A 55,973-nucleotide genomic window follows, 5' to 3' on the forward strand; every position below is an offset into this window, starting at 1 on the left:
GGCCGTGCGTCGAGCATCGGGCTCTCTGGCCAGATAGTCCGGCGGCCTGTCGGCCAGCGCGTGCTGGCCGGACAGGGCCAGCCCGAACTGGGAGCGAGCACCCGGCTCGACTACGAACTGGAACTGGGAATCTTCATCGGTGTCGGCAATGAGCAGGGCACGCACATTCCGGTTGGCCGGGCGGAGGAGCATGTTTTCGGCCTCTGCATCCTGAACGACTGGTCGGCGCGGGACATCCAGGCGTGGGAATCGATTCCGCTCGGGCCGTTCCACGCGAAGAATTTCGCTACGACGATCTCCCCGTGGATCGTCACGATGGACGCGCTGGCACCGTTCCGCACGGGCTGGAGCCGGCCGCCGGCCGATCCGCAACCGCTGCCCTACCTGGCGTCGCCCTCGATGTTGGAGCAGGGCGCGATCGACATCCAGCTGGAAGTTGCGCTTGAGACGGCCGCCCTCCGGCGTGACGGCATCCCGCCGACACGCCTCTCACGCACGAGCTTCCGCCACCAGTACTGGACGGTCGGGCAGATGGTCGCGCACCACACCGTCGGCGGCTGCAACCTGCGCAGCGGCGACCTGCTGGGCAGCGGGACGATTTCCGGCCCGACGCCGGCGGAGGCGGGCGCGCTCATCGAACTCACCCGTGCGGGCCAATTGCCGGTGCACCTGGATACCGGCGAGACCCGCTCTTTTCTCGAAGACGGCGATGCGGTCGTGATGACGGGCTGGTGCGAGCGGCCCGGCTATGCGCGCATCGGTTTCGGCGAGAACCGTGGGCAAATCGTTCCCGCTGAACAGGCCTGAAGCAGACCAATGTGGGTAGAAGTATCAGGCGACCCCGGTGGAGACTCGGGGGGCGCCAGAATTAGGAGATATTGTGATGACCACGCGATTCAAGGCGGATGCGCCGGCCTACGATACCGACGCCGACGCCGCATTGCGCAAGGCGTATCGGACCTCGGAATGGCGCATCCTGCCGATCCTCTTCGGCTTGTGGATGCTGGCCTGGGTTGACCGGGCGAACGTGGCGTTTGCGAAGCTGCAGATGTCGCCGGACTTGGGCTTCAGCGAGACGGCGTACGGATTCGGCGCCGGCCTGTTCTTTCTTGGCTACGTGCTGCTGGGCGTGCCCAGCGCGATGGTCCAGCGCCGCGCCGGCGCCCGGCTGACCATCTCCGTGATCGCGCTCGGGTGGGGCGCGACCAGTGTTGCGATGATTTTTGTCAAGTCGGCCGGCATGTTCTATGCGCTGCGTTTCCTGCTGGGCGCCTTCGAGGCAGGCTTCTATCCCGGCGTCATCCTGTACCTGAACCAGTGGTATCCCACGCAACGCCGCACGCGCAACTTCAGCATCTTCCATTCGGCGGCGATCTGCTCGACGGTCGCGGTGGGGATGACCGGCGGCTTCGTGCTCGACCATATGAGCGGCTTACTCGGCGTGGCAGGGTGGCGGTGGATGTTCCTCGTGCAGGCCGTGCCGACAGTGGTGCTCGCCGGGGTCGCTTTCGTCGTCCTTCCAGATGGACCGGCGACGGCGCGATGGCTGTCGGAAGGGCAGCGCCGGCTGATCCTGGCAGATCTGGCGCGCGCTGCCAGCCAGGCGGTCTCGCCGGCTGGCAAACCGGTATCGCTGCTCGCCAACCCGATGACGTGGGTGCTCGCCGCCGTCTACTTCGGCATCCTGGCCGCCAACTCTGCGCTGAGCTTCTTCATACCGGCGATCCTCCACGAGGCGGGATTCGGCGGCTACAGCGCCATCGGCGGCGTGATCGCCGCGATCTGCCTCCTTGGCGCCATCGGCAATATCGCCTTCTCGAGTGCGGCCAGCCGCTATCGCGACAGCCGCCTCGCCTGCGCGATCGCATCGGTGGTCAGCGTGGCAAGTATCCTGGCGCTGCCGGCCGTCTGGCACAGCCAGCCAGGGACGTTCCTCACGCTGGTCCTTGCGCTTGCCGGCACCGGCGCGGGGATCGCGTTGTTCTGGCAGATTCCGGTGCGTTATATGGACGAGAAGACCGCCGAGCTGGGCGTGCCACTGATCAGCTCGCTGGCCAACGTCGCCGGCTTTTTGACACCATGGCTGATCGGCTATTTGCGCGACATGTCCGGCACCTATAGCGGCGGCTTTCTGACGGCAGCCGGCGCGCAGGGGCTTGCCGCGGTCCTCCTCATTATCGGTATCCCGCTTGCACTTCGGCGCCTGATCGCCGAGGTGCCAAGGTCGGAGCACGCCTGAACCACGATTACCCCAACGACAGGAGATTCCGCATGGGTGCATTGAATCATATCCGCGTGCTCGATCTGACACGCGTGCTGGCGGGGCCTTGGTGTGCCCAGACTCTCGCCGACTTCGGTGCCGACGTCATCAAGATCGAGCGCCCCGGCGCAGGAGACGATACGCGGCAATGGGGCCCGCCGTACTTCAGGACACCGGACGGCACGGCAACGCGCGAGGCCTCTTACTACCTCGCGGCCAACCGGAACAAGCGCTCGGTGACGGTCGATATCGGCACGCCGGAAGGGCAACGCATCGTGCGCGAGCTGGCGGAGCAGAGCGACGTCGTGCTGGAGAATTATAAGGTTGGCCAGTTGAAGAAGTACGGACTCGACTACGCCTCGCTGAAGGCGATCAACCCGGCCCTGATCTACTGCTCGATCACCGGGTTCGGGCAGGACGGCCCGTATGCGTCGCGCGCGGGCTACGACTTCATCGTCCAGGGGCTGGGGGGCTTCATGAGCGTCACGGGCGAGCACGACAGCCAAGCGGGCGGCGGCCCGCAGAAGGCCGGCGTGGCGATTGCCGACCTGATGACGGGCATGTATGCGACCACGGCCGTGCTCGCTGCCTTGGCGCACCGCGACCGCACCGGCGAGGGCCAGTACATAGACATGGCGCTGCTCGATGTGCAGGTGGCGATGCTGGCAAACGTCGGCGCGAACTTCCTGACCAGCGGGACCGCCCCGAAGCGGTGGGGCAATGCGCACGCGAATATCGTGCCGTACCAGTCGTTCGAGGCGAGCGACGGCTGGATTATCGTGGCGGTCGGCAACGACGGCCAGTTCCGGAAGTTGGTCGAGATCTGCGGCCGAGCGGAGTTGGCGGATGACGAGCGGTTCGCTACCAATCCCGCACGGGTCCAGAACCGCGACACGCTGGTCCCTATCCTGGCCGACATGGTCCGCACGCGCGACAAGCACCAGTGGATCGCACTGCTGGAGGCGGCGGGCGTCCCCTGCGGTCCGATCAACGATCTTGCCGAAGTCTTCGAGAACGAGCAGGTTGTTGCCCGCGGCATGAAGGTCGAGGTGGACCACCCGCTCGGTGGTGCCGTCCGGCTGGTGCGCAACCCCATCCGGATGAGCGCCACGCCGCCCGAGGCGAAGTCGGCACCGCCCCTGCTGGGTCAACATACTGAACAGGTACTGAAATCCCTGCTCGGCTACGACGACGGCGCCATCGGGTGCCTGCGCGCGAGCTCTGTCATCTGATTTGCAATCTGATGGTCATCTGAAAACCGGAACACCATGACGAACTTCCTGCATTACGCACAGCGCGACCACGTCGTCACGCTGACCATGAACGAGCCTGAGCGGCGCAACCCGCTCACCGGCAATACGGCGGTGGACGAGTTCCTTGAAGCCATCGACCGGATCGAGGCCGACGCCAGCGTGCGCGCTGTCATCATCACCGGTGCCGGCACCGCTTTCTCGTCGGGCGGCAGCATCCAGGAGATGGAACGCCAGTCGTCGGGCGACGTCACCGGAATGGAGATCCGGCGCGACTACCGGCGCGGCATCCAGCGCCTGCCGCTGGCGCTGTTCAATCTCGAAGTGCCGGTGATTGCCGCTGTCAACGGCCACGCCATGGGTGCCGGGCTTGACCTGGCCTGCATGTGCGATATGCGCATCGCATCCGAGAACGCGCTCTTTGCCGAGAGCTTCGTTAAGCTGGGGATCATCCCGGGCGACGGTGGCGCGTGGTTGCTGCCGCGAATTATTGGCTTGTCGCGCGCGGCAGAAATGACATTCACAGCACGCGCCATCGATGCCCGCAAGGCGCTGGAGTGGAATCTGGTGTCACAGGTGGTGCCCGCCGACCAGTTGCTTGCCACCGCGAACGAACTGGCTGAGGCCGTGGCCGCCAACCCGCCGCACGCGGTGCGCATGGCCAAGCGCCTGCTGCGCGAGGGCATGCACACGCGGCTGGATACGTTGCTGGAGTTGTCGGCCGGCTTCCAGGCGATGTCGCACCAGACGGCGGACCATCGCGAAGCCGTGTCGGCGTTCCTGGAGAAGCGCAAGCCGACGTTCAGCGGCAATTGACTGACAGCCGACACGAGGAGAAGACCCTGCGCGATTGTTGTTGCTGCGCCCGCGGATGGCCTTGAAATGCGATCCGCCCTGCGAAAGGACAGGTTTGCCCGGATTCCGAGGGCGCGGTCTCAACGGGCGGGGCAGGCCTGGGATGCCGGGAGTATCGTATAGTCCAAGCTTTGCATACTCGCCCTCCACATGACCCCATTTCGAGGAAAGCTTCGCACGCGCCATCTGGAAGTCATCCTGTCGGTCGCGGAGTTTGGCAATCTTTCGAAGGCCGCGCAGCAGCTCCACATGACGCAATCCGGGCTTTCCCGATCTGTCGCAGAGATTGAGGAAATCGTTGGTGGCAGATTGTTCGAGCGTTCTGCCAAAGGGACGGTCACGACGCCTATGGGTGCAACCCTATGCCGTCACGCAGCTTTACTTCTGAGCGATCTTCACAAAGCCGAGGCAGACCTTGCTTCCATCGCCGCTGGGGGCGTGGGGAACATTTCCATAGGCTGCTTCTCCATGTTCGGACGCTGGCCCGTTGCCGAGGCGATCCTGCAGTTTAGGGAAGTTCACCCCCGCGTTGACATCACGGTAGAAGTGGGGCCGCACGAGACCTTGATAGAGAAGCTTGATTCCGGGGCAATCGACTTGTTAATCAGTCGTAGCCCCCCGAGTCTGAATGGGCAGACTTACCGAACAGTCGAACTTGTGCACGACGGAATAGTCCTGGCGTGCTCTCCGGAACATCCCCTGGCTTCAAAGGAGGTGGATCTCGCCGCATGCGTACAGTATCCGTGGATCTCTGCGCCGCCAGGAAGCGTCATGCGAGAACTCGTTGCCAACGAAATTCGCGAGGCGGGTCTCGAGCTGCCGAATATTGTGGGGGCGCTTTCGCTGGAACTCGGTAGGGAGCTCATGTTGAGCGGTAAATTTCTCTGGCATTTGCCCGAAAGCACGGCCAGGCACATGGCCGCTCGCAACGAAGTCATCTTGTTGCCGCTGGTCTTCAGGCTCAGTCCAGGGCCGCTTTCCGCAGTCTGGCGGCGAGACAAGACGAGCACCCGGCCAACTCGTGACTTTATTCTGTGTCTTCGGCGCGTCGTCGAAGCATCAACGAGCCACCAACGCCTTGGGTAGGTCCTCGTCGATTGACGGCTCAGTTCGACATCGGTAGCAGCTTGACTTTGGTGCGTGCCAATGCATTTGGCGTCATCGCACCACGCTAGGGTATGACCACTCCGCATGGAGTTTCTCAATACTGTCATGCCTTATACCTCATTTCCGCCACTAACATCGGTGCACCGGTAAGTCCTTGCGCATTGCAGCTCGGACTTTGACCTGTGTTTCAAAAAAGAGGTCGCCATGCCGCCAGGCCAGGCGCCCATCCGAAGCGATGATTTGGAGGAGATGTATGAGAAAGAGCAGTTCGTTGGCCAGCAGCAACCCCACGGCACTAGCGGTACGTCGGACTGGGTTGTTCGGCCTGGTCATCTTGCTGGGCGTGATCGGCGTTGTGGGAAGTACCGCCGCAGCACAGCCCGATGGATTGGCCATCAGCGGCCTGGTAACCGGCGGGGTGACGGGCACGTCGAATGTCAACGGGGGCGCCCGATATGGGCAGGATTCGGGCCCCTATCGTCCCAACTATTTTGCTTTCAATGGCTCAGAGACGCTATCCCCCGATATGTCCGCGTATTTTCGCCTTGCGGGCAGGTTCTTTGTGGACAACGGCCAGACCTTAGGGCAACTATTCAACACATACTCGATTGTTGGCCTGCGTGGAAAGTTGGGTGACCTCTCGCTCGGGAATACCCGGGACTTCATGTTCGACTACTTCACCGTTGGCGGCTTTAGCGGTGCATGGCACGGTGGCTTATGGGGTACCGGACAGGGCCCGTTCCAGAACTTCGGCGGCGTTTACGGGGGGATTCGAGGGGGGTCGTTTGACTACGACCGGTCAAATGGAGAATCGGCTGCCAATTCGGTCAAATATACCAATCAATTCGGGCCTCTGAAGCTAGGCGCAATGTACTCGTTCGGAGAGAGAGCAGGCTCCGTCCAGGGCGGGAGCACATACAGCCTCGGGTCCCTTTACGAAACCTCGCGGTTTGCCGCCACGGCCAATTACACCGATTTTCGAGACAACAGCACACCTGACAACAACACGCACATTCGGGCGTTAGGTCTGGGTGCGCGCTGGCTGATCAACGACTGGACCTTCGCTGGCTCCTACTCGCGGACTACCAATGCCAATACTGACGGTGCGATCGACACGTTCGGCGTTGGTTCGACAAAGTCATTTGGCGAACGGTACGGGGTCACTCTTCATTATCAGTACATGAAGGGCAACGGCCCGCTGTTTAACCGCTATGCGCATCAGGTTCTGTTGAGAGCCGAAACCTCGCTCTCTGCGAGAACGCGCATCTATTTGCAGGCGGCATATCAACGGGCTGGCGGTACTGCTGATGCCAAGGCATGGGTCAATGGCGCCGCCGGACCATCCTCCGGCAAGCAGCAAACGATAGCAGGGCTCTTCCTTGAGCATGCGTTTTAATCGGAATCCAGTGAGCTCTCAATGAAGAATCCCACAATGAACGCCGGTGCGGAGGATATCGTCAGTCTGATCGACTCAGCGCCTCCAAGCCTGCGCAGGAACGTCATCATTTCGATTTGCTTCGCTATTGTTGCAATTGAAGGGTTTGATGCCGCCATCATCGGCTTCATCGCGCCGCAGATTGCCGTTCACTTTGCGAGCAGCCCATCGAAAATATCTTCTGCCATCGCGGCAGGCATGTTCGGATTACTGCTCGGGTATTTGACTGCAGGAACGCTTGCGGACAAGAGGGGAAGGAAGCCTGTGCTCGTCATCGGCGCGACCTTGTTTGCCCTGACTTCAGTGGTCTGCGCATTCAGTACGTCGTTGACTCAGTTGATCGTCTGGCGGTTTCTGACGGGCGTGGGGATCGGGCTGGCGATGCCAGCCATTGGTGCGCTATTGGCGGAGCTACTGCCGGCACGCCGTCGCGCTTCGGCGCTTTCTGCCGTCTTTTGCGGCTTCCTTTTCGGTTCCGCACTTGCTGGCCTGCTTACAGGTCATCTCATCGATGTGATCGGTTGGGAAGGGCTGTTCCTGATAGGAGGCGCCGCGCCGCTTGTGCTGATTCCGGCGGTTATCTGGTTGGTGCCCGAGTCGCCAAGGTACCTGGCACAGCTTGGCGCTGCACCGGATGCAATCTTGCGGGCATTGGCGAAACTCGGCTTGTATCCACTGACGGACGTGCCGTTTCGCGCCTCGATTCCGGAGCCCGCGCGGCGCCAGGGTAGTGTGGTCTATCTGTTTAGCCCGCAATTCAGGACGACCACGCTGCTGCTCTGGGTCTTGATGTTCCTGATTCTCGGTAGCTTCTATGTGATCGCAAGCTGGCTGCCCACGTTGATTCGTGACGCGGGCGTCAGCGTTGCCATTGCATCAAGAACTGCGTCATTGTTTCAGTTTGGCGGCTTGGCGGGCGCCGTTACCGGCGTGTTCGCCATCCGACGCATGGCGCCGTTGAAGTTCGTCCTCATCGCGCTTGTCTTGGGCGCGGTGACACCCCAACTCATATCCATGCCCGCATCGACCACTCGCTACGCGATGACTGTCTTCTGTTCAGGGTTTCTTATTAGCGGGCCCATTGTGGTCCTGAATGCAGTTGCTGCAATGGTCTATCCGACGGAGGTTCGCTCGGTGGGAGCGGGATGGGCGAGCGGTATTGGAAGGATAGGGTCTTTGGTGGGGGCGGGGTCAATAGGGCTGCTGATGAAGTCGGGCTTTGCGCTAAGCCAACTCATCGCAATGGGAAGTGCGACTGTTCTCCTGTGTGCGGTCGTTGTAGCGGTACTTTCTCGCTCGTTGCGGGAATCAGGAGTGTGAAGAAATGAAGGTAGAGAACAATTCTGCAGTGGTGTCGTTGTCGTCTGGTGTCGCCAGAGGGGACGTGAACAAGGGGATCTGCGTCTTCCGTGGATTGCCATATGGAGAGCGGGCGAATCCGCGTGGCCGCCTGTCCGAAGTTGTTTCCCCGACGCCGTGGCCAGGTGAGCGCGATGCGACGCAGCTTGCCGCTGTTTTCCCACAAACGCCATCACGTCTGGCGGCCGTAATGGGGAACGGCATCGACCGCAATGCACAGTCCGAGGACGCCTTTGTCCTCAATGTATGGGCACCGCAGGAAGCCACGGCGCTCCCGGTCTTTGTCTTTATCCACGGTGGTGGATTCCTGTCGGGCGGCGGCTCGGCCTTCTGGTATGACGGCGAGCGCCTTTCGAGGGAAGGGCGGATTGTCGTTGTGACGGTCAACTATAGGCTGGGCGCGCTGGGGCACTTCACCTCCGGGAAGGACAGCGGCGGAAATCGCGCTGTCCATGATCTGATCCGGGCACTCGAGTGGGTGCAGGAGAATATCGGGCAGTTTGGTGGTGACGCGAGCAACGTGACGGTTGGCGGTCAATCCGCTGGCGCATGGTACGCGTGGCTGCTGGGTGTCAGTCCCGCGTCGAAGGGACTACTCCGCCGAAACGTCATGCTCAGTTTGCCGACCGTGCCTGCGCACCTGGTCGGAGAATCGATCCAGACAAGTCAGGAGTTTCTGGCGCTCGCGGGGGCTTCCGATCTGGACGGCATGAGCGTGGAGGAAATTCTTGTCACGCAAGACAAGCTGATGAGCGCTCGGGCTCGATTTGGGGATATCTCCGTGGGGTTTCGCCCCGTGGTCGAGGAAGGCCTCGTTCCTGACTGGCTCTTCGACTTTCCGCGTGCGGTGGAGGCAGCCCATGTGTCGTCGTCCATGCTGGGCTCCACGGCGGAGGAGAATACCGCCTTCATGTTTGCTGTGCCGGAGGTGGTCGGTGTGGACGACGGGCAAGTCAGGACATGGTTTGAGCAAAAACTTGGTGTGGCTGGGGAGAGGGCATACGCGAGCTTTGCCGCGGCGCGCCCCGGGCATAGCCCATACACTCAGCTCATCGACGCGAGTAGTTACAGCGTTTTTGGGGCTGGCGTAGGGCGAATTGCCATGGCCTGCAACGGTGCCGGAATACCTGTCTACCCATACAGGTTCAGTGTGTCCAGCCACGTGCACAACCTGATGAGTCCCCATTGCCTGGAGCTACCATTCCTGTTCGGGAATCGTGAGGCATGGTCGGATGCGCCGATGGTCGCTGACGTGGCCGACTCAGTCTTCGAGAGCGTCGGTGCGGATTTCCGCTCGGCGATATCCAGCTTTGCCACTACGTGTCAGCCTGTGTCGCCATCCTTGGGCATCTGGCAACAGTTTGATAGTGCCACGCCAGAGATCCATGACTTCAATGACGATGGCATTGCCAGGAAGACGTGGAAACCGTTGCTCGACGTCTTCTGACAATATCTCGGCAATGCCAGGCATTCTCCGCGTGGCCCAGTGGAGCGGCCAACCACCGGTCAGGGGCGGAGCGCAACATCAGACTACTGCGCGAGCAGTAACCGTTCGATGCATGCCCTGCGCTCTTCCTTCTGCGCCGCTGTGCCCTGGTGGGAAAGCAGGGACTCCGACAATTCATAACTGTATAGCGCGAACGCCCTCGCCCGCGCTTCGGGGATATCGAACCCGAGGGCGCTGAAGCACTGCGAGATATAGGACAGGCGCTTGGCGTCGACCTCATCGAGTACCTGGCGCACCCGCTCTTCCCGGCGGGCCCAGGCGCGGATGGCAAGTTCCGTTGATGCCGCTTCCTGGGCTGCGGTTCCCCGGAACGGCAAGGTGAGCAAATCCCGGACCAGCTCCCGGGGCGGCAACCCACGGCGCTCGAAGCGGTAGATGATCTGCTCGGTGGCTTCATCGCGCCATGCGGTCAACATGCGCTGCAGCAGGTCTTCACGGTCCTTGAAGTGCCAGTAGAAGCTGCCGCGCGTGACTTCCAGCTCCTTGGCCAGCACTTCGACGCGCACCGCGTCAACGCTGCGACTGACCAGGAGATTGCGGGCAGCCTTGATCCAGTCTTCTGGCGTAAGTTGGTTGCGAGGGGCTGCGGAACTGGTCCCCGGGCCTTTTGGCATAGTGCCTCCAATAAAGATGGAGAGGATTGTACTTCCCTCCATCAATACATATATGTATGGTAAGGAATCTGCCGCCTCTCGGGTAAACACCAGTAAGTTATCGAGAATTCTTGCTTGACCGGACCTGCTTCGCTTCCTACCATACACATACGTATGTGTATGGAGAAATTGAGATGAACCAATATGAGGGCGTCGGCCTGACCTTGACCGCTGCGGAGCACCAAACCAACTACTTCGACCAGGGCACCGGCAAGCCGCTGTTCCTGCTGCATGGATCGGGACCGGGCGTGTCCGGTTGGTCGAACTGGAAGGGTGTGATGGGCGAACTCGGCAAGCGCTTCCGCGTCATCGTCCCGGACATTGCGGGCTTTGGCTTCACCGAGTTCAAGGAAGGCACGAAGTACGACATCAAGCTGTGGGTGCGGCACCTGGTTGGCATCATGGATGCGCTGGATATCGAGAAGGCTTCGTTTGTCGGCAACTCCTTCGGCGGGGCACTTTCCGTCGGCCTGGCGGTGTTCGACCCCAAGCGCGTCGACCGCCTTGTGCTGCTCGGCGTGCCGGCAGGGGAGTTCGAGCAGACGCCGGGCCTGCGCTCCGCTTGGGAGTACGAGCCGTCGCCGGAGAATATGGAAAAGACGATGCGCCTGTTCCCCTATGACCAGTCGATCATTACCCCGGAAATGGTGCAGTCCCGCTACGAGGCCAGCGCTCGTCCCGGCGCGCAGGATGCGCTGCGCAAGCTGCTGCCCAAGCCGAATGCGCAAGGCCCGACCATCGTCAAGGGGTTTCCGGAAGCTGCCATCGCCAAGATCGAGGCGCGCACGCTGGTGTTGCACGGACGTGAAGACCGAGTGGTGCCGCCGGCATGCGGCCAGTTGCTGGCCCGCACGATTCCGCAGGCGGACCTGCACCTGTTCGGGCAATGTGGCCACTGGGTCCAGACCGAGCGGCGCGCCGATTTCCTGAACCTGGTTGGCAATTTCTGCGCATAAGCCCATGAGCCGCAACGTCCTCGAAAAGGTCCTTCACCAGCTGACGGTGGATCGCACGGCAAAGCAGCGCTTTCGCGAAGATGCCGACGCCTATCTGCGGCGCTTTGTCCTTAGCGAGGCGGAGCGGGCCATGCTGATGCAGTTTGATGTGCTTGGCCTGCAGCAGGCGGGCGTCAACCCGATGCTGACCATGGGCTTCTGGCAGGAGCTGTCCCCGGAGCGCGACATGCGCGCCTATATGAAGAAGCTGCGCCCGGTCGGATCGGCAGAGGCGTTGCACAGCGCCGCATTGAAGCGCTAGAAGCGGCAACAGGAACAGGAACAGGAACAAAGATGGGAAAGATCGTAGGTGGCTTCCTGGTGCCCCATGACCCGGTGATGTTCGTCGCGCCCGAGGCGCCGACACCCGCGGTGCGGGGCCGCATGTGGGGTGCCTTCAAGACTTGCGCGGCACGGCTGGCAGAACTGGCGCCGACCAGTGTGGTGATCGTGGGCGCGGACCATTACATGCTGTTTGGCACCGGTTGCCTGCCCAGCTACCTGATCGGCACGGGCGATGTCGACGGCCCGCTGGACGCCATGCCCGGCCTGAAGCGCGGGGTGATACCGAACAGTGAAGCGCTGGCATCGCATATCGCGAGCGAGGGCCAAGCCAACGGTTTCGACTGGGCCGTGGCGCGCGCGCTGACGGTGGACCATGCCATTGGCATTCCAAACCAGCTGATGGTGCAGCCGATGCGCGAAGCGGGCCACGCCGTCGGCACCATCCCGGTGTACCTCGCCGCAGGTGTCGATCCCTATATCCGGATATCGCGCGCCATCCAGGTTGGCCGGCAGATCCGCGATGCGGTTGGCGCGTACCCGGAGGATGAGCGTGTCGTGGTGATCGGCAGTGGTGGCATCAGCCACTGGGTCGGCACCGCCGAGATGGGCAAGGTCAACGAAACCTTTGACCGTGAGATCCTGGACTATGCCGAACGCAATGACCTGCAGGCGCTTGCCGCCCTCAGCGACGAATACATCCTGGCCAACGGCGGCAACGGCGGCATGGAGATCCGGAACTGGGCCTGCGCCATGGGCGCGCTGGAAGGCGCGCGCGGCGAGACCATTGCCTATGAAGCCGTCCCGGAATGGGTGACGGGCCTGGGATTTGTCCAGTTGCATCTGCAGTGACGCAGTGACCCAGTGACCCAGTGACCCAGTGACGCAGTGACCGGCGCGGAGCCGGCCAAGAAGGAATTACAGCAATGAGCAATAAAGTCTTCCTGATCCAGCGTGAAGCGCTGGCGCCGGGCCAGGTCTGCAAGATCGAGACATCGGGCTGCCCCCTGGCTGTCTACAACATCGACGGCGAATACTTCGCCACCAGCGATGTGTGCACCCATGCCACCGCCTCATTGTCCGAAGGCGAGATCGTCGACGGCGACCTTATCGCCTGCCCGGTCCACGACGGCCAGTTTCATATCCCCACCGGGCAGGCCGTCGGGTTCCCGTGCACAGTCGACCTGCGCACGTACAAGGTCATCGTCGAGGCTGACCAGATCTACGCCGATCTGGACGAAGAATCCGAAGCGGCGTCGTCAGCCATCTGAGAGAGTGAACATGACACACGAATGCAGCGGCAATTGCGCACGCTTGCGCAAGGACCCCACCAGCGCGCCCCTGCGCGACCTGGATCGCCTGTTGGATCTCAACGCCGGAAAGCTGTCACGCCGCGTCTACTGGGACCAGCGCATCTATGAGCAGGAACTGGAAAAGATCTTTGCGCGCAGCTGGCTCTTCCTCGCGCACGAATCACAGATTCCCAAGGCCGGCGATTATGTCACCACCTATATGGCGGAAGACAACGTGATCGTGGTGCGGCAGAAGGACGCCTCCATCCGCGCCTTCCTGAACACCTGCCCGCATCGCGGCAACAAGCTGAACTTCACCGACGCGGGGAACGCGCGCAGCTTTGTCTGCAACTACCACGGCTGGAGCTTCGGCATCGACGGCACCTTGCGGGGCATGGCGGGGCAGGAGTTGTTCGAGGCCAGCGGCATGGACCGCTTGGAGCACGGGCTGCACCCGGTTGCCAAGGTAGCGAGCTACAAGGGGTTGGTGTTCGGAAACATGGATCCGGACGCGCCTTCGCTGGAGGAATTTCTCGGTGACTTCCGCTATTACCTCGACGTGATGCTGGACATGGACGGCGAGGGCACGGAGTTTGTCGGTAGCTGCGTGAAGTCGGTGATCAACTGCAACTGGAAGGTGCCCGTCGAGAACTTCATCGGCGATATCTACCACGCGCTGTGGACGCATGATTCCGCCGCGCGCGCCATGCTGGGCGGCCCGGTGGCCGAGGTCTTCAGGGATCCGGATTCATACCACGTCAATTTCAATGGCCATGGCTGGGAGTTCAACCTGGATGTTGTCGGCAACGCCGCGACCCTGGGCGACAAGGAAATCCGCAAGTACCTCTACGGAATCCAGCCGCTCGTGGCGCAGCGGCTCGGCGAGTTCCGCTCCAGGATGATCGGTTCGATCTCTTCGGTGAGCGTATTCCCGAACCTTTCCTTCCTGCCCGGGCAGAACACCTTCCGCGTCTGGCATCCGCGCGGCCCGGGCAGGATCGAGCTGCACACCTGGACCATCGTCAACAAGAGCGCGCCGCAGGACATCAAGGATCGCTGGCTGAAGGGCACCATGTTGACGTTCTCGCCTTCCGGCGTGTTCGAGATGGACGATGGCGAGAACTTCGAGTTCTCCACCCGCACCAACGCCGGCTTCGTCACGCGGCAGCAAGACCTGTACATGGGCCTTGGCCTGGACTCCAGGCTGGAGGGCAGCGGGCTGCCGGGCAACGTCTACCGCAACCAGGTCAACGAAGCCAACCACCGGGCCTTCTACCAGCGCTGGCTGGACCTGATGCAGGCGCGCGCCTGGGATGAAGTCCCGGTGCGCGACAAGCCGGGCCTGCCTGAGAGCGCGTTCGTCAACGACAGCCTGAAGGAGGTCGCATGAGCGCACTCCTGAAACCGCAGCCGGTAACCCCAGCGCTGCAGGTGGTGGACCTTGGCACCGCCCATCGGGTCCAGCAATTCCTCTATCGCGAGGCCCGCCTGCTCGACAGCGAGGCGTGGAGTGACTGGCTGGCACTGATGACGGACGACGTCCATTACTGGATGCCGGCCATCGAAAACCGCCGCCGCGCGGACAAGCTGGGTGCCTACGGCGTGGGGCGTGGGGCGTATTTTGATGACAACCACTTCGACCTGGAACGGCGCGTGGCCCGCTTCAGGCAGCCCTCCGCCTGGGCCGAGGATCCCCCGACCCGCCACGTGCACGTGATCAGCAACATCGAAGCGTACGCGGGAGCGACGGATGGCGAACTCATCGTGCATTCCGTCTTCGTCAACTACCGGAGCCGGGGCGAGGCGGACAACGATCTGCTGCTTGGCCGGCGCGAGGACGTGCTGCGCGCCCATGGCGACGATTTCCGGATCGCCCGTCGCAAGATTGTCATCACGCAGTCCCTGCTGATGTCCAAGAACCTCAATACCTTCTTCTGATCATGGGCTGGCTCGATAACGATGTGGCATTGGTGACCGGCGCCAATTCAGGCATTGGCCTGGCGGTCACCCGCAGGTTCCTCGCAGAGGGCATGGCCGGCGTCGGCGTGCTGGTGCGCAACGCGCAGAGCGCGGACACCATGCGGGCCGAGTTTGGCGAGCGTGTGGCGATCACGGTGGGCGACGTGCGTTCGGAAGATGCCAATGCGCAGGCAGTGGAAGCCACCGTCAAGGCTTTCGGCAAGCTCGACACCCTGGTCGGCAATGCCGGCGTGTGGGATCACTTCGCCACGCTGCGCAAGCTGGAGCCGGGCGTGGTCAGCGCCACGTTCCGGGAGGTGTTCGACGTCAATGTCCTGGGCTACCTGCTAGCGGCCCATGCCGCCGCGCCCGCACTGCGCGAGAGTCGCGGCAGCATGATTTTCACGTTGTCGAATGCCAGCTTCTACGCTGGCGGCGGCGGTCCGGTCTACGTGGCTTCCAAGCATGCCTGCGTGGGCCTGATCCGGCAGCTTGCCTATGAACTCGCGCCGGAAATCCGTGTGAACGGCGTGGCGCCCGGTGGCACGGTGACGCCGCTGAAGGGCCCGGAATCCCTTGGCAAGCAGGAGACCAGGCTGTCGGAAATACCTGGCTTCCCGGACGCCGTGGCAAACGCCGTGCCGCTGGGCTTCATCGCCCAGCCGGAGGACCACACCGGGCACTACGTGCTGCTGGCCTCGCGCACCAATTCCCCGGCAACCACGGCCGCCATCCTGCAAAGCGACGGTGGCTGGGAAGTCCGCGGGCGGCCCGGCCGGCGCTAGCCGGGCATCCTCCAGCAGACAGGCAAGAATGGACAAGAGACAAGAACCCACACGATGAACGCCCCCAACGCATCACTCAATGCATCACTCAATGCATCACTCAACGCATCGCCCAGCCCTTCACACTCTGCTGTGCGCAATGTCTTCGCCAAAGCGCGCTTGCCGCTCATGGGCGCGCCCATGTTCCTGGTCTCCGGCCCGGACCTGGTGACCGCCAGCGTGAAGGCTGGCATCGTTGGCACCTACGCCGCCCCGAACGCGCGCAACCTTGCCGCGCTTGATGCGGCACTTGCCCAGATCGCGGCGGAGGCCGCCCATCACCCACAAGTACCATGGGCGCTGAACATGATCGTCCACAGCAGCTACGACCGATTCGAAGCGGAAATGGAACTGGTGGAACGGTATCGCCCGGGTATCGTCACCACGGCGCTGGGCAGCCCACGCCGCGTGCTGGAGCGCGTGCACGGCTACGGTGGACTGGTGATAGCGGATGTCATTTCACCGGCGCTGGCGCGCAAGGCGATCGACGCAGGCGTGGACGGCCTGGTGTTGGTTACCAGCGGCGCCGGTGGCCATACCGGCACCTATCATCCCTTCGCCTTCCTGGCGGAGGTCCGCCGTTTCTGGGACGGTCCGATCGGGCTGGCGGGTGCCATTTCCAGCGGCGCCGAGATCCGGGCGGCGCAGTTGCTGGGCGCGGATTTTGTTGTTGTCGGCACCCGCCTGATCGCAACGCGGGAGAGCATGGCGGCGCCCGCCTACCGCGACATGCTGGTGGCCAGCAGCATGGAAGACCTGGTGCAGTCCACCGCAGTCTCCGGCGTGATGGCGAACTGGCTCAGGCCGACCGTGGCGGCGGCGGGCTTTACCCCCGACAAGCTCAAAGAGGAAAGGAAGATTGATTTTTCCGGCGACATTGCCTCGGCGCCGAAAGCATGGCGGGACGTGTGGTCCGCGGGCCATGGTGTCGGTGCCATCGAAGCGGTCGGATCGGTGGAGGACGTGGTTGCGGCGCTTGCCGAGAGTTATGCCGCCTGCCTGGCCAAGGAGGCTGGGCAGCTCCTGCAATTGCTGCCGGGATATCGCTCGGTCCATGCCGCCGCCGCGGAGCGTCTCGCCGCCGCCTAGCCGGGCGGATACGCGGACAAAGACCAGCCAACAAGCATCACGAGGTAGACAACGATGAAAGACACCCCCATCCAGCAAGCAGCCGATGCGCTGTACCAGGCTCGCCGCGACCGCAGGCCCATCGCCAGGGTCTCCGAGACTTTCGGCATTGACGGCCTCGAAGCGGCCTATGCCGTCTCCGCCGCCAACACCGCACGCGCGCTGGACGAAGGCCGTGCCATCAGCGGCAAGAAGATCGGCCTGACGTCGAAAGCCGTGCAAGCACAGCTTGGCGTGGACCAGCCGGATTTTGGCGTGCTGTTCGCCGATATGGAGTTCCTGTCCGGAGCGGCGATTCCCGCGGGCTCGCTGATCCAGCCCAAGGCGGAAGGGGAGGTGGCCTTCGTCATCGGCCGCGGCCTCGACGACGACACCCTCACTTGGGGGCGTTTCCTTCGCGCCATCGAATTTGCATTGCCCGCCATCGAGATCGTCGACAGCGCGATCCAGGATTGGAAGATCACGCTGGTCGATACGGTGGCTGACAACGCGTCCTGTGGTCTCTACGTGCTCGGTACTGATCCGAAGCGCGTGACCGACCTGGCGCTGGCCGATTGCGCGATGCGCTTCGCGCGCAATGCAAAACCGGCTTCAGAGGGCAACGGTGCCGCGTGCCTGGGCCACCCGTTGCATGCCGCCTGGTGGCTGGCCCGTACCATGACGGCGATGGGCGAGCCGCTACGAGCCGGCGATGTCGTGCTCTCGGGCGCGCTCGGGCCCATGTTCAAGATCGGCCGTGGCGATGAACTGAATCTGGAAATCGAAGGGCTTGGGCAGGTGCGCTGCCACGTGGATTGACGCTAACGCCCGTCGAAAGAACGGGCAATCAGGAGACTGCAATGCAAATCAAATACGCTGCGATCGCGGCGGGGATAGCCGTGTCGGTACGGGTTGCCTCGGTGGTGGCCAAGTGACCCGCGTGCCCGCCCTCGTCTCCGACCGTCGTGCCGCTGAGTTCGATGTTGGCCTTCGGCTGGCAGAGCCCAGGATCCTGCGGACCGACCTGCCCGATGGCAGTTTCGTCCTGCACTCGTCGGTTCCGCTGGCGGCGTTCGATCGCTGTATTGGCGACTGGCTTGCTCGATGGGCGGCCAGGGAGCCATCCCGTGTCTTCCTGGCGGAGCGCAGGGAATCGGGCTGGCATACCGTCAGCTACGGTGAGGCGCATGCGACGGTCCGCAATATCGGCCAGGCGTTGCTGGATCTCGATATCGCTCCGGTAGATCCCGTGGTTGCGGTGTCGGACAACAGCTTGAACCTGGCGCTGCTGTCGTTGGCTGCCATGCACGCGGGACGCCGTATCGCCGTGGTGTCGTCGGCCTACTCCAGGATGCGCGGCGATGACGGCAAGCTGCACGCCATCCTCGCCAGCCTGCATCCCGGTCTTGTCTACGCGGAAGACGCCGCATTGTACGGAGCGGCGATACGGGGCGCAGGGCTCTCGTGTCCCGTGGTCTACACCCAGGGCGCGGCCGGCGGCGAGCTGCCGTTTTCCGCATTGTGCGCAGCCAACGCCGGGCCCGGCGTGGACGAGGCGTTCCGCAGCATCACGGGCGCCACCATTGCCCGCATTCTGCTGACGTCCGGTTCCACCGGAGCGCCCAAGCTGGTGCCGAACACGCACGAGATGCTTTGCGCCAACCAGCAGATGATCGTGCAGTGCTGGCCGTTCGTCGATGAAACGCGTCCCGTGGTGCTGGACTGGCTGCCGTGGAGCCATACCTTCGGCGGCAACCACAATTTCAACCTGGTGCTGCGCAACGGCGGTGCCCTTTACATCGACGACGGCCGCCCGGTTCCGGGCCTGATCGAGCGGACCATCGAGGGCATCCGCCAGGTTCGCCCGACGCTGTTCTTCAATGTGCCCAAGGGCTATGACGCGTTGCTGCCATACCTGGAGGCGGACGAAACCCTGGCCACGGCGCTGTTCGAACGGCTGGACATGCTGTTCTTCGCTGCCGCGGCGCTGCCGCAGAACACGGCGGACCGCTTGCGCGCGGTGGCGCGCGGCGTGCGGCGTCAATCGTTGTTTTTCACGACCGAGTGGGGCTCGACGGAAACCTCGCCGGTTGTGACAAGCGCGCATTTCCTGTCGCCGGACACGCGCAACATTGGCGTGCCAGTTCCCGGCGTGCAACTGAAGTTCGTTCCCTGCCAGGACAAACTCGAACTGCGGGTGCGCGGGCCGTCTATCTTCCCGGGCTATCTCGGAGACGAGGAGAAGACGCGTGCCGCGTTCGACGAGCAAGGCTTCTACCGCATGGGCGATGCGGGCCGGCTCGCGGATCCCGCCGACCCGAACAGCGGCGTCATCTTCGACGGCCGGGTCTCAGAAGACTTCAAGTTGACGACTGGGACCTGGGTATCGGTCGGGTCGCTGCGGGTGCGTGCGGTCTCGGCGATGGCGCCCTATGCGCTGGATATCGTCGTGACCGGGCACGATCGCGATGAGGTGGGCCTGCTGGTGTTTCCCAGCGCGAAACTGCGCACCCTTGCCAACGACCAGGACGGCACGCTATGTGGCAAGTCGCTGGGGCTCGTGCCGGAGGTGAGGCGGGCGCTCGGCGCGGTGCTGGCCGACCTCTGCAGGGGCGCCGGTTCGTCCCAGCGGCCGGCGCGCGCGGTGCTGCTGTCCGCTGCGCCAGCCATCGAACAGGGCGAAATCACCGACAAGGGTTACATCAACCAGCGCGCGGTATTGACACTGCGCGCCAACGATGTGGACCGCCTGTATTCGGACTGCGAGTCCGTGATCTATCCAAACAAAAACTCCCAGGGCTAACGGAAGCAATCATGACCCAAAAACTGAAGGCCGCGATCGTCGGCTCCGGCAATATCGGCACGGACCTGATGATCAAGATCCTGCGCCATGGCAAGCACCTCGAAATGGGCGTGATGGTCGGCATCGACCCCGCCTCGGACGGTCTTGCCCGAGCAGCCCGGCTGGGTGTGGCCACGTGCGCGACGGGCGTGGCGGGCCTGGTCGACATGCCGGCGTTCGCCGATATCGACATCGTCTTCGATGCCACTTCGGCCGGCGCCCATATCGAGAACGACAAGCTGCTGCGCACGCGCAAGCCGGGCATCCGTGTGGTCGACCTGACGCCGGCCGCCATCGGGCCGTATTGCGTACCGGTGGTGAACCTGGACGCCAATCTGGATGGGCGCAACGTCAATATGGTGACCTGCGGCGGGCAGGCCACCATTCCCATCGTCGCCGCCGTTGCCTCGGTGGCAAAGGTCCACTACGCGGAAATCGTCGCATCCATCTCCAGCAAGTCGGCCGGACCGGGAACCCGCGCCAATATCGACGAGTTCACGGAAACCACCTCCCGCGCGCTGGAGGTTGTGGGTGGCGCGCGCAAGGGCAAGGCCATCATCGTGCTCAATCCGGCGGAGCCCCCGCTGCTGATGCGCGACACGGTTTATACGCTGTCCGATCTGGTGGACACCGCCCGCATCGAGGCAGAGGTAGAGGCCATGGTGGCCCGCGTCAATGCCTATGTGCCCGGATACCGGCTCAAGCAGCGGCTTCAGTTCGAGCAGTTCAACGAAAGCCAGCCGCTGAATATCCCCGGCGTCGGGCGGATGACCGGGCTGAAGACCACGGTCTTCCTCGAAGTGGAGGGCGCCGCGCACTATCTGCCGGCCTATGCTGGCAATCTCGACATCATGACTTCGGCCGCGCTGGCTACCGCCGAGCAACTCGCGCAGCGCGACCTTGCCGCGGCCGCGGCGGAAGTCGCGTGAAGAACCCAGTGCCAGGACAAAGCCCAGGACAAAGCCCAGGAAAAAAGATGGAAACCAAGCTCTATATCTCCGATGTGACCCTGCGGGACGGCTCGCACGCCATCCGCCACCAGTACAGCATCGCGCAGGTCAAGGCCATTGCGCGCGCGCTGGACGAGGCGAACGTCGATTCCATCGAGGTCGCCCATGGCGACGGACTGCAAGGGTCCTCGTTCAACTACGGCTTCGGCGCGCACAGCGACGTCGAGTGGATTGCCGCCGCTGCTGAATCGGTGACCCGCGCGAAGATCGCGACCTTGTTGCTGCCTGGCATCGGAACGACCCATGACCTGCGCGCCGCCTTTGACGCCGGGGCGCGCGTGGTCCGGGTGGCAACGCACTGCACCGAGGCGGATATCTCCCGTCAGCATCTCGAATATGCACGCGAACTCGGCATGGATACAGTGGGATTCCTGATGATGAGCCACATGACCACGCCGCAGGTCCTTGCTGGGCAAGCCAAGCTGATGGAAAGCTACGGGGCGACCTGCATCTACGTGGTCGACTCCGGTGGCGCACTCAGCATGAGCGACGTGCGGGACCGTTTCCGCGCGTTCAAGGAGGTGCTCGATCCCGCCACGCACACCGGCATGCACGCGCACCACAACCTCAGCCTGGGTGTGGCCAACTCCATCGTCGCGGTCGAGGAAGGCTGCAACCGGATCGACGCCAGCCTTGCCGGGATGGGGGCGGGCGCGGGCAATGCGCCGCTGGAAGTGTTCATCGCCGCGGCCGAGCGCCAGGGCTGGTCGCATGGCTGCGACCTCTACAAGCTGATGGACGCCGCCGACGACCTGGTGCGCCCCTTGCAGGATCGTCCGGTGCGGGTCGACCGCGAGACGCTTGCTCTGGGTTACGCGGGCGTGTATTCGAGCTTCCTGCGACACGCGGAAACGGCAGCCGCCCAGCATGACCTGAAGACGGTCGACATTCTGGTCGAACTCGGCAAGCGCCGCATGGTGGGCGGGCAGGAGGACATGATCGTGGACGTCGCCCTGGACCTGAAAGCACGGCAACCGGGAGGGCGAAATGGCGCCCGACACTGAAGCGCAACTGGCGCGGCCGGTGGACGATGCCCAACCGTCGCCGAAACTGACCATCGAGCCCGCGGGCGTCCAGTTGCGTTGCACTCCCGGCGCGTCGCTACTTGATACGGCCGTGTCGCAAGGCTTTTTCCCGAAACACAGTTGCCGCCGGGGTGAGTGCAATTCATGCGAGGCACGCGTGATCGTCGGGGAGGTCGCCTATCCCGCCGGTTTCATCCCGGAAGGGGTGCGCCCTGGGCACTGCCTGACCTGTGTGGCGCGGCCGGTGACCGATGTCACCATCGAAGCGCCGGAAGTCTCCGCCATGCCCGGCCGGCGCGTAGTGCAAGCGCCCGCGCGGGTGGCGGAGGTGCGCCGGGTGAGCGCGGACGTAGCCATCGTGTCGTTGCACCTGCAGGGAGGGACGGATTTTTCGTTTTCCCCCGGGCAGTATATGGATGTGATCCTGCGCGACGGAACCCGGCGCAGCTACTCCATGGCAAACGCGCCGGATACGCAGGGCACCGTCGAATGGCATGTCCGCGCGATGCCTGGCGGGCGATTTTCGCCGCATGTCTACGAGAAGCTGAAACCAAGGGATGTTCTGCGCGTCGAGGGGCCCTTCGGCGCGTTCACGCTGCAGGATTCCGAGGCACCGGTCATCCTCCTGGCCTCCGGCACCGGGTATGCCCCGATCGCTTCATTCATGCGTTGCCACCATGAGGCGCTCTCAAGGCGGGGCGCTACGCTTTACTGGGGCGGCCGGCGCAAGGAAGACCTCTACGCTTGGGAGGAGGGGATGCGCTGGGCCGGGACGAGCGAGCGTTTTCGGTTCGTTCCCGTGTTGTCCGAGCCGAATAGCCCGTGGGAAGGGCGCACAGGTTTTGTGCACGAGGCGGTTGCCGCGGATTTCCCGGACCTTTCTCAACACGAGATATATGCGTGCGGGAACCCGTTGATGGTCGATGCAGCGCGGTTCGTGCTCACGCGCGATAACGGGTTGTTAGCCGGCAATTTCCGCAGCGATGCATTCATTACGGCACTTAAGCCAACGACTAACGGCATTTCGGTGGCTCCATCGCTTCCTGAGTGAGGTTGTCGCAGAAGCCGCCGGCGTTGCCCCAGCGCGAAGCATTGGTGGATAGTCAACTGTCAAATTCCATTTGACGGTCTGTTAATGCATATTGGGATTGTATTGTCAGTTTATCAAGGCAAAAATGCCGGACTGGCCGTGACTGGAGACAACCCCATGCCTGATGGCGTTTCCGTTTGCGTCCTTCGAACCATCCATCACCGTGACGTGCAAGGCCGGTGAATTGCATACGGCACGGTCCTGCGCCAGGCCCGGAAGCGGCCATAGAGCAGGCGTACGCTGACGCCACCACGTTCCGTGCTGTGCTGGTCCTGGGGGAGGCCGACGTCAGTGGGTTCGGCAACCCTTCGGAAACCCCGCCGCTGGCGAAAAGCAAGGACTTCGCGAGCCTCAATCAGCCCGGGCGCTGAATTGTCGGTGTTGCGCCGCGTGCCGCCACCCCGTATGGTCTGGGCGCGGCTCCAGGTTCCAAGGAAAATCATGTGCAGGGAATGATCCCGCGCATATCGTATAGCGCCAACTTGGCAAGCTTGGGCATCTTCGCGCATAGGCGGCGCGTGACTCGAAACGGCTACGGAGACAAGAAATGCAGGCAACTGAACAATCCCAGGACATCGACTTGCCCCTGGAGGGCGTGCGCGTGCTCGACCTATCCCGCGTGTTCGCAGGGCCGCTGTGCGGGCAAGTCCTGGCTGATTTCGGCGCCGAGGTAATCAAGGTAGAGCACCCAGAGCGCGGCGACGACACGCGCGACTGGGGCATGCGGATTGGCGAGACAGAGACCACCTACTACAACAGCATGAACCGCAACAAGCGGTCCATTACGCTGGATCTGCAGAGCAAGGAAGGCGTGCAGATCGTCTACGACCTGCTGCCGCAGTTCGACGTGGTCATCCACAACTTCAAGACCGGCGGGGCAGAGAAGCTGGGCCTGGGCTACGAACAGCTCAAGGCCCTTAAGCCCGACCTGATCTACTGCGCGGTGTCAGGCTACAACAGCAGCGGCCCCGAGGCGAAGCGTCCCGGCTACGACCTGGTGATCCAGGGCGAGGCCGGGCTGATGGCACTCAACGGCGAAGCCGACCAGCCGCCGCTGAAGTTCGGTGTGGCGGTTGTCGACCTGATGACCGGCATGTACGCAGCACAGGCAGTGCTGGCTGCTTTGTTCCGCCGCGAGCGCAAGGGTAGGGGCCAACTGATCGAGATGGCTCTGTACGACTGCGGAGTGATGGTTACTGGGTACTACGGCCTGGACGCCATGCTGCTGGGCCGCGACCCCGCGCGCTATGGCAATGCCCATCCGTCCATCGTGCCCTACGGCATGTTCGAAGCCGCCGAGGGCCCGCTGATCATCGCCGTGGGCAACAACAACCAGTTCGACAAGTTCTGCCGCCAGGTGATCGAGCGTCCGGACATCGTCGAGGATCCGCGCTATGCGACCAATGTCGAGCGGGCCAAGAACCGCGAGACTCTGACGCCGCTGATCAAAGGCCTGATCCGCACTTTTCAGCGCGACCTGCTGCTGGAACGCATGACGGCCTGCGGCATCCCCTGCGGCAAGGTGGCGGGACTGCACGAGGCCCTGACCAGCGAGCGGACCCGCGAAGGCGGGCTGCTGCGCGAGATGCCGCATCCCGTGGCAGGCAGCACGCACGTGTTCTCGCCGCCTTACCGCCTGGATGGCCAGCGTCTGCCGATCCGCAACGCGCCGCCCACGCTGGGCGAGGGCACCCGCGCGGTACTGCAGAGCCTGTTGCAGATGAGCGATGCGCAGTTGCAGGATCTGCAGGCCCGCGGCGTGCTGACGCTGCCCGAAGCATCGAAGAACCCCTGAGCATTTCCGCGTTGCGCGGATGCATTGTGATCGTCTGCGCAACGCCGCCAGGCAAGGGGACCTTTGCTTCCCTTGCACCGATTCAACCTGGAACAACAAACGTGCGCATTCGAACTCTCACCCGTATGGTTCACTCCCGGCGTCGCGCCTTTCTGGCCCTGGCCGCCGCACCACTGCTGGCCGGTGGCGCTTTCGCGCAATCCTGGCCCAGCAAGCCGATCAAGCTCATCGTGCCGTTCCCGCCGGGCGGTCCCACGGATACCGTGTCGCGCATCGTGGGCCAGAGGCTGGGCGAGCGCCTCAAGCAGCCGGTGGTGGTGGAGAACCGCCCCGGAGCATCGGGTTCCATCGCCGCCGCCCAGGTTGCCAAGAGCGCGCCCGATGGCTATACGCTGATGATGCTGGCCACGCCCACGCTGTTGGCGCCGCATTTGTACAGAAAGGCGGGATACGACACGGTCAAGGACTTCACGCCGGTGGCTACTGTCTATGACCTGCCGATCGTCGTAGTGGTCAATCCCACGCTGCTGCCCAAAGTGACCGACCTGCCGACGCTTATCGCCCAGGCCAAGGCGCAGCCCGGCAAGCTTAACTACACCAGTTCGGGTGCGGGCAGCTTCGGCCACCTGAGCATGGAACTGCTCAAGCAGATAGGCGGCTTTGAGATGCAGCACGTACCCTACAAGGGCGGTGTGCCAGCAATCAGCGATACCATCGGTGGCCAGGTACCAATCATGTATGCCGACCTCGTCGCCGCACTTCCGCACATTCAGGCAGGCAAGCTGCGCGCAGTCGCCGTCGGCTCGCCGCAGCGTGTCAGCATGTTGCCCGACGTCAAGACAATCGCCGAGCAAGGTTTCAAGGGCTACGACGCGGTGTCCTGGGGCGGGCTGCTAGCGCCGCCGGGTACGCCCAAGACCGTGGTGGACCGAATCGCCGGCGAGGTCGGCAAGATTTTGGCTGACAAGGACATCCAGGACAAACTGCTGAAGGCCGGGGCCATTGCCAACTACCAGCCGCCGGTGCAAATGGGACAGCGGATCCAGGCGGACTATGCCAAGTGGGGCAAAGTGATTCACGACAAGGGCATCGCGGTCGAGTAAGCCGCATTGTTGCACCGAGCGCCACGCATTGCCTGACTTTGAATGCGGCCTGACTTAGGCCAGGCCGCATTCCGCATCTCGAAGGCGAGTCATTGTGGAGTTCGATTCCGAACCAAAGTCTGGACCAGCCGCTCCAGACCGACTACCTGAAAATCTCGAAGAGACCGGCTGCACCCATGCCGCCGGCGATGCACATCGTTACCACTGTATGTCTTGCTCCCGGGCGCCGCCGACCCTCAAGCAGGACATGTCCAACTAGCCTGGCACCGGTCATTGCGAATGGGTGGCCGATGGAAATGGCCCCTCCATTCGACGTTCAGCCGCTCGTTGTCACCGCACAACCCTGTGCGGCGACAAAAGAAACTTGAGATGGCTTATTTCGCTATCCTATTGAAAATAAAGGGATTTCTTCGGGAAGCAAAAATCGCGTGGCAAAGGGAAACTTGAGATGGAAGCGTCTCAGTGATTTTCCACTTGACAAAAGAAAGTTTAGGTGACTCATGGCGCACTTTAGTTCGTCCGTTTTTGCGCTCAGCGTCTGAGCATCCGCTGCCATTAGGGAAAGCCGCCGATGCTAGCTTCGGGTGACCAGCCTCTCGGGCTTCCGCTTTGCATGTGCACCGCTTCTCGGAGTGCTCATAGCCAGTGGCGTTGATACCAGCTATCGCTACAAGGCGGGCTGGTGGCCGCGGGGCTGTCATTGTTGGTCGTGAGTCCAGTACGGTCAAGCGCCCCAAGGCCGCACAAGGCTATTCGTCTCTGGTGTGACGGGCCACATCGGAGGTTCGGCTGCACGCCTGGGTGTGGCATCCAATAGCCTCGTCGGCGCAGCCAATGCGGGGAGACTCGGTTGCTCGCCGAAAGGTCTTCCTCTCGCCGGGCATTTTGCAGGCCAGCGATAGTCGCTGCCGCTGAGTCGGTCTCCGAGGAATCCGTTGCGGGTAGCGCGGATTCCTCGGAGCGCAATCTCCGCAGGGCAGTTTCGCATGTTCCAGCATTCCGGTTGCTATCTCTCTCATGCCGGACTATATTAGTGTATAGTAAATAATTCACCTGTATAGTTTTTGGCGACATGTCGGTTCGAGGCCCTGTTTCGCGGCGTCGCGTTGGTCTCTCTGTACCACGCAAATTGGATCGTCTTCGAAGGGGCCTCCTGTTGCCGGTGATCCGGTCCCAGCGGGTGGGCTGTTACTCACGTCAACAGATGGTCACTGCGGACTCGTTCGCCGCCGCCTTTTTCCGTATCGGAGGCCGGCCTGACGTGGCATTGGCAATTCAGCCATACGGTTTGGCGGAGTTCCTGGTGTCTTTCAATCGACAGGATGTCTGGTGTGTTCGCCTCCTTCAACGTACCGATGAGGACGAGGGGAGAAGGTCTTTCGATGAGCGGGTAGGGCCTTGGGCCTCGCGCAGCAATTTTCGAGAATCGGCTAGAAGCCATCCGACGCATGGCGATGCAGAGTCGGCGCAAATTTCGTCTTCAGGGGCGTGCGCTCGTCATGCATCGTGCGATGCCTTCGAGCCTTAATAAGGAGGGGGACGCCTCATGAATGAGATTGAACAGCACCTCGCATCTGTACTCTATCGCCAACGGCGCGCATACCACGATCATCCAGTTCCGAGCCTGGCTGAGCGCAAGGCTGATTTGAATGCGCTGGCGCGCTTCATCAAGGAGAACCGCCAGGCGATTATCGATGCAATCAGTGCTGATTTTGGCCACCGCTCTCGGCACGAAACGCTCTTGACTGATATCGGCCCAGTGTTGGGTGCGATCCGGCACGCCCAGCATTGCCTGAAGCAATGGATTCGTCCACAAAGGCGTGGTATTGATCGCCTGGCCTATGGCCTGGCAAGAAATCGAGTGGTGCCACAGCCGCTGGGAGTTGTGGGTGTGATCGTTCCGTGGAACTTCCCGCTCAATCTTTCGTTTGGGCCCTTGATCAGCATTTTTGCCGCTGGTAACCGCGCGATGGTAAAGATGAGTGAGAATTCGCGTCATCTTGCGAACTTGCTGATCGAGCGAATGCCTGCCTACCTTCCATCCGAGAAGTTGCAGTTCGTCGATGAGACAGGTGGGGTGGGCATCGAGTTCTCGAAACTACCTTTCGACCATCTATTGTTCACGGGGTCTGGCACGACCGGACGATCGGTGATGGCTGCTGCCGCGCAAAATCTCTGCCCAGTTACATTGGAGTTGGGCGGGAAATCACCAGCCATCGTGTGCGAGGACTTTGATCTACGCACTGCTGCTGAACGAATTCTCTACACAAAGTATCTCAATGCGGGTCAGATTTGTACAACGGTGGACTATGCATTTGTCCCGCACCAAAGCCTGGAGGAGTTTGTAAAAATAGCTCTCGAAATTGTCCCGCGGCGGTACCCGAGCCTGGACTCGCCTGACTACACCTCAATCATCGATGGCCGCGCCTATGACCGGTTGAAAATAGCGCTGGATGACGCGCGGGCATGTGGCGCGACCACGATACCGTTACTCAGCGGGGCTGCATTCGATGACGAGCATCATCGGATCGCCCCCCACATCGTTGTTGACCTGCCGGGTAACAGCGTCCTGATGTCGCGCGAGATCTTCGGTCCGATCTTGCCGCTAGTCCCCTATCGCAGTCTGGACGATGTCATCGAGCGCATCAATATTGGTCCGCGACCGTTGGCCTTGTACCCCTTTACTAACGACTGCGCAGTGCAAAGTCAGATTATCAACCATGTGATGTCCGGTGGCGTCTCCATCAATGACGCGTTGCTGCATGTGGGCCAGGATGACCTGCCATTTGGTGGTGTAGGTGAGTCGGGCATGGGGCATTACCACGGGTTTGAAGGCTTTCTTACGTTTTCTAAATTGCGCCCAATCTTTCATCAATCTCGCTGGTCAAGCTTGAAACCACTAATGCCGCCGTACGGCAGGCTTGCCGACCAAATACTGGTCTTCCTTACTCGCTGAGACCGACTGCGGGCCGTCCGAGGTGGTCGAGGCAAGGCTGCGTATCGGCCCTGCTCGCGCGGTCCGTAGACGTCAAACGCAGAACTGTGACTGGCGTTGTGTTCACAGTGTCCCCTGAGAGATCCCTATTTCACATGATTTGGAACGCGGTTGTATTCCTGTTTGCGCGCGACTATACTGATGTATAGTAAACAATTCACTTGTATAGCGGATGGAAAAATGTCAAATTCAGAACCTCTGTTCCGCGGCGTAGGTGTCGCGTTAGTTACCCTGTTTGACGATGCGGGCGCCGTGGATGTTGCTGCCACCATCGCGCATGCGGTGCGCGTGGTGGAGCGAGGCGTGCGCGCGGTACTGCTGGCCGGTACCACCGGAGAGTTCTGGGCGTTATCCGAAGTTGACCGAGCTGAGTTGGTGCGGAGTGCGCGATTGGCGTTGCCATTAGACGTGCCCGTCCTGGCGGGTACGGGAGCCGACGAGGTGGCGACGGCCGTTCGGTTGACGATCTCGGCCGTCGAGGCCGGGGCGGACGCTGTGTTGGCGCTGCCACCCCGTGGGTCGGCCAATCTTTTGGAGTACTACACGGCCATTGCGGAGGCTGCAGCAGGACGACCAGTGCTCGGTTACCACATGCCAGCGGTCTCCCCGCCTGGCCTGCCGTTGGAGGAACTCAACAATCTACCCATCCAAGGCATCAAGGATTCCGGACTCGATTCTCGGCGACTGCTCGCAGAGTTGGATTTGTTCAAAGGCTACGTATATACCGGCGTTGACAGTCTACTGTCCTATGCAGGTCCCGTGGGTTGTGCCGGGGCGCTTGGTGCACTACCCAATGTAGAGCCCGAGCTTTGCGTGGCCGCCTTCGCGGGGGATGCCGCAGCTCAGCGCCGGTTGGCACCGATCGAGCGCGCAGCGCTGGCGCAGTTCCCGACTGGGCTTAAGAAGCTCATGCACAACAATTTTGGAACGTCGCTTGCACTAGGACGCGGTACAGCGAAACTGATGGGGAGTGGCACATGAATTCTGAAGTCATTCTTGCGAGGGCTGAGGATGTTACGGCCCGCGCTCGCCTCCGGGACGCTGCGCTTCGGCTTTTCGCCGAGCGCGGCGTCGCCAGGGCCTCGATGCGAGATATCGCGGAGGCAGCTGGTGTTACTGCGGGGCTGATTACCCACTACTTTGGCTCTAAAGACCGACTTAAAGAGGAGGTTGATGAGCTCATGGTGCGAGTCTTTACCGAGCCTCTGGCCCTTGTGCACGAAGGGTCGCCAGAGGAGCGGCTCGTGGCGGTCACCAATGCTCTGGCACGAACGATGGCAGCGTATCCGGAGCTTCGCGCCTACTTGCGCCGCTCCTTTCTTGAGGACGATCCGGCTAGCAGGCAGGTCTTCAATCGCTTCATCCTCCTTGTGCGTGAGATGCAGGGAGAGATGAAGCGCTTCGGCTTGCTTAGAGAAGACCTCGACCTCCAATGGTCTCCTTTCCACGTGCTGTTCTTGCACTTTGGACCACTATTGCTTGGTCCGGCAGTTGAGCAGATGCTGGATGTCGATCCCTACGCCGACGAGGTTATAAGTCGCCGCAGTCAAGCGACGTACGAGCTTTTCACCCGGGGCGTTCTGCGTGACCCCGCGTCTGCCAAGAGGATTCGCAAATGAGCAAGCGTGATATTAAGGACCTTCGGAGCCAGCGCTGGCTGGGACTCGGACCATACTCATTTGCGCCGCGGTCGCGGACGTTGCAAAACGGCCTGTCAGATGCCGACTTCGCTGGCAAGCCCGTTATTGCGATCATAAATACATGGTCGGACATGAGTACCTGCCACGGCCACTTGCGGGACGTCGCACAGGTGGTCAAGCGCGGCGTTTGGGAGGCCGGTGGGTATCCCGTCGAGCTGCCGGCGATGTCTCTTGGCGAGATCATGGTTAAGCCAACGACCATGCTCTACCGCAATTTTCTCGCCATGGAGACGGAGGAGCTGCTGCGCAGCCACCCCATTGACGGCGCGGTGCTGCTCGGTGGCTGCGACAAGACGACGCCGGCTTTGCTCATGGGAGCGATCAGCATGGATATCCCCTGCATCTACGTGCCGGCCGGGTTCATGCTGCACGGACTCTGGCGCGGGGAGAAGCTGGGTAGTGGTGTTGACGGGTGGAAGTACGGAGCTGAACTGCGGGCCGGCAGGATCACGCTCCAAAGCTGGTCGGAGATTGAAGCAGGTAGTGCGCGAACGGTTGGTACCTGCAACACCATGGGTACAGCTTCGACGATGACTGCCATCGCCGAGGCGCTCGGTCTTGCTTTGCCAATGACATCATCGCTGGCGGCTGTGGATGCGCTGCAGCGTCGAATGGCCAGCGAGGCCGGGAGGCGCGTGGTGGACATGGTTTGGGAGGACCTTCGACCCCGTCGATTGCTTAGCGAAGCATCTGTACGCAATGCGGCTGTCATCAACTTTGCGCTTGGTGGCTCAACCAATGCAGCCATCCATCTGATTGCCGTGGCGCGCCGGGCGGGCATCCCCATCGACCTGAAATGGTTGGATTCGGTGGCGCAGGAGACACCAGTATTGGTTGACATCTTGCCGTCCGGGCGTTTTCTGATGGAGGACTTCTATGAGGCCGGTGGTTTACCTGCTCTGATGAACGTCCTTAAAGATAGCCTGGACTTGACACGGCCCACCGTCAGCGGTCGAACAATTGGCGAAAACATCGCTGGCGCCGAGGTATTCAACCCCGAAGTGATACGCCCGCTCTCGAACCCGAAAGCCCAGGTCAGTTTTGCAGCGCTGTTCGGCAACCTCGCACCCGGCGGATGCGTAGTCAAGCCGAGTGCAGCTAGCCCACATCTGTTGAAACATCGCGGCAAGGCAGTTGTGTTCGAATGCCGTGCAGATCTGGAGGCACGCATCAACGCCCCGGATCTGGAAGTCGATGCGAACTCTGTATTGGTGATGCGAGAAGCTGGCCCGCAAGGCGGACCAGGCATGCCGGAGTGGGGCATGCTGCCAATTCCGCGAAAACTTCTTGAGCAAGGTGTACGCGACATGGTGCGAATCTCCGACGCACGCATGAGCGGAACGAGCTATGGGGCGGTCGTACTGCACGTAACTCCGGAAAGCCATCTGGGCGGCCCTCTCGCGCTGGTGCGCGATGGGGATGAGATTGAAATCGATGTGGAGGCCCACCGCATTCACTTGCACGTGTCTGAGGAGGAGTTGGCAGCGCGCCGGGAGCAGTGGACGCAGCCCGAACCTCACTACCAGCGTGGCTATGGAGCATTGTTTCAACGGCACGTACTGCCTGCGAGCGAAGGGTGTGATTTCGACTTTCTGCTGAGCGGTCCGCCCACGGCCGAGCCAGAGTACTTCATCTAGGGGCGGAGTGCCGTCGGCACATCAAGCTTGAAAGTATTCCCTTCGGAAGTCTGATTTGATTTGGAACCGAACAAGATAGGATCTGTGACCATGATTGCTGTACGAGCGCTGCTCTTCGATACCTTTGGAACAGTTGTGGATTGGCGAGGAGGGCTGATTTCTCGCCTTGAGGGATGGGGTAAGGCGCGCGGGATCGTCGCTGACTGGCCAATGCTCGTGGATGGGTGGCGGATGGCATATCCGCCCTCGTTACGGCGTGTTCGAACGGGCGAGCGAGAATGGGCTGTGTTGGATGTACTGCAGCGAGAGTCGCTGGAGAGGCTGGTATCTGAGTTCGGAATTACTGGGCTAGACGACGCGGCCATCGATGAGCTGGTTAGCATGTGGCACGAGCTGCCGGCTTGGCCAGACTCTGTAGCGGGGTTGCACCGGCTGCGTACGCGGTATGTGATTGCGCCTTTATCGAACGGGCACGTCGCGCTGCTCGTGCGGATGGCGAAGACGGTGGGACTCCCGTGGGACGCGATATTTGGTGCAGACGTGTTCCGTCACTACAAGCCAGATCCGGAGACCTATCTCGGTGCGGCTGGTTTGCTTGGCTGTCAGCCACACGAAGTGATGCTGGTGGCCTCACACCCTTCGGACCTGGACGCGGCGGCGAAGTGCGGGCTGCGGACATGTTACGTTTCGCGGCCGCTGGAATATGGGGCTGGTCGCGTAGTGGAGGCGACCCCAGAGCCTGGTCGATTCGATTTGATGGTAGCTGGCCTGGACGAATTGGCAAGGACGCTGGGTTGCTAACAGGCGATCCACAGTCGGCGTTCCATTTGCTGGCTCGTACCCTTGCGAGCGAGGGTCGGCCGGGTCGACTCTGCGCCTCACGGGTGCGACCGACTCGAGTTTCGTTGCTTGCTCTGGACTTGTCAGGTCTGAATCTGTCTCCCGGTGGGGCGACATGATGCCGACGCGAACGGTTATGAAAGCAGTTGTAAGAGTCCGCTCGCAATTGTCAGGATCATTCGCCTGTATGCAGCCTCTGCTGTAGCGAATCGATTTGACATTCTGACGAAGTCAATCGAGCTGATACTGCTTTGGGCAAGAACTTATCCGCAGAATTCAATGCACCCCAGGCCGAGCAAGGAAGAACTATAAGCCGTGAGCTGAGCGCGACCTTGCACCAACGGTTGGCCAGCATCCAGATTTGCCGAGAAGGCAGGAGAGCCGGCAGCCTACCGAAATGACGAACCCTCGCATCTCGCCAGCCCAACGGCGTGTGCTTCAGGTTCGTACAAAAAGACAGGAGACAACACTATGTCATCGACCATTCAAGATTTGTCGGGCATTACGGCTTCCCCCAGATCTCCAGCCGAAGCCGACGCCGTATTCGACAAGATTACCCGCCGGTTGATACCGTTGTTGTTTGCCTGCTACCTTCTGAACTTCGTGGATCGAGCCAACATCGGCTTTGCCCAGCTGCAGATGAAGAGCTCGCTGGGCTTCAGCGATGCAGTGTACGGCCTTGGCGCGGCTATGTTCTTCGTCGGCTATGCTCTCTTCGAAGTACCCAGCAACATGCTGCTGCGTCGCATCGGGGCGCGTGCAACTATCCTGCGCATCATGGTGCTATGGGGCCTGGCTTCGGCGAGCATGATGTTCGTGCGGACTCCGACCCAGTTTTACGTGATGCGCCTCCTCCTCGGCGTGTTCGAGGCCGGCTTTTTCCCGGGGGTTGTGCTCTACCTGACTTTCTGGTACCCGGCCGCGCGCAGATCAAGAGTGATGGCCCTATTCATGACAGCGCAAGTGGCGTCAGCCCTCATCACCAGCCCTGTTTCTGGCTGGATTCTGAAGAACATGCATGGATCATATGGATGGGAAGGCTGGCAGTGGATGTTCCTGCTGGAAGGTGCACCAACGGTGCTGCTGGGCGTCGTGGTGTATCTCATCCTGCCCAATGGTCCTCATGAGGCAAAGTGGCTCGGCAGTGCCGAGCGTGCCGTCGTTGAGCATGCACTGCACGAGGACAGCGCAGGCGCTATAGCCGGACATTCTTCAATGGGTGCTCTTCGCGATCCGTATGTCTATCTGTTGGGCTTCGGCGCTTTTATCTACGGATGTGCCGGATACTTTCTGGCTTTCTGGACACCAACCATTATCAAGGAACTTGGCGTCGCAGACGTGCAGATGGTGGGAGTCTATGCGGTAATTCCCAATTTTTTTGGGGTAGTCTCCATGGTGCTCTACGCCCGCCACGCTGACCGTCACAATGAACAACGACTGCATTGGGGTTTGGCTTTCCTGGTGTCCGCTACGGGCTTCCTCGCCTTGGCGTGGACAATTGCCAACAGCCTGCCTTGGACGATCGTGGCGATGACGTTCGCCGGCGGTGCATTGGTGTCTTCCATGCCGGTCTTTTGGGCTTTGGTTACGCGCTATTTGCGCAAGGAGCAGGCTCCAGCTGGCATAGCATTCATTAATACCCTTGCTAGCATCTCGGGCGTCAGCCCTGCTGTGGTCGGCGCTATCAAGACGCAGACGGGGAGTCTGGACGCCGCCATCTACACGTTGTGCGCGCTGTTCGTAATTGCTTCGATCGCCGTGACAACTGGCATGCGCAAGGCGTTGAGAGACCGGGCCTGTTGAGCCGCCGGCATCCTGCGGTGCCTCAAAACGCCAATCGAACGGTTTCCAACTCACGGCTTGCTTGAGCACTTTAGGAACTGCTGCCAGTAACATGGGAAATCGTGCCAGTTTCAGTTGTTCGAAGACACGACGTTGCACTCTACTCGCACCAGGATTGGACGCCGTCTGATGCGTCTTGCACACGGCGATGCAACGAGCGCTTTCGAACATTGCGCGGACATCGCAATTTCACAGGATATGCATCGCCATGATGCCGGGCATTACGCGTCAGACTCTCGCACAGGAGCCAAAGGCGATGGCCGAAGAAGGAGCCCTCGTGTAGCACTACGGGCATGTAGAGATTTGTTCCACCTCCGGTTTCTTTTGTCACCGCACAACCCTGCGCGCAATGTCTCCAATCCTGTCCTATAATACTTGACTCTACAATCATTGATCGGCCAACAAAATGATTTCGCAGCCTCACCAGGCGCATAGCAGTGGGCAGGTGCTGCCGTTCCGCGAGTCCCTGATGGCGATGCTGGGCATTGCCTTCGTGGTGATGCTGGTAGCACTTGACCAGACAGTGGTCGGGACCGCGCTGCCCACGGTGGTGGCCGAGTTGCAGGGGTTCGAGTACTACGCCTGGGTGGCGACGGCCTATCTGCTGATGTCAGTGATCACGGTGCCGATCTTCGGCCGGCTGGGTGACTACTAYGGGCGCAGACCGTTCGTGATGGCATCGATCGTCGTGTTCACGCTGGCCTCGGCGCTGTGCGGCATGGCAACCAGCATGCCTTTCCTGGTACTGGCCCGTGGCCTGCAGGGGATTGGCGGCGGCATGCTCGTGGGCACCGCCTTTGCCTGTGTCCCGGACCTGTTCCCCGATTCCCATGTGCGCTTGCGCTGGCAGGTAATACTGAGCACCGCCTTCGGTATCGCCAATGCGATCGGGCCATCGCTCGGCGGCGTGCTGACCGAGGCCTACGGATGGCGGGCGGTGTTCTATGTGAACCTGCCGGTGGGCCTGCTGGGATTGTGGTTTGCCTGGCGCTATCTGCCGCATCTGCGCCAGCAGGCGCACACAGGCGCAATCAAGGTGGACTGGCTCGGCGCGGCGCTTATCGGCATGGGGCTGGGCGGTTTGCAACTGTGCGTGGAACTGATGCCCGAGCGTGGTTTCGGGCTGCTTACCGGCAGCTTGCTGGCGATGTCGGTATGCGCGCTGGTGGCGCTATGGCAATGGGAGCGCCGCACCCCGAACCCGATCCTGCCATTGGAGATGTTCCGCAATCCCGGGCTGGCGCCGCTGTTCCTGCTGTCGGTGCTCATGGGTTTCGCGATGTTCTCGCTGCTGTTGTACGCGCCGCTGCTGTTCCAGGGAGGGTTTGGTTATTCGCCGAAGGAGGCGGGTGTGCTGGTGACGCCGCTGGTGGTATGCACTACGGTGGGCAGTATCATCAACGGCCGCATCATCACGCGGATCCGCCTGCCTAACAATATGCTGTACGCCGGCTTTTCCATGCTGGCGCTGGCTTGCCTTGGCCTGTCGCAGGCAACGCGCGGGATGCCGCATCCTCTGTTGATGGGCATCATGCTGCTGTGCGGCTTGGGGTTGGGCTTCGTCATGCCGAACCTGACGGTCTTCGCGCAGCAGGCGGCGGGCCGCGAACACCTTGGCATTGCCACGGCGATGCTGCAGTCGCTGCGCATGGTGGGCGGCATGGTGGGCACCGCCGTCGTCGGCACGCTGGTTACGCGTAGCTACATCGGCGGCGTGCATGATGCGCTGCAGAAGGCCGGCGCCGGGGAATGGCAGGAGCGCATGGCGGATCCGCAGATCCTGATCGATCACGCGGCGCAGGCCAGCCTGCTGTCGCACCTGCAGGCTGCCGGGCACAATGGCGCCCTGTTGCTGGAGCAGGCCAGGTTGTCGCTGGTCAGCGCCATCCACATCGGACTGGCGCTGGCGGCGGTGATCGCCGTGCTCGGCCTGTGGCGCTCGCGCCGGGTGCCGCCGATCAAGCTGGAGCGTGCTGTCAAGCCGGTCATGGCCACGGATTAGAATAGCCTGGGCAGGTCGAAGGAATCGAGTTGGTCGTAACGCCGCCCGTCCCATATACGGTGCGGCAAGCAGGAGATCGAAGTGGAACTGGAGCGCCAAAGCCTGGCTGTACTGCAGCAGTTCGGGCGAACTTACCGGGCTTATGCGTCGGCTTTCGAGCAGTGCGTCGGCCACCCGATGCCGCGCTGGCGCATTCTTTATGCCTTGCACGGCCATGCCGGCCCCATCGCGCAGAAGCCGCTTGCCGACCGGGTCGGCATGGACCCCGGCGCGCTCACACGCCAGCTCAAGGCGCTGCAGGAACTGGGCTGGGTGGAGCGCAATACCAGCGAGCGCGACAACCGCGTGACCAATGTCACGCTGTCGGCGCTGGGCCATGGCATTGTCGAGCAAGCATTGCCGTTGCGCTCGGCGTTTTTGCAGGACGTGCTGGACAAGGTTTCCGAAACCACCATGCGCAATCTTTCCAAGGGGCTGGAGCAACTCGAGGCCGGCATCGCCGAGGCCGTGTTGCGTACGCGGCAGGACAAGGCCGACGCCGCCTGAGTCATTGCCGCAGCCAGGGTACTGCCTTCCCGCTATCAGTGGATCCCGTCGCTCCTGCCACCGAACAGCGCCGCAATGGCCAGCGGATTGGACGGGAAATAGAGGTGCGCATACGACGCGGTCAGCGCACCCTGCCGGAATACGGCCTCGCCACGTGAGCCATCGCGCGGCACGGTGGCATGACAGCAGGGCACCAGCGCGGTTTGCGCGCTGGAGTAGTGGAAGGTGTGGCCCCGCACCGTGCCTTCCGGCAGCGCAAGCTGCTGATGGCCCAGCGCGGCGAGGCGGGCTTGCATCGTTACCGCGCCAGGCAGCAGGCCCGCCATGGCGTGGCGTTGCCCGGCCTTGTCCACCAGCGTCTCGAACAAAGCCATCATGCCGCCACATTCCGCCAGGATCGGCAGGCCCGCGGCATGGGCGCTGCGTAGCGCGGCCAGCATGCCGGTGTTGGCCGACAGGCGTGCCGCGTGCAGTTCCGGATAGCCGCCGGGCAGCCAGAGCGCGTCGCAGGCAGGCATGCCGGGGTCATCCAGCGGGGAGAAGAAGATCAATTGCGCGCCGAGTGCCTGCAGGGCATCGAGGTTGGCCGGGTAAAGAAAGCGGAAAGCGGCATCGCGCGCGACCGCAATGGTCCGGCCGGCCAGCAGCGGTGCCAGCGTTGGCAATGGCGGCGCCGCGGCGATCTCCACGTCAGCTGGCAGGGCGCCGATCGGCTGCCCGGCCAGCGCGTCCGCCAGACGGTCCAGCCGCGCATTGAGATCGGGCAGTTCGTCGGCCGCCAGCAGGCCCAGGTGCCGCTCGGGCAGTGAGGCTGCGTTGTCGCGCGCGAGCGCGCCGGCCCAGGCGATATGGGCCGGCAGGCTCTCCCGCAGCATGTCGGCATGCCGCACGGACCCCACGCCGTTGGCCAGCACTTGCATGGATGCCAGGGGCTGGCGGCCGTAGCCCGCGAGGCCGTAGGCCAGCGCGCCGAACGTCTGCGCCATCGCACCGGCCTGGATCACGCTGAGTACGGGCAAGCCGAATTGGTGTGCCAGGTCGGCGCTGCTGGGCGTGCCGTCGTGCAGCCCCATGACACCTTCCACCAGGATCAGGTCGGCTTCCCCCGCTGCCTGCGCCAGGCGCGCCGCGGCATCGTCGGCACCGGTCATCCACAGGTCCAGCGAGTAGACCGGGGCACCACTGGCGGCCGCGAGTATGGACGGGTCGAGGAAGTCGGGGCCACTCTTGAAGACGCGCACCGTGCGGCCCTGGCGGCGGTGGAGCCACGCCAGCGCGGCGGTGACCGTGGTCTTGCCCTGCCCGGAGGCCGGCGCAGCCACCAGCATGGCGGGCACCCGCCGTGGCCCGCTTGCATTGGAACGGGTGCCTGGGGCGGCGGTCGCGGCGGGACTGGCGGGGACGGGCATGGCGATGAAGGCGACTGGAGCGGTTGGGCGGCGCGGGCAATACCGGCGGTGGAGAGAAACACCGCGTGCGGTTGCTGCGGCGCTGCGATTATAGCCACTCGTACTGGCTGTCCGGCGTGCCTGCCGGCGCATCGTCCTGCTGCGGGAGCACCAGTCCCTGTTGCGCCGCGAAGTCGAACAACTCGCGTTCATTGGTGGCTCCGAGCTTGCGCATGGCGCTGTTTTTCTGGCGGCTGATCGTCTTGACGCTGCGGCATAGCTGCCCGGCGATCCCGGTGACCGAATTGCCGCTAAGGTACAGGCGCATGACCTCGGACTCCCGCACGGACAAACGCAGGGCGCCGGCACGGCCCGGCGCGTAATAGGCGCCGGACTGCTCCAGTACGCGCGCGGCGGATTCACCGATAAAGCGCAGCCCGCGCTCGACACGGATGATGGCGGTCACCAGTTCCTCCAGGTGCGAGTCCTTGAGCAGCAGGCCATGCGCCCCGGCATTCAGGATGGCGCGCAAGACCAGGGGGTTGGTGATCATGGTGAACACGACAACCCCTAGCGCCGGAAAATGCCGCCTCAGATTGGCGAGCAGGCGGATCCCATCGCTCGCGTTGCGGCAGGGCATGTGGTAGTCGGTGACGACGATATCGGGCCGGAACGCGCGCGTGGCATGCAGCAGTTCGCTGGCGCTGTGGACATCCCCGCAGACCTCCCAACCGGTCTGGCCTCGCAACTGGCTCCTGACCGCGAGTGTGATGGCAGGATGGTCATCGGCAATCAGGATTTTCAATGGCATGGTATTGCTCCTGCGCGGGCGCAGGTATGCGCGGCGTCGGGCCACGCATACCTGACGCAAGCTGTAAGGGCTTGCGGCACGGATGCCGCGAAGAGGAGGGCTTTCGTTTCGAACCGGACAACTGGCTGCGCCGAGGAAAAAAAGCGCCGCACGACGAATCGTCGGCGGCACGAACAGCACAGGAACAAAGCGCCTCCAGGCGCAGGCTTCGCTCGGACGAACACGAGGCGGGAGGTGCCTGAGCAGGATAAGCGGCGATTCCGGCGCTCGGTCTGAGACAAGTCTCAAATTGCAACGAAAAGCGGCGAGGACTGGCGCGCATGGCCAGCAAGCGGTAGCGAGCGCCGCAAAGTGCGCAACGTGCTGGAGGAAAACGCGCGCGTCAAGTCAAGAGTATGCTTGCGGATGCGCTGCTCGAGCTTGAGCAGCTGCGCAATCGTAGTGGTCGAGCAGGCAACGGCAAGGAACGTAGATAAAGTCCGGATCGTGTTTGCATTGCAGGTGGCTCCCGGCTTTCACTTTCAGGTAGTGGCATCGGAAACTTGTGTTTTCGGTATCTGCCGGCAGGGCGTCTCCTGGAAAAAATACTCGCGGAAGGCACCTTGCGCCCCCCGCCGTGGAGAACTGAAATGAAACGGGCTTCAATCGTCATGGCTGCCGCATTGGGCTTCGGGTTTCTCGCCGGCCAGGCCGGCATCGCCGCCGGCTTGGAAGTCCCTGCGCCAATGATCGCGCCGCCACCGCCGCGGCTCCTGCTGGATCCGGCCACCGACAATGCCGGGCCGGCGGCGGACGGGACGCTCACGCCATCCCAGCGCACCCATTGCCAGAACCTGCTCGACAAGAGGAATGCGCTGCCCGCGGGGACGCAATGGTCCACCAGCAAGTCCAGCGTGACCACCGCCGATGGCAGGACCCATCCCATGCTGGAGCGGCAGGCCGATCGCAAGAGGCTCGACGAAGCGTATCGCCAGGAATGTGCCCAGGAGAAGCGATGAGATGCCAGGCGCGTGGCCAGGGTAGCCGCCAGTCCAGCTGTCCAGCTAGTCCTTAATTTGCTGCACAGCGTTGCGGCGTGATCGTGACTTCTCCCACCGGCTGGTTGCCATTCCCCAGATAGCGGTAATTGAGCGTGACACCGAGCCTGCCCAGCACCGGTACGTCGGGGTTGCGGCAGATCCCCCGTGCCAGCACGGGACCGGCGCTTGCCATGAAGGCCATGGTGCCTTCGCGCGTGGCGTCCACGCCAACCAGCCTGAGACGGAACGACACATGCTTGCCGGGGGAGGCATTGCATCCTTCCAGGCGCGTCGCGCCATCCAGCATATACGGCCCGGCCCGGGTCAACTCCTGGCATGCCGCGCTGAGTTCCGCATCGGCGCCGGCACTGCCGCCGGTCAGGCGTGTGACGCCGCTCATGCCGGTGCCTTTGCCCTGGACCGTACCCAGCAGCAATCTGGCCAGCTTTGACAGCGAAGGTGGCGTGTTGGCCTGCGCAACGGCCGACGCCAGTCCGGCAATCATCAGGAAAGCCGCCAGGCCTGCGCGCACGGCGAAAGGATAATAGTCCCGCATATGGATACAGATACCGGAGGCCATGTCGACCGCCAGCGGTGGATGGATAACAGGGACGTTTTCCTTGCGTTCTTCGCGCGCTGGGGCATATAGCCTGAACATAGCCGCGTTTGCGCGGGCGTGCTGTCAGTGTCCGTCCTACGCGGCCGACCCACATTCTTTCGTGTGGCGAGTTCAGGGTTTTTGTTTTTTCTGGAATGCATCCTGAAGTGTCTCCTTAAGTGCGTCCCATAGCGCATATCAGAATCCGCTTAGCAGGATAATGTCTGGTTTGCTTGGCATGTTGCCAAAGAGCGACGGCTGCTCCCCCTTCCTGTTGTGTTATGCTGCAACGCACCAATGTCGATAGCAGGAGTCTTCATGGCCAAAAGCCTTTGGGCGGACGGGCATGCACAACTCCGGCAGATCAGCCGGGTGCAGCCTCAGACCGCGCGCCAACTCAAATCGTGGATCGACCGTATCGCTAGCCTCAACCCCACAGCGCCGCGCCTGAGGGCGCGCTCCCCAGCGCCGCTGCCCTTGCCGCCGCGTACTTCTACGCCCGGCGAATGGGCGTCCCACCAATACCGGCTGGCACCGCTGCCTGGTGAACTGGTTCCCCGCTTGTCCTATTGGCTGTATGTGCCATCCCACGCGCGCAAGAGGCCCATGCCCCTGGTGGTCATGCTCCACGGCTGCAGGCAGACCCCGGAGGACCTTGCCGCCGGTACCCGCATGAACGCGCTGGCCGAGCGCGAGGGCTTCATGGTGGCCTATCCGCAGCAACCGCTGCGGCGCCAGATGATGCGCTGCTGGCAATGGTTCGACCTGGGCGCCGCCGAAGGTGGCCGTGAGGCGCAAGCACTGGCGGTGTTGATCGACGCGCTGGCCGCGCGACCGGACGTGCGGGCCGACCGGGTCTACCTGGCAGGATTGTCGGCGGGCGCCAGCATGGCAGCCGTGGTGGCCTTGCGCTACCCCGAGAAGATTGCGGCGGTGGGCCTGCATTCCGGTGTGGTGATCGGGGCGGCATGCACGCCCCGCGATGGCCTGCGCGCGATGCAGCAAGGTTCCAGCGTGGATCCTGCTGTATTGCTCGATGCCGCCGGCGTCACTTCGGGCGGCCCGAAGATGCCGGCGATCGTCCTCCATGGCATGGACGACGGCGCGGTGCATCCGGTCAACGCCCGCCTGCTGGCACGCCAGTTCCTGGCCTACAACGGGCTGCCCGATCGCATGGACAACCCGGCGAGTGGCGCCGTGGCGCGGCGTCCCGCTCGCGCAGGCGGCTGGACGGCCAGGGAAGCAGCGGAGGGTGCGGTGCCGGCGCAAGCCATCCATGGCCTTGCATCCACGGCCATCCTGCCCACCGGGGACTATATCGAAACCAGCTTCGGGGTCTGGAATCGGGAAATGGTCGCGCTGTGCGAAGTGTCCGGCCTGGATCACGCCTGGAGCGGCGGCGATGGCGACTACGCTTATCACGCGCCGATCGGTCCGGACGCGAGTGCGTTGATGTGGGCCTTCTTCAAGGCGCACCACCGCTAGGCGGGCGCACCGGGCCGCCGCGTATTCAGATCACGCGGGCACGAAAAAGGGAGGGCGCGATGCGACCCTCCCTTTTTTCGTCCGCCACGCAGACTCAGGCGAGCGAGCGGTCCTTGACGAACAACGCCGTCACCATGCCCAGCAAGCACAGCGCCACCACGTAATAGGCGGGGGCGAGGGGATCGTTCTTGAGCATCAGCGTCACGATCATCGGCGTCAGCCCGCCAAAGATCGCATAGGACAGGTTGTACGAGAAAGACAGTCCGGAAAACCGGACCTGCGCCGGGAACGCCTTGACCAGCACGTACGGCACCGCGCCGATGGTACCGACGAAGAAGCCGGCTACTGCGTATAGCGGAATCAGCAGGTCCGGACGCGTGTGCAGGGCGCTGTAGAACACGTAGGAACTGATCGCGAGCAGCAGGCCGCCGCTGATCAGCGTGACCCGGGGGCCGATCTTGTCGGCCATCAGGCCGGCCACCACGCAGCCAACGGTCAGGCAAAGCGTCGCGACGCTATTGGCTACCAGTGCCGTGCGCGCATCGAAGCCGTAGATCTTCTGCAGGAAGGTGGGCGTCATCAGGATCACCACCACGATGGCGGCCGAAAGCATCCAGGTCAGCAGCATCGACACCGCCACCGCGCCGCGATGATCGCGCACCACGGTCTTGAGCGGCATCTCCGCGGCCAGCGCCTTGCGCTTTTGCAGTTCGGCGAACACCGGGGTTTCGTGCAGCCAGCGGCGCAGGTACATCGAGCCGATGCCGAACACGCCGCCCAGCAGGAAGGGCACGCGCCAGCCCCAGTCCACCAGCTCCGCCGGGGTGAAGATGGTATTGATGCCGGTAGCCACCAGGGAGCCCAGCAGGATGCCGGCGGTCAGCCCCGCTGTCAGCGTGCCGCAGGCGTAGCCGGTGCGCCGCGCCGGAACGTGCTCGGAGACGAACACCCAGGCGCCGGGCACTTCGCCGCCCACGGCGGCGCCCTGCATCACGCGCAGCAGCAGCAGCGCCAACGGCGCCAGCAGGCCGATTGCATGGTAGGTCGGCAGCAGGCCCATCAGCAGGGTCGGCACCGACATCAGCAGGATCGACAGCGTGAACATCTTCTTGCGGCCAAGCAGGTCGCCGAAGTGGGCCATGATGATGCCGCCCAGCGGGCGCGCCAGGTAGCCCGCGGCAAAAATGCCGAAGGTCTGCAACTGGCGCAGCCAGTCCGGCACCGACGGCGGGAAGAACAACTGCCCGATGACGGTGGCGAAGAAGACAAAGATGATGAAATCGTAGAACTCGAGCGCCCCTCCGAGGGCGGCGAGGGCTAGCGTCTTGTAATCCTTCCCGGTCAGGGCGCGCGCATTCGGGATGCTGCGCGCGCTATCTGTGCCGGCAGTACTGCCAGGGCTGAACATGAGGAGACTCGCATGGAAAAAGTTCGCATGCGAAGCGCACAACACGGTTGGCGTGGAGGGTTCTGGCCGGAGGGTACAGCGCGGGAGAAGCAGGCACTAAGCGGCGGATAAGCCGCTGGCATGCGACGCGACGCTTCGCAAAGGCGAGAAGATACCAGATTGGCGGCGAAGCCGTCATGGGCATCAGAGTTGCCATCCGACTTCCATTCATTTTCGGATCGCTCTGAATTCACTTTTGATTTCGTTCTTATGCCTTTGCTTTGCCCTCAAGCGTTGCCATAATGTGTGTAAAAGTGCGATCCGGGCCACAAAGTGGGCGATTCGGCGGGAATGCAGCGTGAAATGCCACGCGCACGCGCGTTTCCGGCGGATAGGCAAAGCAGACACGGGTATTGGGGTTGAATCTTCTGGGATCACATGGCAATCAAGTTCTCCATGCAGGCGGCAACCGCCACACCGCGCCGCAGGGCCGGCCTGCGCGTGGCAGGCGGCATCGTGGCCGCGCTGGCGGTGTTCGGCCTGGCCGGATATTTTGGCGGACCCCCGCTGATCAAGTCCTTCGTGGCCAGGCAGGCCAGCGAGGCGCTGGGACGCAAGGTCACTTTTGGGGGCGCCCAGGTGCGCCCTTTCTCGCTGGCGGTCACCGTCTCCGATATCAAGATCTATGAGCCCGACGGCACCACGCCCATGCTGAGTGTGGGCGAGGCCGAGATCGACGGCGCCATCGCCTCCCTGTGGCACATGGCGCCGGTGGTGGATGCCGTGCATATCGACCGCCCCGCGCTGCGCCTGGCGCGCGACGCCAACGGCCGCATGAACTACGCCGATATCCAGGAGCGCTTCGCGGCCAGGCCCGCCCCGCAAAAATCGGAACCGGCGCGCTTCTCGGTCAACAATATCGCGCTGACCGGCGGCAGCATCGTGTTCGACGACAAGCAGCTCAAGCAGATGCAGCGCGTGGACAACCTGACCATCACGCTGCCTTTCCTGTCCAACCTGCCGCACGACGTGGAGATCGTGACCCGGCCCACGCTGAGCGCCAGCATCAACGGCTCCGCCCTGGCGCTCGACGGCACCATGCTGCCGTTCGCCGCCTCGCGCGAGACGCACCTCAACCTGAACCTGAACGGCCTGGAGCTGGCGCGCTATATGCCGTTCGCGCCGAAGCTCAAGGACGCCGATATCAAGGGCGGGCTGCTCGATACCCGGCTCACGCTGGGCTTTATCAAGGAAAAGGACAAACAGGATGTCTTCCTGTCGGGCACGGCGGCGCTGCGCGACGCCGATATCCGCAAGCACGACGGCGCGCCGCTGCTGAAAGCCGGGCGGGTGGCGGTGGACATTGCCCGCCTCGAACCGCTGGGCCGCATGATTCATCTGCGCAGCCTCGCCGTGGACGGCCTGGGGGTGCAGGCAGTGCGCCGCGCCGACGGCTCGCTTGACCTCGCCGAGGCATTCCTGCCGGAAGCCGCCAGGGTGGAAAAAACCGCCAGTGCGCAGGCGCCTGCCGCAGCAGGGGTTGCGCCGGTGCCGCAGAAGCCCTGGCGCTATGCGGTCGATCAGATTACCGTCAAGCAAGCCAGCCTGGGCCTGCGCGACGAGTCGGCCCCGTCCGGCCCAGGTACGCTGGCGCTCGGGCCCGTTGACGCCGAAGTCGCGGGTCTCTCCGGCGACAGCGACAAGCCCGCCAAGGTCCAGGCCAGGCTGACGGTGGCCGAAGGGCAGACGCTCAGCCATGAAGGCGAGATCTCGCTGCGCGGCGGCACCATGGACGGCACGCTGCAAGCCCATGGCCTGAAGCCTCAGGGGTTTGCCGCATGGTGGCCGGTGGCGCTGCGCACCCAGCTCGGCGATACCGCGATCAATGCCGATCTGCACTACAGGATGGCGTGGGGGGGGCCAGCCTTTGCCTTTTCGCTGGAGAAGTCCCGCGTCGAACTGGCGCCGCTCTTTCTGACTAACCGGGAGCCGGTGACGGTGCCGCAGGCGGCAACGGCGCCCGGCGCTGCAGCCGCCAAGGGCGACGCTGCCAGCGCAGCCGACCGCGACGACAGCGCCCGCCGGCGCGCCGCGCGCCGGGCGCGCAGCCGCGACGACAGCCGCGACGACAGCGAAAGCGCGAACCTGCCGCTGATGCGCGCCGAGCGGGTGGCGTTGGAAGACATCGCCTTCGATCTTGGCGCGCATTCGTTCCAGGCAGGGCAGTTGGTGGTGGCCAAGCCACAGGTCGCGCTCACGCGCGACCGTAGCGGCGAGTTTCTCGAAAGCTCGCGCCTGTGGGCGGTGCAATCCGAGCAGGTAAAGAAGGCGGGCCAGCGCGCGGCTGGCGGTCAGGCCAACGCCGCCCGCCCGGAAAGCGCAGGCGCCGGCAAACCGGCGCACTGGATGGTGCAACTCGGCAAGTTCTCGCTCGACGGCGGCAGTGTGCGCGTGACCGATTACGAACCCGCGGCCGCGAACCGCGACCGGCCCGTGGTCCACCAATTCCGCAACGTCAGCCTCGGCACCGGTGCGTTGAGCTGGCCCATGGCGGCCGAGGCCATCCCGATCAGGCTCAAGGCCGAGTCCGGCCGGCGCGGCGCGCTTGCGTTCGACGGCACCGTGCTGCCCAGCGCCCCGGCGATGCAACTGCAGTTGGACCTGCGCGAACTTGACCTCGCGCCGCTACAGCCTTATCTCGCCGACCGCTTCAATGCCGCGCTGCGTGGCGGCACCGCCACCGTGAAGGGCCGCCTGGGCGTGGCGGCGCCCGCCGGCAAACCGATTGCCGCGCGCTTTGCCGGCAACGCGCAGTTCGGCAATGTGCGCAGCGTGGACCGGGTGACCGGCGATGACTTTCTCCGTTGGCGATCGCTGGCCGTGAACGGCATCGATTTCGCCATGGACGAGGCCAAGGGGCCGATGAAGATCGGCGTGGGCGGCGTGGCGCTGTCGGATTTCTACGCGCGGGTGATCCTTAACGCCAATGGCCGGCTGAACCTGCAGGACGTGATGGCCGGCGGGGCCGCCAAGGGCGAAGCCGCCCCCAGCACCAGCCTCACGCAGGCCAATCCGGCCTCCGCGCCGGCAGCCTCCGCGCCGGCAGCCAGCGCGCCGGCACCTGCGCCGGCGGCCTCCGCCGGGGCGAAACCGCAGATCCGCGTTGGCGGCGTGACGGTCGAGAAAGGCAACATCAATTTCTCGGATTTCTTCGTCAAGCCGAACTACTCCGCCAACCTGACCGATATGAAGGGCTCGCTCTCCAGGATTTCGTCGACGGAGCCTGCCCCGGCCGATCTCACGCTGGCAGGCCGCCTCGATGACGATGCGCCGGTCAATATCGACGGCAAGCTCAACCCGCTGGCGGACCAGCTCTATCTCGATATCGCCGCCAAGGCCGCCGGGGTGGAACTGACCCGGCTGACCCCCTATGCGGCCAAATATGCCGGGTATCCGATCACCAAGGGCAAGCTGACGGTCGATGTGACATACAAGATCGAGAACGGCAAGCTGGATGCGCGTAACCACCTCTACCTCGACCAGCTGACCTTCGGCGACAAGGTCGACAGCCCGAGCGCGACCAAGCTGCCGGTGTTGCTGGCGGTCTCGCTGCTGAAGGATCGCAATGGCGTGATCGACATCAACCTGCCGGTGTCGGGCTCGCTGTCCGATCCCCAGTTCAGCATCGGTGGCGTGATCACGCGGGTGATCGTCAATTTGCTGGCCAAGGCGATTACCTCGCCGTTCTCGCTGATTGCCTCGGCCTTCGGCGGTGGCGAAGAACTGGGCTATGTGGAGTTCCCGCCCGGTACGTCCACGCTCACGCAGGCGGCCAAGCAGAAGGTCGACACCCTCGGCAAGGCCCTGGCCGACCGACCGGCGCTGCACCTGGAGATCAGCGGGCGCATCGACCCGGCCACCGATATGGCCGGTGCCAGGCGTGCCTGGCTGGACGCGCGCGTGCAGGAGCAAAAGGCGCGTGAACTGCGCGCCAGCGCGCGCGAGGGCGCCGTGGCCGAGGAAGGAGAAGGAGCGGGCACGCAGGGCGCCAAGGTGACGGTGTCGCCGCAGGAGTATCCGAAGTATCTCGAAGCGGTCTACAAGCGCGCTTCCTTCAAGAAGCCGCGCAACGTGATTGGCCTGGCAAAATCGCTGCCAACCGCGGAGATGGAGACGCTGCTGCTGGAGAACGCGCCGGTGACCGATGTGGAACTCAAGCAACTCGCCGATCAGCGGGCCCTGGCAGTGAAACAGGCGCTGGAGCGCGACGCCAAGGTGCCGGAGAACCGTTTGTTCCTGACCGCGCCGAAGCTCAATGCCGAAGGCATCAAGGACAAGGGCACGCCTAACCGGGTGGATTTCGCCGTCAGGCAGTAAGCCTTCCCGGGCAACCTGGCCTGTGCAAAAAGGGCGCATTGCCGCCCTGGTCGGGGCTCTATTTCCGTCAGTCGCAAAACTGGCAGCAAATGTGCGGCCGTTCTCCGTCTACATCAAGTGATCCGCATTCTGCCAATAATCGATGCGCTGGCAGTGCGCCAGTCAAAAGGCTGTATGATTTCGCCCGGAATCGATACAGGAGTACGTTTTGCAGCAGGAAGCCATTGCCTACAAGACTTGGGTTTGCGTGATTTGCGGATGGGTCTACGACGAAGAACAGGGCTGGCCGGATGACGGCATCGCGCCCGGCACCCGCTGGGAGGATATTCCGGACGATTGGCGTTGCCCGGAATGTGATGTCGGCAAGGGCGAGTTCGCGATGATTGAAATCTGAGCGCAAGCGCGCCAACGGCCCGGACTGGCCGCCCAGGCCCGCATGCGAGTGCCGGCGGGCAAGCTCTGGTGGTGGCTAGTGGCGCTGCATCTGCCGGCAGATCCCGGCACGCCTTTTACGCTCCGCGCAGCGACGATAGCGCATGCGGTAGGGGTGGCTACAACGCCAGATCGCGGTCACCACGGTGACCAGCAGGAATGCCGCCATCAGGGCGGCCAGCAGACCCAGTGTCATAGCGGCGCCTTTCTCAAGCAAGCCGGGAACGCTCGAAGCGTTCAGTTCAGTTCAGATGAGCAGAGGCAACGCTTCCAGCAGGGCCACCGCCAGCAGGGCTCCGAATATTGCACCCGCGGCGCGGCAACTGATGCGCAGCGCTCGGGCTGTGAAGGGAATCCCGCCGAAGGCAATCATGCCGACCAGCGCCATCGGAATCAGAAAAACAAGATCATGCGAGCTAAGGTGCAACATGGCTGGCTCCTGTCTCTTTCCTTGTACTCCCAGTATAGAAAGTGTCTCAGGTAGGCCAAGGTCGATGACATCGGGGTTGTCCCCTAATGCACTTTTCAGGGTGGGCTTTGCGCGGCACTTGCGCTTGCGTAGTTTCTTGATTGGCTCGACGGCTTTTGACTTTGCGACGGGTTTCCCTTCCAAGTACCGACTCGGCCACAGCCAGTTGATTCGGCACGGCCTCAGCGTTGCGCCAGGCCCACCCCATGCACTTTTTTGTGCATGTGCGGTCAAACGATCAGGCCGGCGTGTCCTATGCTGTGCAGATACGCGGGCCCGATCACTATCAGGTCACAGCGCGTAACGAGCACGTCGCAGCGGGAATCGCAGCGAAACAGCATATCCGGAGGTGGCTATGGAACTTCACATGCAATCGCACCACTATGTGCGCCGCACACCAGACTGGACCGCGGCAGCGGTGTCGGGCCTGGCGGCCGGGGCGCTGTTGATGGTGATCGAGTTGTTCTGGTCGACGATGGTGGCGGGCATCAATCCCTGGGGCACGACGCGGATGATCGCGGCAATCCTGATGGGGCAAGGCGTGTTGCAGACGTCGCTGTTCAGCGTGGGTACCGTGGCCGCGGCGCTGGCAATCCATTTCGTGCTCGGCGCGGTGCTGGGGATGATCCTGGGGGCCATCATCGCGCCGTTCCACCTGGATTCGAGTACGGGCATGGTGCTGCTGACTGGCGCGGTGTTCGGCCTGGCGGTCTACCTGCTCAACTTCTACGGCATGACGCGCTTCTACACCTGGTTCGCCGATGCGCGCGGCTGGCATACGCTGGTTGGCCATATGATCTTCGGCATGACCGCAGCCATTGCCTACTGGAAGCTCGAAAGCAAGGATGTATCGCACTGAGCACTGACTCGCCAGCCAGGACGCACCGCAGTGCATCAATGAGGCGATAGCATTGCGGGCATTCGGTTTGGACCCGCGCCTTGCCACTACACTGGCCGCGCTGGCCGGCAGCGGCGGACGAAAGCTTCGGCTTTCCCCGCCGCTTTTTAATTGCCGGTGACTTCGCGGACACCACCTGCCTTCTGTGGCATCGCACCCAAAGCGCTCTCAACGCCGCCTTGCACGAGGCGGACCACATGCACTAGTCTTATCTCAGCCTTGCGCGTAGTTCGCGGCCTGCCGTGCGCAAGAGGGGAGGGTCGGTATGGCGATAGCCATTGCACTAGTGATCATCGTCGTTGCTTCGGTGCTCTTCCATTTCGTGAGCCCGTGGTGGGCGACGCCGCTTGCCTCCAACTGGAGGCAGATGGACGACACGCTGACCATCACCCTGGTCATCACCGGCATCTTCTTCATCGTCATCAACTTTTTTATTGCCTATATCGTCTGGCGCTATCGTCATCGCGACGGCGCGCGCGCACACTATCAACCGGAGAACAGCAAGCTTGAGCTCTGGCTGATCGCCGGCACCACATTGGGCGTGATCGCGTTGCTCGCTCCGGGGCTGTTCGTCTATGCCGAATACGTGCGGCCACCCGATGATGCGATGGTGCTGGAGGTGGTCGGCCAGCAGTGGCAGTGGGGCTTCCGCTTTCCCGGCCAGGGCGGCCAGCTTGGCACCTCGGACGCGCGCTTCGTCTCGGCGGCCAACCCGCTCGGCGTGAACCCGGACGACCCGCGCGGGCAGGACGACATCATCGTCGCCGGCAATGAAGTGCACCTGCCGCTGAATCATCCGGTCAAGGTGCTGCTGCGCTCCAAGGATGTGCTGCACGATTTCTACGTGCCGCCGTTTCGTGCGCGCATGAACATGGTGCCCGGCATGGTGACGTCGTTCTGGTTCACGCCGACCAAGGCCGGTACCTACGAGATCCTGTGCGCGCAGTTGTGCGGGGTCGGCCACTACAACATGCGCGGCAAGGTGGTGGTGGAGGATCAGGCTGCGTTCGACGCGTGGCTGCGCCGGCAACCTACGTTTGCGCTGACCATGATGAAGCCGCCCGCGCCGCCGGCTGCGGCCGCCGGGGCCGGCGCGCCCGCCGGCGCCGATACGCTCGTGGAACAGGGACGCGCGCTGGCGCAAGGCAAGGGTTGCGTGGGTTGCCACAGCATCGATGGCACCGTTGGCGTGGGACCGAGCTGGAAGGGCCTGTATGGCAGTACCGGTACGTTCGCCGACGGCAGCAGCGCAAAGGTCGACGATGCCTACCTGAAGACCGAGATCACTGATCCGCAGGCGCGCCTGGTCAAGGGTTTCGGCCCGCTCATGCCGAAGATCCCCTTGAGCGAAGAGGAAGTCAGCGCGCTGATCGCCTACATCCGTGCCAACGGCGCGGGCGGCACCACGGCAACGCAGGCGGGCGCCGCATCCGGCGCAGCCGCCAGATAGGCTACAGGAGGGAGTGCAATGGCATACGCGGACGACGCCGCCCATCATGGCCCGACCAGCTTCTTCACCCGCTATATCTGGAGCCAGGACCACAAGGTGATTGCGGTGCAGTACACGCTGGTCGCCATCTTCGTGGGGCTGATTGGCGTGGTGCTGTCCAACCTGATGCGCCTGCAACTGGGTTTCCCCGGGCATTTCGCCTTTATCAACGCCAACCGCTACTACCAGTTCGTCACCATGCACGGCATGATCATGGTGATCTACCTGCTTACGGCGCTTTTTCTCGGCGGCTTTGGCAACTTCCTGATTCCGTTGATGGTGGGCGCGCGCGACATGGTGTTCCCTTACCTCAACATGTTGAGCTTCTGGGTTTACTTCCTCTCGGTACTGGTGCTGCTGTCGAGCTTCTTCGTGCCGGGCGGGCCCACCGGTGCCGGCTGGACGCTGTATCCGCCGCAGGCCATCCTGCCGGGCACGCCCGGCTACGAGTGGGGCATCATCCTGATGCTGGTGTCGCTGCTGATCTTTATCGTGGCGGCCACCATGGGCGGCCTCAACTATGTCACCACGGTGCTGCAGGCGCGCACCGAGGGCATGACGCTGATGCGCATGCCGCTGGCCGTGTGGGGCATTTTCATGGCCACCATCCTGGCGCTGCTGGCTTTCCCGGCGCTGTTCGTGTCGGGCGTGATGATGCTGCTGGACCGCACGCTGGGCACGAGCTTCTTCATGCCGGCGATTGTGTCGCTGGGCCAGCAGCTCAACTACAAGGGCGGCAGCCCGCTGCTGTTCCAGCACCTGTTCTGGTTCTTCGGCCATCCGGAGGTGTATATCGTGGCGCTCCCCGCGTTCGGCATCGTCTCGGACCTGATCAGCGTGCATTCGCGCAAGAGCATCTTCGGCTACCGCACCATGGTGTGGGCCATCCTGGCCATCGGCGTATTGTCGGTGGTGGTCTGGGCGCACCATATGTTCGTGAGCGGGATGAACCCGTACTTCGGCTTCTTCTTCGCCACCACGACGCTGATCATCGCGATTCCCACCGCCATCAAGGTCTATAACTGGGTCATCACGCTGTGGCGGGGCGACATCCATTTCTCGGTGCCGATGCTGTTCGCCATCGCCTTTGTCAGCACCTTCGTGATCGGCGGGCTGACCGGGCTGTTCCTGGGCAATGTCAGCGTGGACATCCCGTTGTCCAATACGTACTTCGTGGTGGCGCACTTCCATATGGTGATGGGCGTGTCGCCGATCCTGGTGGTATTCGGCGGGATCTATCACTGGTATCCCAAGGTCACCGGCCGCATGCTCAACGACAAGCTGGGGCATATCCATTTCTGGGTGACCTTCGTCGGCACCTATGCGATCTTCTTCCCCATGCACTACCTGGGCATCCTTGGCATGCCGCGGCGCTACTACGCTTACGACAACTACGCCTTCATTCCTGAATCGGCGCACACCATGAATGCCTATATCTCCGTGGCAGCGTTTATCGTGGCGGCGGCGCAGCTGCTGTTCATCTTCAACCTGGCCTGGAGCCTCAGGCACGGCCGGCTGGCGGGTTCCAATCCATGGCGGGCGGCTTCGCTGGAATGGCAGACCCCGCAGACGCCGCCGGTGCACGGCAACTGGGGCCCGGAGCAGCCGGTGGTGCATCGCTGGGCCTACGCCTATAGCGTGCCGGGCGCGAGCGAGGATTTCATCGCGCAGAATGCGCCGCCCGATGCCGGCGGTGCTGAGCCCGAGCCGCATGCCAGCCGTGGAGCCGTGGCATGACCCCGAACCTGGTCTATCGCGCCGGTGACGAAGGCGAGCGGCGCCCCGGCCCCGGCCCCGGCGACGTGGGCAGGCAGCGTGCCCGCCGCGCGCCGGCCAGCATCGGCTTGTGGGTGTTCATGGGTGTGGTGTCTTCGCTGTTCGCGCTGTTCATCGCCGCGTATGCCATGCGCATGGACTCGCCGGACTGGCATCCTGTCTCCTTGCCGTGGCAGGTCTGGATGTCCACTTGCTTGCTGGCCGTGGGCAGCGCGGCGATGTCGGTGGCGGCGCGGGCGGCGCGCACGGCGCGCCCCACGCAGGCGCGCGGCGCGCTGCGCCTTGGCGGACTGGCAGCGGCGGCGTTTGTCGCCTCGCAGTTATGGGCCTGGCAGGCCCTGCTCGCCATCCACGTGGTACCGGCCAACAATCCGGCCGGCAGCTTCTTCTACCTGCTCACCGCGATGCACGGCCTGCACGTGCTGGGCGGCCTGGCTGGCTGGGCGGTTGCCATGCATGCCGCGCGGGGCAGTGCGCGGGCCACGCTGCGCACCGTGCTGTGCGCGCGCTACTGGCATTTCCTGCTCGGCGTGTGGCTGGTGCTGCTGGCCGCGCTGAACTGGCTCACGCCCGAACTGGTTCGCTTTATCTGCGGGCGCGGCTAGGCGGCCGCGCCGATCATCGAAGGAGACGCGCCAATGTCTTCGCAACCCACTCCATCGACACCGGCCGAGGCCGGCAGCGCCGCGTTGCCCGACGCGCCCGCGCCGGCGCCCCTGGTGGCCGGCCTGCGCGGGCTGGTGGCCGACTGGTCGTCCGACCAGCAAGCCTTCAAGGTGTCGTGGGGCAAGGCGATGATGTGGATCTTCCTGGTGTCCGACACCTTTATCTTCAGTTGCTTCCTGACCGGCTACATGACGGTGCGGATCGCCAGCACCGATACCTGGCCGAATCCAAGCATCGTGTTCGGGCTGAAGGTCGGCGGCGCCGAGGTGCCCTTGCTGCTGATCGCCATCATGACCTTCGTACTGATCAGCAGCAGCGGCACAATGGCGATGGCCGTGAACTTCGCCTACCGGCGCGACCGCGTGAAGTGCGCCAGCCTGATGTTTGCCACGGCGTTGTTCGGCGTGTGCTTCGTCAGCATGCAAGCTTTCGAGTGGAGCAAGCTGATCTTGACCGAGGGCGTGCGTCCCTGGGGCAACCCGATGGGCGCGCCGCAGTTCGGCTCCGCGTTTTTCATGATTACCGGCTTCCACGGGCTGCACGTGAGTTGCGGCGTGATTTATCTGCTGATCGTGGCCACCAAGGTGCTGCGCGGCCGCTACGATCGCACGGGCAACTACCAGATCGTGGAGATCGCCGGGCTCTACTGGCACTTCGTGGACCTGGTCTGGGTCTTTATCTTCGCGCTGTTCTATCTCTGGTGAGGCACGCCATGGCATCGTCGACCCCGTCTCCCGATGTGCCCGGCCTGGCACCGGCGGCGCCCGCGCATGCGCCCGAGGCCACCGGCTCGCACGGCGAATCGCAGCACGGGCAGCAGCACCCGATTGGCCTGTACCTGAAGATCTGGGTGCTGCTGTTCGTGCTGTCCACGCTGTCCTACATGGTGGATTACTTCCAGTTCGAGGGCTACCTGCGCTGGTTCCTGATCCTGCTGCTCATGGTGTTGAAGGCCGGACTGATCGTCGGCGTCTTCATGCACATGGCGTGGGAGCGGATGGCGCTGATCTGCGCCATCCTGGTGCCGCCGCTTTGCCTGCTGGTGCTGGTGGGCCTGATGGCGACGGAGGCCGATTACACCTTCCTCTTGCGCGGGGCTTTTTTCCGCTGAGCGCGCATGCCCGCTGAATCAGTTCTCGCGGTCAGCCGCCGTACATGTACGGCGGCTGATGCTACCCTACTTCCAGTTAGCGGCAATCACTCCTTCCAATGCGTCCCGGTAGTTCTGCGGGAGCGTGGACTGTCCGGATGTCGGCGGACTGAATGCGGCCATGGCACTTACCAAATTCTCCACTTGGCTATCCAGGAGTTGCTTCCCATCGGCTGTCCTGAACTGCTCAATGTGGTAGGCCGAGCCCGAGTACCAGTTCGAGATAGTCACTTTGTCGGAGCTGCCAATAACGTTGACTTCCAGGTCCGAGCTGACGCGACGGAACCATAGTTGATCGGCCGCGACCTCCGGGCCAAATGCGAGTCTATCCACGTTACCGATTGTCGGATCATATTCGGAAATGCGGTCTTGACCTGCAGTCCTGTCGAATCTGTACAGATCGTTTCCAAGGCCACCGTTCAACACGTCATCGCCAGCACCACCAATGAGGATGTCGTCTCCATTGCCGCCAGCGAGCGAGTCGTTGCCTTCACCGCCGTCCAGCAGGTCATTGCCGTCACCGCCGTTGAGCGTGTCGTTGCCGGCTTCCCCATAGACCTTGTCGTCACCGCCATTGGCCGAGATCGAGTCGTTGCCGCCACCGGCGTACAGCGTCTCGCCCACGTTGCTGAAGGAGAGGCTGTCCGCACCTTCCGACATGCGGATCGGATAGGCCGCATACAACTCGGCCACCGATAGCGTTTTGCCGTCGGAGA

At 63.1% G+C, this 55,973-nt stretch carries 49 protein-coding genes and 1 pseudogene; 41 read left to right on the forward strand and 9 right to left on the reverse strand.

Annotation, left to right across the window (positions count from 1 at the left end; genetic code table 11):
• The 8 genes from AC1DQ3_RS29405 to AC1DQ3_RS29440 all read left to right on the forward strand — a co-directional run.
• The coding region (locus tag AC1DQ3_RS29405) for a fumarylacetoacetate hydrolase family protein (RefSeq protein ID WP_477123651.1) at positions 1-807 on the forward strand (807 nt) is incomplete at its 5' end.
• Between the two features lie 76 nt (positions 808-883).
• Positions 884-2,239: an MFS transporter gene (locus AC1DQ3_RS29410; RefSeq protein ID WP_477123652.1), complete on the forward strand. Its 1,356-nt coding sequence runs from the start codon at positions 884-886 to the stop codon at positions 2,237-2,239.
• Between the two features lie 32 nt (positions 2,240-2,271).
• Positions 2,272-3,492: a CaiB/BaiF CoA transferase family protein gene (locus tag AC1DQ3_RS29415; protein WP_477123653.1), complete on the forward strand. Its 1,221-nt coding sequence runs from the start codon at positions 2,272-2,274 to the stop codon at positions 3,490-3,492.
• 36 nt (positions 3,493-3,528) lie between these two features.
• On the forward strand, positions 3,529-4,326 hold the full coding sequence (locus tag AC1DQ3_RS29420; RefSeq protein ID WP_477123654.1) for a crotonase/enoyl-CoA hydratase family protein: 798 nt from the start codon (positions 3,529-3,531) through the stop codon (positions 4,324-4,326).
• A 189-nt stretch (positions 4,327-4,515) separates the two neighbouring features.
• On the forward strand, positions 4,516-5,451 hold the full coding sequence (locus tag AC1DQ3_RS29425) for a LysR family transcriptional regulator (RefSeq protein WP_477123655.1): 936 nt from the start codon (positions 4,516-4,518) through the stop codon (positions 5,449-5,451).
• A gap of 274 nt (positions 5,452-5,725) precedes the next feature.
• Positions 5,726-6,868 carry a porin gene (locus AC1DQ3_RS29430; RefSeq protein WP_477123656.1) on the forward strand — a complete coding sequence of 381 codons (1,143 nt, stop codon included), beginning with the start codon at positions 5,726-5,728 and terminating at the stop codon, positions 6,866-6,868.
• Between the two features lie 21 nt (positions 6,869-6,889).
• Entirely contained in the window at positions 6,890-8,227 is a 1,338-nt protein-coding gene (locus tag AC1DQ3_RS29435) for an MFS transporter (protein ID WP_477123657.1), read from the forward strand.
• Between the two features lie 4 nt (positions 8,228-8,231).
• Positions 8,232-9,713 carry a carboxylesterase family protein gene (locus AC1DQ3_RS29440; RefSeq protein ID WP_477123658.1) on the forward strand — a complete coding sequence of 494 codons (1,482 nt, stop codon included), beginning with the start codon at positions 8,232-8,234 and terminating at the stop codon, positions 9,711-9,713.
• Positions 9,714-9,796: 83 nt separating this feature from the next.
• Here AC1DQ3_RS29440 and AC1DQ3_RS29445 read toward each other — a convergent pair whose 3' ends face one another.
• Positions 9,797-10,387 carry a TetR/AcrR family transcriptional regulator gene (locus AC1DQ3_RS29445; protein ID WP_477123659.1) on the reverse strand — a complete coding sequence of 197 codons (591 nt, stop codon included), beginning with the start codon at positions 10,385-10,387 and terminating at the stop codon, positions 9,797-9,799.
• Positions 10,388-10,560: 173 nt separating this feature from the next.
• Between AC1DQ3_RS29445 and AC1DQ3_RS29450 the strand changes: the two genes are divergently transcribed.
• From AC1DQ3_RS29450 to AC1DQ3_RS29520, 15 genes are all read left to right on the forward strand, one after another.
• Complete coding sequence (locus tag AC1DQ3_RS29450) at positions 10,561-11,382, forward strand: alpha/beta fold hydrolase (RefSeq protein WP_477123660.1); 822 nt, start codon at positions 10,561-10,563, stop codon at positions 11,380-11,382.
• A gap of 4 nt (positions 11,383-11,386) precedes the next feature.
• Positions 11,387-11,683, forward strand: coding sequence for a hypothetical protein (locus AC1DQ3_RS29455; protein WP_477123661.1), 297 nt, complete (start codon positions 11,387-11,389; stop codon positions 11,681-11,683).
• 32 nt (positions 11,684-11,715) lie between these two features.
• Positions 11,716-12,555, forward strand: a complete 840-nt coding sequence (locus AC1DQ3_RS29460; protein ID WP_477123662.1) for a DODA-type extradiol aromatic ring-opening family dioxygenase — start codon at positions 11,716-11,718, stop codon at positions 12,553-12,555.
• A gap of 74 nt (positions 12,556-12,629) precedes the next feature.
• A complete protein-coding gene (locus AC1DQ3_RS29465) occupies positions 12,630-12,974 on the forward strand; it encodes a non-heme iron oxygenase ferredoxin subunit (protein WP_477123663.1) in 345 nt (114 codons plus the stop codon).
• A gap of 10 nt (positions 12,975-12,984) precedes the next feature.
• The gene (locus AC1DQ3_RS29470) at positions 12,985-14,385 is read left to right on the forward strand and encodes an aromatic ring-hydroxylating dioxygenase subunit alpha (protein WP_477123664.1); all 1,401 of its coding nucleotides are present in this window, start codon (positions 12,985-12,987) and stop codon (positions 14,383-14,385) included.
• Complete coding sequence (locus AC1DQ3_RS29475; protein WP_477123665.1) at positions 14,382-14,933, forward strand: 3-phenylpropionate/cinnamic acid dioxygenase subunit beta; 552 nt, start codon at positions 14,382-14,384, stop codon at positions 14,931-14,933. The genes AC1DQ3_RS29470 and AC1DQ3_RS29475 overlap by 4 nt, the downstream gene beginning before the upstream one ends.
• Positions 14,934-14,935: 2 nt before the next feature.
• Complete coding sequence (hcaB, locus tag AC1DQ3_RS29480) at positions 14,936-15,739, forward strand: 3-(cis-5,6-dihydroxycyclohexa-1,3-dien-1-yl)propanoate dehydrogenase (RefSeq protein WP_477123666.1); 804 nt, start codon at positions 14,936-14,938, stop codon at positions 15,737-15,739.
• 180 nt (positions 15,740-15,919) lie between these two features.
• Positions 15,920-16,867, forward strand: a complete 948-nt coding sequence (locus AC1DQ3_RS29485) for an NAD(P)H-dependent flavin oxidoreductase (RefSeq protein WP_477123667.1) — start codon at positions 15,920-15,922, stop codon at positions 16,865-16,867.
• Positions 16,868-16,921: 54 nt separating this feature from the next.
• Positions 16,922-17,704 (forward strand): 2-keto-4-pentenoate hydratase, encoded by a 783-nt coding sequence (locus tag AC1DQ3_RS29490; RefSeq protein WP_477123668.1) that lies wholly within the window; start codon positions 16,922-16,924, stop codon positions 17,702-17,704.
• A gap of 121 nt (positions 17,705-17,825) precedes the next feature.
• On the forward strand, positions 17,826-19,688 hold the full coding sequence (locus tag AC1DQ3_RS29495; RefSeq protein ID WP_477123669.1) for a feruloyl-CoA synthase: 1,863 nt from the start codon (positions 17,826-17,828) through the stop codon (positions 19,686-19,688).
• A gap of 8 nt (positions 19,689-19,696) precedes the next feature.
• The gene (locus AC1DQ3_RS29500) at positions 19,697-20,656 is read left to right on the forward strand and encodes an acetaldehyde dehydrogenase (acetylating) (RefSeq protein ID WP_477123697.1); all 960 of its coding nucleotides are present in this window, start codon (positions 19,697-19,699) and stop codon (positions 20,654-20,656) included.
• Between the two features lie 47 nt (positions 20,657-20,703).
• On the forward strand, positions 20,704-21,741 hold the full coding sequence (dmpG, locus tag AC1DQ3_RS29505; protein ID WP_477123670.1) for a 4-hydroxy-2-oxovalerate aldolase: 1,038 nt from the start codon (positions 20,704-20,706) through the stop codon (positions 21,739-21,741).
• On the forward strand, positions 21,725-22,813 hold the full coding sequence (locus AC1DQ3_RS29510) for an FAD-binding oxidoreductase (protein ID WP_477123671.1): 1,089 nt from the start codon (positions 21,725-21,727) through the stop codon (positions 22,811-22,813). The genes dmpG and AC1DQ3_RS29510 overlap by 17 nt, the downstream gene beginning before the upstream one ends.
• A 586-nt stretch (positions 22,814-23,399) precedes the next feature.
• Positions 23,400-24,647 carry a CaiB/BaiF CoA transferase family protein gene (locus AC1DQ3_RS29515; protein WP_477123672.1) on the forward strand — a complete coding sequence of 416 codons (1,248 nt, stop codon included), beginning with the start codon at positions 23,400-23,402 and terminating at the stop codon, positions 24,645-24,647.
• A gap of 125 nt (positions 24,648-24,772) precedes the next feature.
• The gene (locus tag AC1DQ3_RS29520) at positions 24,773-25,750 is read left to right on the forward strand and encodes a Bug family tripartite tricarboxylate transporter substrate binding protein (RefSeq protein WP_477123698.1); all 978 of its coding nucleotides are present in this window, start codon (positions 24,773-24,775) and stop codon (positions 25,748-25,750) included.
• Between the two features lie 142 nt (positions 25,751-25,892).
• Here AC1DQ3_RS29520 and AC1DQ3_RS29525 read toward each other — a convergent pair.
• A pseudogene (locus AC1DQ3_RS29525) lies at positions 25,893-26,076 on the reverse strand (acetyl-CoA C-acyltransferase); the annotation flags it as partial.
• 1,220 nt (positions 26,077-27,296) lie between these two features.
• On the opposite strand from AC1DQ3_RS29525, the gene AC1DQ3_RS29530 reads away from it, so the two are divergent.
• The 8 genes from AC1DQ3_RS29530 to AC1DQ3_RS29565 all read left to right on the forward strand — a co-directional run bounded on the left by AC1DQ3_RS29530 (position 27,297) and on the right by AC1DQ3_RS29565 (position 37,312).
• Positions 27,297-28,706, forward strand: a complete 1,410-nt coding sequence (locus AC1DQ3_RS29530) for a coniferyl aldehyde dehydrogenase (RefSeq protein ID WP_477123673.1) — start codon at positions 27,297-27,299, stop codon at positions 28,704-28,706.
• Positions 28,707-28,925: 219 nt separating this feature from the next.
• Entirely contained in the window at positions 28,926-29,726 is an 801-nt protein-coding gene (locus AC1DQ3_RS29535; protein ID WP_477123674.1) for a dihydrodipicolinate synthase family protein, read from the forward strand.
• Positions 29,723-30,364 (forward strand): TetR/AcrR family transcriptional regulator, encoded by a 642-nt coding sequence (locus AC1DQ3_RS29540; protein ID WP_477123675.1) that lies wholly within the window; start codon positions 29,723-29,725, stop codon positions 30,362-30,364. Before AC1DQ3_RS29535 ends, AC1DQ3_RS29540 begins: the two co-directional genes overlap by 4 nt.
• The gene (locus AC1DQ3_RS29545; protein WP_477123676.1) at positions 30,361-32,082 is read left to right on the forward strand and encodes an IlvD/Edd family dehydratase; all 1,722 of its coding nucleotides are present in this window, start codon (positions 30,361-30,363) and stop codon (positions 32,080-32,082) included. The genes AC1DQ3_RS29540 and AC1DQ3_RS29545 overlap by 4 nt, the downstream gene beginning before the upstream one ends.
• A 90-nt stretch (positions 32,083-32,172) precedes the next feature.
• Positions 32,173-32,883, forward strand: coding sequence for a haloacid dehalogenase type II (locus AC1DQ3_RS29550; protein ID WP_477123677.1), 711 nt, complete (start codon positions 32,173-32,175; stop codon positions 32,881-32,883).
• A 510-nt stretch (positions 32,884-33,393) separates the two neighbouring features.
• Positions 33,394-34,725: an MFS transporter gene (locus AC1DQ3_RS29555; protein ID WP_477123678.1), complete on the forward strand. Its 1,332-nt coding sequence runs from the start codon at positions 33,394-33,396 to the stop codon at positions 34,723-34,725.
• 445 nt (positions 34,726-35,170) lie between these two features.
• Positions 35,171-36,766 carry an MFS transporter gene (locus AC1DQ3_RS29560; RefSeq protein ID WP_477123679.1) on the forward strand — a complete coding sequence of 532 codons (1,596 nt, stop codon included), beginning with the start codon at positions 35,171-35,173 and terminating at the stop codon, positions 36,764-36,766.
• An 81-nt stretch (positions 36,767-36,847) separates the two neighbouring features.
• Entirely contained in the window at positions 36,848-37,312 is a 465-nt protein-coding gene (locus AC1DQ3_RS29565) for a MarR family winged helix-turn-helix transcriptional regulator (protein ID WP_477123680.1), read from the forward strand.
• Positions 37,313-37,347: 35 nt separating this feature from the next.
• Here the strand turns inward: AC1DQ3_RS29565 and AC1DQ3_RS29570 are convergent, their stop codons facing one another.
• Together AC1DQ3_RS29570 and AC1DQ3_RS29575 are read right to left on the reverse strand one after the other, a co-directional pair.
• Positions 37,348-38,640: a cobyrinate a,c-diamide synthase gene (locus tag AC1DQ3_RS29570; protein ID WP_477123681.1), complete on the reverse strand. Its 1,293-nt coding sequence runs from the start codon at positions 38,638-38,640 to the stop codon at positions 37,348-37,350.
• A gap of 169 nt (positions 38,641-38,809) precedes the next feature.
• Complete coding sequence (locus tag AC1DQ3_RS29575; protein ID WP_477123682.1) at positions 38,810-39,511, reverse strand: response regulator; 702 nt, start codon at positions 39,509-39,511, stop codon at positions 38,810-38,812.
• Positions 39,512-40,140: 629 nt separating this feature from the next.
• Here AC1DQ3_RS29575 and AC1DQ3_RS29580 point away from each other — a divergent pair.
• Positions 40,141-40,509 carry a hypothetical protein gene (locus tag AC1DQ3_RS29580; RefSeq protein ID WP_477123683.1) on the forward strand — a complete coding sequence of 123 codons (369 nt, stop codon included), beginning with the start codon at positions 40,141-40,143 and terminating at the stop codon, positions 40,507-40,509.
• A 52-nt stretch (positions 40,510-40,561) separates the two neighbouring features.
• Here AC1DQ3_RS29580 and AC1DQ3_RS29585 read toward each other — a convergent pair whose 3' ends face one another.
• The gene (locus AC1DQ3_RS29585) at positions 40,562-41,188 is read right to left on the reverse strand and encodes a hypothetical protein (protein ID WP_477123684.1); all 627 of its coding nucleotides are present in this window, start codon (positions 41,186-41,188) and stop codon (positions 40,562-40,564) included.
• Positions 41,189-41,446: 258 nt separating this feature from the next.
• Between AC1DQ3_RS29585 and AC1DQ3_RS29590 the strand changes: the two genes are divergently transcribed.
• Positions 41,447-42,613 (forward strand): extracellular catalytic domain type 1 short-chain-length polyhydroxyalkanoate depolymerase, encoded by a 1,167-nt coding sequence (locus tag AC1DQ3_RS29590; protein ID WP_477123685.1) that lies wholly within the window; start codon positions 41,447-41,449, stop codon positions 42,611-42,613.
• Between the two features lie 94 nt (positions 42,614-42,707).
• Here AC1DQ3_RS29590 and AC1DQ3_RS29595 read toward each other — a convergent pair whose 3' ends face one another.
• Positions 42,708-44,021 (reverse strand): MFS transporter, encoded by a 1,314-nt coding sequence (locus AC1DQ3_RS29595; protein WP_477123686.1) that lies wholly within the window; start codon positions 44,019-44,021, stop codon positions 42,708-42,710.
• Positions 44,022-44,438: 417 nt separating this feature from the next.
• On the opposite strand from AC1DQ3_RS29595, the gene AC1DQ3_RS29600 reads away from it, so the two are divergent.
• Together AC1DQ3_RS29600 and AC1DQ3_RS29605 are read left to right on the forward strand one after the other, a co-directional pair.
• Positions 44,439-48,377: a DUF748 domain-containing protein gene (locus AC1DQ3_RS29600; RefSeq protein WP_477123687.1), complete on the forward strand. Its 3,939-nt coding sequence runs from the start codon at positions 44,439-44,441 to the stop codon at positions 48,375-48,377.
• Between the two features lie 208 nt (positions 48,378-48,585).
• Positions 48,586-48,771: a rubredoxin gene (locus tag AC1DQ3_RS29605; RefSeq protein WP_477123688.1), complete on the forward strand. Its 186-nt coding sequence runs from the start codon at positions 48,586-48,588 to the stop codon at positions 48,769-48,771.
• Positions 48,772-48,846: 75 nt separating this feature from the next.
• On the opposite strand, the gene AC1DQ3_RS29610 is transcribed toward AC1DQ3_RS29605, so the two are convergent.
• Positions 48,847-49,005 carry a hypothetical protein gene (locus tag AC1DQ3_RS29610; protein WP_477123689.1) on the reverse strand — a complete coding sequence of 53 codons (159 nt, stop codon included), beginning with the start codon at positions 49,003-49,005 and terminating at the stop codon, positions 48,847-48,849.
• A 51-nt stretch (positions 49,006-49,056) separates the two neighbouring features.
• Positions 49,057-49,239 (reverse strand): hypothetical protein, encoded by a 183-nt coding sequence (locus AC1DQ3_RS29615; RefSeq protein ID WP_035871072.1) that lies wholly within the window; start codon positions 49,237-49,239, stop codon positions 49,057-49,059.
• Between the two features lie 394 nt (positions 49,240-49,633).
• Between AC1DQ3_RS29615 and AC1DQ3_RS29620 the strand changes: the two genes are divergently transcribed.
• The 6 genes from AC1DQ3_RS29620 to AC1DQ3_RS29645 all read left to right on the forward strand — a co-directional run bounded on the left by AC1DQ3_RS29620 (position 49,634) and on the right by AC1DQ3_RS29645 (position 55,218).
• The gene (locus AC1DQ3_RS29620; RefSeq protein ID WP_477123690.1) at positions 49,634-50,137 is read left to right on the forward strand and encodes a hypothetical protein; all 504 of its coding nucleotides are present in this window, start codon (positions 49,634-49,636) and stop codon (positions 50,135-50,137) included.
• Between the two features lie 304 nt (positions 50,138-50,441).
• Complete coding sequence (locus AC1DQ3_RS29625) at positions 50,442-51,626, forward strand: cytochrome c oxidase subunit II (RefSeq protein WP_477123691.1); 1,185 nt, start codon at positions 50,442-50,444, stop codon at positions 51,624-51,626.
• Between the two features lie 18 nt (positions 51,627-51,644).
• Complete coding sequence (ctaD, locus tag AC1DQ3_RS29630; protein ID WP_477123692.1) at positions 51,645-53,402, forward strand: cytochrome c oxidase subunit I; 1,758 nt, start codon at positions 51,645-51,647, stop codon at positions 53,400-53,402.
• On the forward strand, positions 53,399-54,046 hold the full coding sequence (locus AC1DQ3_RS29635; protein WP_477123693.1) for a cytochrome c oxidase subunit 3 family protein: 648 nt from the start codon (positions 53,399-53,401) through the stop codon (positions 54,044-54,046). The genes ctaD and AC1DQ3_RS29635 overlap by 4 nt, the downstream gene beginning before the upstream one ends.
• 33 nt (positions 54,047-54,079) lie before the next feature.
• Entirely contained in the window at positions 54,080-54,811 is a 732-nt protein-coding gene (locus AC1DQ3_RS29640) for a heme-copper oxidase subunit III family protein (protein ID WP_477123694.1), read from the forward strand.
• An 8-nt stretch (positions 54,812-54,819) separates the two neighbouring features.
• Entirely contained in the window at positions 54,820-55,218 is a 399-nt protein-coding gene (locus AC1DQ3_RS29645) for a cytochrome C oxidase subunit IV family protein (RefSeq protein WP_477123695.1), read from the forward strand.
• A gap of 66 nt (positions 55,219-55,284) precedes the next feature.
• On the opposite strand, the gene AC1DQ3_RS29650 is transcribed toward AC1DQ3_RS29645, so the two are convergent.
• The coding region (locus tag AC1DQ3_RS29650) for a calcium-binding protein (protein WP_477123696.1) at positions 55,285-55,973 on the reverse strand (689 nt) is incomplete at its 5' end.

It is taken from the genome of Cupriavidus sp. 01T418, assembly GCF_056398885.1.

Excerpts from the sequence above, each read along its gene's own strand:
- AC1DQ3_RS29410 (WP_477123652.1), top strand. The coding sequence starts at position 884 with ATGACCACGCGATTCAAGGCGGATGCGCCGGCCTACGATACCGACGCC.
- AC1DQ3_RS29415 (WP_477123653.1), top strand. The coding sequence starts at position 2,272 with ATGGGTGCATTGAATCATATCCGCGTGCTCGATCTGACACGCGTGCTG.
- AC1DQ3_RS29420 (WP_477123654.1), top strand. The coding sequence starts at position 3,529 with ATGACGAACTTCCTGCATTACGCACAGCGCGACCACGTCGTCACGCTG.
- AC1DQ3_RS29425 (WP_477123655.1), top strand. The coding sequence starts at position 4,516 with ATGACCCCATTTCGAGGAAAGCTTCGCACGCGCCATCTGGAAGTCATC.
- AC1DQ3_RS29430 (WP_477123656.1), top strand. The coding sequence starts at position 5,726 with ATGAGAAAGAGCAGTTCGTTGGCCAGCAGCAACCCCACGGCACTAGCG.
- AC1DQ3_RS29435 (WP_477123657.1), top strand. The coding sequence starts at position 6,890 with ATGAAGAATCCCACAATGAACGCCGGTGCGGAGGATATCGTCAGTCTG.
- AC1DQ3_RS29440 (WP_477123658.1), top strand. The coding sequence starts at position 8,232 with ATGAAGGTAGAGAACAATTCTGCAGTGGTGTCGTTGTCGTCTGGTGTC.
- AC1DQ3_RS29445 (WP_477123659.1), bottom strand. The coding sequence starts at position 10,387 with ATGCCAAAAGGCCCGGGGACCAGTTCCGCAGCCCCTCGCAACCAACTT.
- AC1DQ3_RS29450 (WP_477123660.1), top strand. The coding sequence starts at position 10,561 with ATGAACCAATATGAGGGCGTCGGCCTGACCTTGACCGCTGCGGAGCAC.
- AC1DQ3_RS29455 (WP_477123661.1), top strand. The coding sequence starts at position 11,387 with ATGAGCCGCAACGTCCTCGAAAAGGTCCTTCACCAGCTGACGGTGGAT.
- AC1DQ3_RS29460 (WP_477123662.1), top strand. The coding sequence starts at position 11,716 with ATGGGAAAGATCGTAGGTGGCTTCCTGGTGCCCCATGACCCGGTGATG.
- AC1DQ3_RS29465 (WP_477123663.1), top strand. The coding sequence starts at position 12,630 with ATGAGCAATAAAGTCTTCCTGATCCAGCGTGAAGCGCTGGCGCCGGGC.
- AC1DQ3_RS29470 (WP_477123664.1), top strand. The coding sequence starts at position 12,985 with ATGACACACGAATGCAGCGGCAATTGCGCACGCTTGCGCAAGGACCCC.
- AC1DQ3_RS29475 (WP_477123665.1), top strand. The coding sequence starts at position 14,382 with ATGAGCGCACTCCTGAAACCGCAGCCGGTAACCCCAGCGCTGCAGGTG.
- hcaB (WP_477123666.1), top strand. The coding sequence starts at position 14,936 with ATGGGCTGGCTCGATAACGATGTGGCATTGGTGACCGGCGCCAATTCA.
- AC1DQ3_RS29485 (WP_477123667.1), top strand. The coding sequence starts at position 15,920 with ATGTTCCTGGTCTCCGGCCCGGACCTGGTGACCGCCAGCGTGAAGGCT.
- AC1DQ3_RS29490 (WP_477123668.1), top strand. The coding sequence starts at position 16,922 with ATGAAAGACACCCCCATCCAGCAAGCAGCCGATGCGCTGTACCAGGCT.
- dmpG (WP_477123670.1), top strand. The coding sequence starts at position 20,704 with ATGGAAACCAAGCTCTATATCTCCGATGTGACCCTGCGGGACGGCTCG.
- AC1DQ3_RS29510 (WP_477123671.1), top strand. The coding sequence starts at position 21,725 with ATGGCGCCCGACACTGAAGCGCAACTGGCGCGGCCGGTGGACGATGCC.
- AC1DQ3_RS29515 (WP_477123672.1), top strand. The coding sequence starts at position 23,400 with ATGCAGGCAACTGAACAATCCCAGGACATCGACTTGCCCCTGGAGGGC.
- AC1DQ3_RS29520 (WP_477123698.1), top strand. The coding sequence starts at position 24,773 with ATGGTTCACTCCCGGCGTCGCGCCTTTCTGGCCCTGGCCGCCGCACCA.
- AC1DQ3_RS29530 (WP_477123673.1), top strand. The coding sequence starts at position 27,297 with ATGAATGAGATTGAACAGCACCTCGCATCTGTACTCTATCGCCAACGG.
- AC1DQ3_RS29535 (WP_477123674.1), top strand. The coding sequence starts at position 28,926 with ATGTCAAATTCAGAACCTCTGTTCCGCGGCGTAGGTGTCGCGTTAGTT.
- AC1DQ3_RS29540 (WP_477123675.1), top strand. The coding sequence starts at position 29,723 with ATGAATTCTGAAGTCATTCTTGCGAGGGCTGAGGATGTTACGGCCCGC.
- AC1DQ3_RS29545 (WP_477123676.1), top strand. The coding sequence starts at position 30,361 with ATGAGCAAGCGTGATATTAAGGACCTTCGGAGCCAGCGCTGGCTGGGA.
- AC1DQ3_RS29550 (WP_477123677.1), top strand. The coding sequence starts at position 32,173 with ATGATTGCTGTACGAGCGCTGCTCTTCGATACCTTTGGAACAGTTGTG.
- AC1DQ3_RS29555 (WP_477123678.1), top strand. The coding sequence starts at position 33,394 with ATGTCATCGACCATTCAAGATTTGTCGGGCATTACGGCTTCCCCCAGA.
- AC1DQ3_RS29570 (WP_477123681.1), bottom strand. The coding sequence starts at position 38,640 with ATGCTGGTGGCTGCGCCGGCCTCCGGGCAGGGCAAGACCACGGTCACC.
- AC1DQ3_RS29575 (WP_477123682.1), bottom strand. The coding sequence starts at position 39,511 with ATGCCATTGAAAATCCTGATTGCCGATGACCATCCTGCCATCACACTC.
- AC1DQ3_RS29580 (WP_477123683.1), top strand. The coding sequence starts at position 40,141 with ATGAAACGGGCTTCAATCGTCATGGCTGCCGCATTGGGCTTCGGGTTT.
- AC1DQ3_RS29585 (WP_477123684.1), bottom strand. The coding sequence starts at position 41,188 with ATGTTCAGGCTATATGCCCCAGCGCGCGAAGAACGCAAGGAAAACGTC.
- AC1DQ3_RS29590 (WP_477123685.1), top strand. The coding sequence starts at position 41,447 with ATGGCCAAAAGCCTTTGGGCGGACGGGCATGCACAACTCCGGCAGATC.
- AC1DQ3_RS29595 (WP_477123686.1), bottom strand. The coding sequence starts at position 44,021 with ATGTTCAGCCCTGGCAGTACTGCCGGCACAGATAGCGCGCGCAGCATC.
- AC1DQ3_RS29600 (WP_477123687.1), top strand. The coding sequence starts at position 44,439 with ATGGCAATCAAGTTCTCCATGCAGGCGGCAACCGCCACACCGCGCCGC.
- AC1DQ3_RS29610 (WP_477123689.1), bottom strand. The coding sequence starts at position 49,005 with ATGACACTGGGTCTGCTGGCCGCCCTGATGGCGGCATTCCTGCTGGTC.
- AC1DQ3_RS29615 (WP_035871072.1), bottom strand. The coding sequence starts at position 49,239 with ATGTTGCACCTTAGCTCGCATGATCTTGTTTTTCTGATTCCGATGGCG.
- AC1DQ3_RS29620 (WP_477123690.1), top strand. The coding sequence starts at position 49,634 with ATGGAACTTCACATGCAATCGCACCACTATGTGCGCCGCACACCAGAC.
- AC1DQ3_RS29625 (WP_477123691.1), top strand. The coding sequence starts at position 50,442 with ATGGCGATAGCCATTGCACTAGTGATCATCGTCGTTGCTTCGGTGCTC.
- ctaD (WP_477123692.1), top strand. The coding sequence starts at position 51,645 with ATGGCATACGCGGACGACGCCGCCCATCATGGCCCGACCAGCTTCTTC.
- AC1DQ3_RS29635 (WP_477123693.1), top strand. The coding sequence starts at position 53,399 with ATGACCCCGAACCTGGTCTATCGCGCCGGTGACGAAGGCGAGCGGCGC.
- AC1DQ3_RS29640 (WP_477123694.1), top strand. The coding sequence starts at position 54,080 with ATGTCTTCGCAACCCACTCCATCGACACCGGCCGAGGCCGGCAGCGCC.
- AC1DQ3_RS29645 (WP_477123695.1), top strand. The coding sequence starts at position 54,820 with ATGGCATCGTCGACCCCGTCTCCCGATGTGCCCGGCCTGGCACCGGCG.